This is a genomic window from Spirulina sp. LEGE 11439 (genome assembly GCF_059821285.1).
This window is the reverse complement of sequence record NZ_JCAMRX010000029.1, coordinates 1-57,671: the sequence shown is the minus strand read 5'-3', so window position 1 is coordinate 57,671 and position 57,671 is coordinate 1. Positions and strand designations below refer to the sequence as shown.

The following is a 57,671-nucleotide window of genomic DNA, read 5'->3' as shown; positions in this document are numbered from 1 at the left end:
TGCTGATTCAACTCCGTCACCCGATAGCGCAAACGGTTGTATAAGCGTTCCACCGTCGCACAATTATCCGCACCCCGTATTCGCAACGACTCCAACAGCGCATAAGTAAATGAACCCTGTGCGATCGCTTCAATCTCAAAAGATCGCTCATAAGGACTGCACGCAGAAATAGAAATCGTTCCTTGATGGTGTTCCAACCCGATCGCGCCGGATCTGTCCCCTTGGTTATTCTCATCGCGACAAGCATCGAGAAAAAGAATCACATTATCCGCACCCGATCGCCGCAACCGTTCCGCAATATACCCGATCGCGATCGCCGTTTGCGTCACCAAGCGAGGATTACCCGTACAAGGAACGAGATAATCTTGCCCATTTTTCCGCATTCCGTGACCGCTAAAAAAGAACCAAAAATTATCCCCCGGTTCTAACTGCGGATGCTCAAAAAAGTCGTGCAGAAAAGAAATTAAATTGCTGTAAGTGGGTTGCGTTTCTTGTTGTGAACCATCCGGTGCATCGATCGCAAGAGAATCATCGGCAAAATAAAACACCTCCTCAAATCCCAACTCATCCGCTAAAAAATCCCGCATCAACGCCGCATCTCGCAAAGCAAAACGCAAGGAGGGTAAGCGCTGATACTCATTAATGCCAATGATTAGAGCATGATTTGCCATTATTTAGATATCGCGCTTAAACTTTAATACAATCGCCCCTTTTCCTTCCAAACCAATCCCCGTTCCCATCAACTTTACATTCCCATCCCCGGTAATTTCTACCGACAATTCCACCTCATCCAAAATCATCCCCGTTTTCGTTTCCGCGCGATCGAACATCTCCCCCACCATCTCCACAAAATCCGACATTTTCTCCTTAACCACATCCGCACTCACTTCCACCGTTCGCGCGATCGCTCTTTGTGGTGCGTAAGGATTACCTCTACCCCCATCGACATTGCGATCGCGCGGTTCTGCGGTGACAATTAACAATTTTTTCTCTTCATTCATCACTTATCGCCTTTCAGAAATCTTGGCAAGATTAATTATAGAGGATGAAGAAAGCGATCGCCCTTCACCTCTCGACAGCAAAAAACAATTCAGGTATACTTGTTCTCATCAAGGTTGGAGAAGTCGCCATGTCTGTTGAATTGGTTCAAGAAGCAACCCATCCCGAGGTCATAGATGAGGAAATCCCTCTCCCGCCAAGCAATCTACCCCACGACGATGGAGAACCTTTGGAAAGTAACCGCCACCGCATCGCTATGAACGTCCTTATCGATTCCATTAACCAAGCATACCAAGGACGAGAGGACTATTATGCAAGCGGGAATATGTTCGTTTATTACAGTAGCGCACAAGCGAGAAACAGAGATTTTCGCGGTCCCGATGTCTTTGTGACTCTGAATGTCGATGGCACTCGAGAGCGTCGCAGTTGGATTGTTTGGGAAGAGGAAGGACGCTATCCTGATGTTATTGTGGAATTAATGTCCCCCTCCACTGCAAGCGTAGATACAGGCGTTAAAAAGCAACTTTACGAACGAACTTTCAGAACGCGAGATTACTTTGTTTACGACCCCTTCGATCGCGAATCTTTGCAAGGGTGGCATTTAGGCGCAAACTTGCAATATGAAGACCTAACACCGGGCGATCGCGGCTGGTTATGGTGCGAAAGTTTGGGACTATGGTTGGGAACTTGGGAAGGAACTCTGAAGCGAGAAACGGCGGTTTGGTTGCGAGTTTACGATCGCTCTGGTAATTTGGTTCTCTTACCCGAAGAAATCGCCGAACAAGAGCAAGAACGCGCTAATTTAGCTGAAGAGGAACGCGATCGCGAAAGAGAAGAGAAAGAACGACAACGAGAAAGAGCCGATCGCGCTGAAACTCTTGCAGAGGAGGAACGCCAGAAAAATCAAGCATTGCGCGATCGCTTACAAGAGTTAGGCATCGATCCCGATACGATTTCCTAATGGCTTGCTTTCCCACCGTTGAGAAGTTCGCCGACGATGCAGCAATAAATATACGGAAGGGACGTAATATAACGCCAGTAATGTTGCACCTCCGAGTCCCCCTGCGATCGCGATCGCCAAGGGCGGCCAAAATCCCGTTTTATCTAACAATAAAGGAACGAATCCCATAATCGTTGTGAGGGTTGTGGCGATGACGTGACGAGTAGCTTTCAGGACGACTTCTTCCGTTGCTTTCCGGTTTCCTGCTTTCGCTTGGGGATTCTCTCGCAAAGCAGCCAATACGACAATTGAGTCATTAATGGCTAAACCAACTAACCCCAAAGTGCCTAAAATTGCGGTAAAACCAAATAAGGAATCGAACAGCCAGAGGGCAAAAAAGGCTAATCCCATGGCCGCGATCGCTACCGATCCGATGACTGCGGCTAAACCAAAGGAGTTGAAGGAAAGAACGAGAGTTGCAGACATCAAAATCGCCAAAACCCCAACAGTCGATAAAAGATTGCCAACTGCCGATCCTCGGGCATCCGCTTCTCCCCCATATTCGAGACGATAACCCGGCGGTAATTCCCAACCCAATGTTTGCAGATTTCCCTCAAATTCCTTCAATACCGTATCCGGTAACGACCCTGCTTTAAGAAAGGCGCTGACCGCATTGACGCGCTGACCGTCTCGGTGGGAAATTGAGGCTAAATTTGGCACTAAATTCACATCGGCTAAAGTATCGAGAGGAATCGTCGCGCCATTGTGAGGGGATACGAGGTCTAAAGAAGCAACCCCTGACAAACTCCCTCGCGTTGCATCGGGAACTCGTACTCGAATGGGGATATCTTCCGTATCTTCGAGGATCGACCCCCCGATCGCTCCTTCCAATGCCGCATCTAATTGCGAGGCGATCGCGCTATTATCCAGTCCAGCCCGTCGCGCTTGCACTTCATCTACTGTTAAAGCTAATTTAGGTAAGGTTTCGCTGAGATCGGCGCGGGTGTGAGTGACGGCGGGGAGTTGTGCCAAATAGCCCCGCAGTTCGTTCCCCAAGGTTCGCAGGCGATCGATCTCGGAACCGTATAAGCGCAATTCGATAGGTGCGTCGAAAGGCGGTCCTTGTTCTAATTGTTTGACCAATACTTGCGCTGCGGGGAAGGCTGCATCGAGTTCTTTTTGCAGAGATTGCAGGGTTTCTTGCAGGCGATCGGCGGAATGTAACTGCACGATCGCTTGGGCATATTCCGGGGCATTTTCCCGAGAGGGAATGACGTTGTAGAAGAAAGCCGGCGCACTTTTACCTAAAAACCAATGTACCTCGCTGACATCGGGATGCTGGCGAATTAAATCCCGCGCTTTCAGGATTTGCGATCGCGTTTGGGAAAGGGCGGTTTGCGAGGGAAATTCGACCTCAATTTGAAACTGATCGCGGTTAGTGGGTGGGAAAAATTGCTGTTCTAAAGTGGCAAACTGGAGGAAACCCAAAACGGGTAAAATCAGCGCTAAACCGACCCCCAACCAAGGACGGCGAAAGAGTAGCCGCAAGGTTTGGCGATAGACTTCTGTTAAGCGAGAATTCCCGAAGCCCGATCGCAACCATTGCCAACGCAGCCATGAGATTTGCCAATAATGCAAGCGTCCCACTAACGCAACGATAACCGTTAAAGAGAGAAATAAAGAACTCAACAAGGCTAAAATCACCGTTAAGCCAATCGTGCCGATAAATTCCCCTGTGGGTCCCGGTGAAAAAGCGATCGGCATAAAGGCTAAGACGGTGGTGAGAGTGGAAGCCAAAAGCGGGACGAGTAAATGCTTGACAGTCTGACTAACGGCTTCGGGGGGCTGATATCCTGCTTTTAAACGAGTTTGCATCTCATCCACCACGACGATCGCATTATCGATGAGCAATCCCAAGGCAATAATAATCCCCGTGACCGACATTTGATGTAAAGGGATTCCCAAAACTTTCATCCAGCCAAATACCATCAAGGTTGCTAAAGGTAGCGCCGATCCGACGATTAACGCAGATTTCCAACCCAAGAGAAACAACGAAACCCCAATGACCAAACTCGAACCGAGGATTAAGTTTCCGATGACTCCATCTAGCCGTTGTTGCACATATTGACTCTGATCTAAAATAACCTGTAAGCTCAACCCGTCGCTAAGCTGACCTTGGAATTCTTCAAGAACCTTTCTGGCATCTTTTGCCCAACTATCCACCCGATAATCGGATTCTACCGTTGCAGAGATAGCGATCGCGGGATGACCGTTGACAATGGCAATATCTGAAGGCGGATCCGTTGCGCCTTTTGCGATGGTTGCAATATCTCCAAGGGTTGCCGTTTGTCCGTCCGCCCCGAGTTGGATGGGAATTCCTCTCACTCTTGCTAGAGAATCCAATTCGCTATCGACTTCAAAGAGTAATTCAGAATCTCGGCTGCGAAGTTGTCCCGAGGAAACCTTGGCATCGCTGGCTTGAATTTGTTGTGCGAGATTCCGTGTTGTGAGTCCCAAACGGGCGAGATCTACCGAGGAGATTTCGACCCGAATTTCCTCATCGGGTTCGCCAAAATCCTCAACTTTATCGGTTCCGGGTATAGTCCGAAGGCGATCGCTCAACCCTTCCCCAAGGCGGCGCAAAATGGCATAGTTGGGAGAAGTCTGCAAATCCCACGTTAACCCGACAATTAAGGCACTGGCGGACACGGTATTATCGCGATATTCTGGTTTTGTGGCAGTTGCGGGCAATTCGGGGACGACATCATCGAGACTGCTGCGAACTTTTGCCCAAACGGGATCGACATCGAGAATCGTTTCTTTGAGTTCGACGACAATACGAGAAATCCCCGTACTAGAAGTCGATCTGAGGGATTCAACTTCCTCGAGTTCGAGGAGTTCGTCTTCAATTTTCTCGGTTACGAGAGATTCTATTCGTTCCGGACTTGCCCCCGGCAAAAAAGTGATGACACTCCCGAAACGCTGGGTAATTTGCGGGTCTTCCATGCGTGGGACTGTGAAAAAAGAAGACAGTCCCCAAACAATAATTAAGGTAAGTGTGAGAATTAAAAGTTGGCGATTTCGATAGAAAAGATTAAACATAACAAGTTAAATGAGGAACGATCGGATCGCTATAGAATTACGCAAATACGTTAGGAAATAAAGGAAATGAACCACAGAGTCACAGAGAAACGCAGAGAGAGAACTAATCAGGAGATTCATTGATAATGGATAATTGCCCATTGTTTATTGCTTTCACCCATTGTCCGCTCACAATACGGTGAGTTCCGTCGAGAATGACCCGATCGCCAGTTTGCAATGTGCCTCGGACTAAGACGCGATCGCCTTCTGTCTCGATCAGTTCTACGTCTCGTCGCGCCACTTGATAGATATTCGTTTCTTCTCCGGCTTCTCCGAGAACATAAACCGCCCATAGCCCTCGTTCTCCGGGGATTAGAGCCGTTGAAGTTAATAAAAAGCCTTCTGCGGTTTGAGTTTCTCGTAAGTTTAAACGCGCTGTTTCCCCTACCCGCAACTCTGAGGCGGCTTCCAATTGCAAGATAGCGGTAACGGTGCGGCTGGTGCTGTCGAGTTCTGGTAATAGGGCGCTGACAACTCCTTGATAGGTGCGATCGCTAACTTGGATGAGTTGCTGTGTTCCCACGGTAAGGGAGTCGAGGCGATCGCTGGGAATGCCGATACGTGCCTCTAAGTTTCCCTGTTCCACGAGGGTTAACACGGGACTCCCCACACCGGCGATCGCGCCTTCATCGAGAAATCGTTGACTCACTTTCCCAGAAAAAGGGGCGCGGAGGATGCTTTTAGAGAGTTCGACATCAATGCCTCGGATGCTGGCATCGATTTGCTGAACCCGTGCAGATTGGGCGGAAACCTGCTCTGTTCTCGTTCCGGCTAAAAGTTCGTTAAGATTGCTTTGTGCTTGTTGGAGGCGATTTTGTAGGGCATTGGCGCTATATTCTTCTTGGTCGAGAGCTTCTCGCGAAATAGCTCCTTCATCAAATAAATATTGGCGGCGGGACTGTTTGCGACGGGCAAGTGCTAATTGTTGTTGGATCTCTGCAACGTTGGCACGGGCGGCGTTAATATCTTCTGGTCGCGCCCCAGCTTTAAGTTCTTGTAACTGTGCCTCGGCGGTGCCGCGTTGGGCGATCGCTTGTAATCGTTGCGCGTCCAAACTCCTGGTATCGAGGCGGGCGAGGGGTTGTCCGGTACTAACGCGATCGCCTTCATCGACGAGGACGGCGACGATGGTACCTCCGCGTTCAAATCCCAAGTCACTGCTGCGTCGTGCGACCACTTCCCCGCTATAGGTGCGTTGGGTGGTGTAGCTGCTGACGGGCTGTACAGTGAGGGTTCTTACGGGAATGCTTTGCACTTCGGGGGCGGGTGCTGGGGGAGAAACGAGGATTTGACTCCTGACGATCGCAGCGATGGGGATCGCAGCGAGGGGAAGCAACCAATACCACCGGAAAGAAGGCAATTTCTTGAGGGGCGATCGCTTTTGCGGGGGAGCGATCGGCGAGATTTTACTGGGGTTGAGGTCGCCAGTGTCAAGGGTTTCGGGGGAAATCTTGACTGCCGATTCTGCTACTTCGGACACCGTTGCTTCGGAAGTCATGGTAAAAATACCCAATTCATTGTCTACAACAATTTTTATTCAATTTGTTGTATATGTTTTTGAGTCTATACTCAATTTATTGGCTATGTCAAGGACAATTTAGGAATTGGCGATCGCGATGAAATTATGGCGGTTTTGGGGTGTGGAGGGGGCGAATTTGAGCGATCGGTTTTTTTGTGAGGCGGGAGATTCGCGATCGCTACCTAAAAATAGTACAATAAAACCTAGATTCGATTGCCAAGTGCCAATGATAGACCACGATCGCTTATTTAAGGAACTGATTTCGACATTTTTCTGGGAGTTTATCGAACTCTTTTTACCTGAAGTGTTGGAATATGTAGAACGAGATGAACCGATCTTTTTACGAGAGGAAGTTTTTACCGATGTCACCACTGGAGAAAAGAAAAAGATCGATCTTTTAGCACAAGTTCGGTTTCGCGACAGAGAAGGGTTATTTTTGATTCATGTTGAAAATCAAGCCTCAACTCAAGCAGATTTTCAACAGCGAATGTTTGCTTATTTTGCTCGACTGCACGCTAAGTATAACTTGCCAATCTATCCGATTGCTATTTTCTCATTCGATACGCCCTATCGACCCGAACCGAATTCTTACCGCGTTAGTTTTCCAGATCGCCAAATTTTGGTGTTTAATTTTGCGACGATTCAATTAAATTGCTTACATTGGCGAACTTTTCTCCGTCAACCCAACCCTGTTGCTGCTGCATTGATGTCAAAAATGCAGATTCAGCCGGAAGATCGCCCCAAAGTTAAGTTAGAATGTTTGCGGATGCTGGCAACATTACAGCTTGACCCAGCACGAACTCAACTCATTTCGGGGTTTGTGGATTCCTATTTAAAGTTAAACGACAATGAAGAACAACTTTTTCAACAAGATTTAGAAAATTTAGGTTTAATTGAGGAGGAACGAGTTATGGAAATTGTTACGAGTTGGATGGAACGAGGCATCGAACAAGGTCTCGAACAAGGTCTCGAACAAGGTCTCGAACAAGGTCTCGAACAAGGGGTTCAGCAAGAAGCTCGAAAAGTAACGTTAAGATTATTGCGGCGGCGTTTTGGGGAACTTTCTTCGGAGTTGGAAACACAAATTCAAGGTGTATCTGTGGAACAAGCTGAGAATTTGTGCGAGGCGATTTTTGATTTTCAATCGGATCGCGATTTGTTGAATTGGTTGCAAGAAAATACAACGGGACAAGGCCAAATTGAACAGAATTAAACTCAATATCGCTTACAATGATGCTGATGGAGCAAAGAGAATCAAAATGATTGAGAATCTAACCCTAAAGGATAAAATAGATCGAGATATAGCAATGCTCAATGAAGAACAACTACAGGAGGTTGTTAAGTTCATTGGTTTTCTGAAATTTAGCTCTCGGTTGAACCATCAAACAGATTTCGATTTAAAGAAGGTGGCCGATCTTTATCAAGAATTTGCAGAAGAAGATCGTAAGATGGCAGAAAAAGGAATCAATGAATATGCAGAATTATTACAATTAGAAGATCGGCAATGAGTATTAAACGCGGTGAAGTTTGGATTGCTACACTCGATCCGACTCAAGGATCGGAACAAGCTGGAGTTCGTCCGGTTATTCTTTTTCAAGAAGAAATGATTTCTCAATTTACCAGTACCATTATTGTCATTCCTTTCACAACAAATCTCAAACGTAGTTCTTTACCAAGTTGTTTATTAATCTCCAAGGATGAAGGAGGATTAAATTGAGATTCGGTTGCTTTATGTCATCAACTCCGTGTTTTAGATAAAGGTCGTTTATCTCGCAAAATTGGTGAGTTAACAGAAGAAACAATTGCTCATTTGGAAAATATTATATTATTTACATTAGGTTATAAACTTTAGGATTTATTGGGATTCTTCAATTTGCTTCTGGGTTAATGAGTTGTTGGAATCTGTCATCGTTGCGAATGCGATCGAAGTCTGTATCGGTTTTCGCCATTTCTCGGTATTTTTCGGGTTCTAATTCTAGGGCTTTCTGTAAGTTTTCGAGAGCAAGTTTGCTGTTTTCTTGTAAAGCATAAGCACAAGATTTATTGTAAAAAGCTGATGCGTAATCTGGTTTGAATTCTATCGCTTTCTCGTAAGATGCGATCGCTTCTTCAACTCTGCCTAAATTGCCCAGAGCAAACCCGCGATTATACCATGCTTGATGGTCATCTGGTTTGAATTCTATCGCTTTCTCGTAAGATGCGATCGCTTCTTCAAATCTGCCTAAATTGCCCAGAGCAACCCCGCGATTATACCATGCTTCATGCTTATCTGGTTTGAATTCTATCGCTTTCTCGTAAGATGCGATCTCTTCTTCAACTCTGCCTAAATTGCCCAGAGCAACCCCGCGATTATACCATGCTTCATGGTAATCTGGTTTGAATTCTATCGCTTTCTCGTAAGATGCGATCGCTTCTTCTACTCTGCCTAAATTGCCGAGAACAACCCCGCGATTATACCATGCTTGATGGTCATCTGGTTTGAATTCTATCGCTTTCTCGTAAGATGCGATCGCTTCTTCAAATCTGCCTAAATTGCCCAGAGCAACCCCGCGATTATACCATGCTTCATGGTAATCTGGTTTGAATTCTATCGCTTTCTCGAAAGATGCGATCGCTTCTTCAAATCTGCCTAAATTGCCCAGAGCAACCCCGCGATTATACCATGCTTCATGGTAATCTGGTTTGAATTCTATCGCTTTCTCGAAAGATGCGATCGCTTCTTCAACTCTTCCTAAATTGCCCAGAGCATTGCCGCGATTATACCATGCTTGATGGTCATCTGGTTTGAATTCTATGGCTTTCTCGTAAGATATGATCGCTTCTTTATACTGCTCTAAATAATAAAAAGAGTTGCCAATATCCCAAAGTAATAAACCACTCATAAATTCTAGATCGGCTAGACAATAGCATTTTTTAGCTTGCTCATTTGCCATTCTCAAGCAATTGAGTTTTTCCCCTTCACGACAATATTTAGATTTATAGAACAAAGCTGCATATTTTGCTAAATCAGCAAACGAGTTAAATATCTTGGTATTTTGCAAACAAATTCTTAATGACTCATCAATTTGCTCTCGAGAAAATTCACGAGACTCCAAGAACTTATAATCTATTGTATCTTTTCCTAAAATCCATCGACCCTCAATAGCGATAGGACGAATTTTAGCTAAAAAATTCCTTGTCGATTCTTTGACGCATAAACGACGCTCCGCATCAAACTCTGCTAAAATTATGGCAACAGAATTTTTTAAAATGTCATCTTGTCTGAGATAACGAGACTCAAAAAGATACGAGAAAAACTGTACCCGATCGCTATCCCGATCCGTATGCAACAGATAATAAATAAACTCTGAAATATTGCCTCGCCAAGCCGAATTTTTATACTTTTCTACCGGATGGCGATCTGAGGGAATTTCCCGATCGGCCTCTTGTTGAAAATAGTCCGCTAAACGGGAATTAATTTGCTCAAAGCGATCGCGATCTTCGAGATAAAAAGATTCTCGAAAAATATCCCGCGCCACATCATCCAAACTCCAACGACGTTGGGCATCTTTCACAAACCCTCGACTACTCAACCATTCAAACCAATTGCGCTTTTTTCCTTCCTTTGACTCCTCTTGGAACTCGGGAAACTCCTGCAAAATATAATTCAATATCGGCTTATTAAACCAACGACAACAAGCCGCCAATTGAGTCGCCAACTTTTCCCGCGTATCTAACCCTTCTAATAATAACTTTTCGATGTCGCGATCGATCGCAGAGAAATCGATCGCTTTTCCTTTGACGACACATTCTCGAATCTTATCGAGATAGTAAGGTAAACCTTTCGTGGCTTTAATAATGATTTCGACCTGAGAAGATTGAGTAATGCCAATATCTTGTAAATATGCGGTAACTTGCTCCTCATCAAAACAAACTAAAGCGCGATCGTAAACTGCATTTTTATCTTGTTGGAGTTTCCGCCACGGTTCTCGCTCCAAAAGATTGCGCCGCCCCGCAATTAAGAGTTTAATCTTAGTTTGGGTTAAATTCGTCCGCGAGAGCAAATATAATAACCAAGTATCGATTTCCGGCGGTGCTTGTTCGTAGGTATCCAAAACCAAAACAATCGGGCGTTTTCTCCTCTGTAAACCCGTTACAAATGCTTCTGTTAACTTCGGTAATGGTTTCAACATCAACTCTTGTAACTCTTGCTTCTCCTTCGTAGCGCGATGCTGTGCGAGAAAATCCTTCCAGCGATCGGCTTCACTCAGCATCATTTTCGCACCCTCGACAATGCGATCGCTATGCTTTTCCGCAACTGTCGCACCCGGTACGCCAAATAAACTCGCTACTTTTGCCCCATTTTGCAACAAACTCGTTACGAGATTGGTTTGTGCTTCCGTCACTGTCGGTTTATCGGGTAGCGGTTGCGATTCTAATTGATGAATCGTTTGGTAATAAAGTTGATAAAGCGATAAAAATGGATCTTTTTTTGAAAACAAATCTCGCCGCCAAAATTTCGGCTCTACCTGCTTGTAAAATTGATTCATCAACGAAATAGGGTCAGAAATTTCCACATTTAACCCCATCGAAATAAAATTAAATGACTCCACCGCAAAATCTGCTTGCTTCTTGCACTCTCGCACCAACCGATCCGTAAGTGTCGTCTTTCCCACTCCACCCACACCCCAAATTTGAAACAGGGTTGGACTATTTTCCGGGTCATTCAACGCCGATACAAACGCAGCTTGCAACTCCTCAGCAGACTTACGGGAAATATAAATAGACTTACCGGACATGAACGAGGTTTCCAGAAAAAATCCCCTCAATTGTAGCGTAGGGACGTTGCATGCAAAGTCCCTACAAAATTACAGGATGTTCCTGAATATAGTTTGTGGTAACTGAATTGGGTATCAGTGGCGATCGCAGAACAAAATCCCTATTCCCAACCTTTCACAGTCACTCGATAATTTCCGTCATATCACATTCCCCTTGCGATCGCACCCAAATTGTGCTGAGAATCATACCGATCGGAAGATGAACCTCACCTATTTTGCCGATCGATCTCATCAGAAATAGGGAAGCGCGATCGCCTTTTTGTTTGATAAAACTCATGGTAAGAGAGGGCTTGCGATCGCGCTATTCCATCGGAAATTACAGGATAGTGGAATTGTAGGGAACAGCATCAACACTCAATTCGCAAATCTCCCCGATCGAGGCCGAAAACCATGAATTCCCAATGGCAAACTCTCTTATTTAAAATGACCTTCTGGTTATTCCTCGAAATCTTTCTCGGTGCTTTCGGACTCGATGGGATGGCAGATTATAGCGAATACGTTTTTGATAAAAAAGCCCTTCGCCAACGTCGCGATCGCATTACTATCATTTCCGGATCTCGTTTCTAATCCTTGAATTTGTGAATAATTGCTGAGTTGAAAATCTCTACACAAACACCTTTCCCTCTCTTTCCTCTTTCTGCGATCGCATTAACGGCGATCGCTTTTTTTTTGTTTATAAAGAGCGTAAAAAGCGAATTAAAGCATCGCGATCGCGCTGACTCATGGCCTGAAATTGCTCCTTTGAACCTTCTGCTTCTCCACCATGCCAAAGAATCGCCTCTTCTAATGTCCTCGCACGACCATCGTGCAGATAACTCGAATAAGGTAGCACAGTTTGAGTCAAACCAATACCCCATAAGGATTGCGTGCGCCATTCTCGTCCCGTCGCCAAGAAATCCGGGCGATCGTCCGCCAACCCTTCTCCCATATCATGCAAAAGCAAGTCGGTATAAGAGTGAATGGTTTGATAGGCCAAAGCCTTAATTTCAGAATTCCCCGTGGAAAGGGTAGAAATGTGACAACCCGCGCAGTCTGCTTGTTGAAATAACTTCTCGCCTCGCTTAACATCCGCATCCTCCAAAAGAATACGACCGGGAACCGCTAAAGTTTGCGCGTAAAACTCCGCATCTTCAAGGGTTTTGCGATCGATGTCGGGTTCTGTGTCCGACTCGGGAAACAAAGGATTCGTGACCCCCATATCGTTCACATAAGCTGAAGCGGTTTGCTGGAGTAAGTTGGGGTTATTCGCCTTCCAACCAAAACGACCCAAAGCGATCGCGGCTTTCTCCACGTCCCAAACTTCATTAACGCGACCGGAAATTCCATCCCCATTGCGATCGTCAGGATCGGCTAAGTCGCGGATAGTTTCCTCGGGAATAGCTTCAAGTAATCCCAACCCAAAAACAGGGGGAGGAATACGCAGAGAAGTTAAGATTTCCGGAGCCAATTTCTCGCCACTGGGAAGAATAATCTCGGGATGAGGCGATCGCAAAGAGTAGGACGTACCATCTTGATATTGACCCGCTTTTTCCTCCCATGCGATCGCAACCGTTGCTTCCGGTTCGTACCCGTAAATGCCTTGGTCTTGAATTTGCGTTCCCAGCCCTTCCACGGGAGGCGCATTCCCCAAGCTGACCGAGGCTTCCGGATGATAGGCCGAGATTGTGGGTTCTTGCTCGGAAACAATCTCACTAGAACGAGTCCGACTATTGCTCACTCGCACCAATAACTGCCCTTTTTCCGGCAAACCGCGACCGTTGCGGATATGACACCCCGTACAAGAAGCATTATTAAACAAAGGACCCAAACCCGGATTAATGCGGGCGGGAGAAGTGACAAAGACCGCATCAAACGCCAAATCTCCCTCAAAATGGCGATCCTCTTCGGCTGCATTTAATCCTACTGAAGGTTGTTCGTAAGCCTTAGAGGTGCGGTTAAAAACTGTCGTTTTGCCTCCGGCTAAAGGGATTTGGGCTGAAGTGGGCGAGATAAAACTCGACAAAATCACCCCCGCTATCAAGGCGATCGCAAACAAGGAAATTAAATATCCCAGAGATTTAACCCGCGATCGCACAAATTTTTCTAACATCAATGTTCTCCTGCTCAAAACTCAAAAAATCCCTTTCCCGCCTCTACTGGAAGCGATCTGCATTGCTCATTAAAATTAGCTTTGTACGAGGGGTAAAACATTCTCTTCCATGGTGGAAAAGAGTTGTAAGATCGCTTCTTGTGCCGTTGCTAACTTCTCCAATGCGACTGTATCGGCGATTTTGGGTTCGATGGGATCGGGAATAGCGGCGACTGCGGCGATCGCTGCGTTCATTTCCTGTTGGATTTGGCGATCGAGGTTGGCATCGGCTCGAGCCACAAAATCGCTAATACTCACACCGCGCGATCGCGTATCGGGAAGTCCGCCTAAATAAGCATTGACCACACTTTGCAGGTTATTTTTGAAATCGCTGAGGGAAGAGTGACTGAAACGACTTTCCAGATCGTCGGTACTTTTGTCCGTTAAAGGAACGCCAATTTTTTCGTTGGCGACTTCATCCAAACAGCCCATCATTCCTTGCAATATCTCCTCTAAAGCAGCTTTTTTCGTGAGGTAAGCAGGATTATTGCGCTCTCCAGCCGTTATTAAAACTTCCCGATAAGGCGGGTTGCCGGCAATTCCATCAACCCAACTGGTTACAAGGTCTTGGGATGTTGCCTCAAATGCCTCGGCGAGTAATTTAAGTAACTCGAGTTTTCTGCGCGAAAAATCCGCGACTGCTTTGTCATTATTGGTTCCAAAGAGCAATAATTCGATCGTGTGAAAGCCTTTTTGGGTCGTTTGCAAATTAGCAACATATTCAGGAGTTAAGCGATCGCGGCTTTTGAGAATCGCTGTAACATCGGTTTCATTCACCGGCCAATCGTCGAGATCGCCATCGTAACCAAGAGAGGATGCGGGACCGAAGGCAAAGGCTTCACTCTGTTCCCACGGAGTCCGTGTCGCTAACCAGGCTACTCGCGCGGCTTTTAGGTTTTCTGAAGTTGGATTGGCGACAAAGCGATCGACGGATGTTTTCAGCACGGTTGCTTGCCCCAAAAGGCGATCGTAGGTGGGAACGATCGTCAAATCGACAAAATCGGTGATGACAGCTTGTTCGAGATTGTGGGCATCTGCGAGGAGAATGCGATCCCTCGGGGCGATCGTAATCGTCCTGTTGCTCTCTTGTTGAGAATTCTGAGAGTTAATTAAGGAATAGCTACCACGACTAAAACCGATCCAGAAGAGACCGCTCAGTGCGATCGCTCCCAGCAAAAAAGGCTTAATTCTGCCTAATTTTAGGCATTGTAGAAATATTTTGGTGAATAACATTATTCGTCCTTCTTGCAAATTACTTTCATTTACTGAAAAATCAGAATAGCTTATTAGGAATTCTTCCTATTAACTATTAATCTTTTTTTTAGATTCAAAAAAGTGAGAATCGATCGCGATCGCTTCTCACAAAAAATAAAGTTTAACTAAAATCTATCCCAGAAAAATTGCGATCGCAAAACCCCGACTGACAGTATATTTGCTCTAAAAACGCGATCGCATTTCTACAAAAATTAATCAGATATTAAATTCGCAATTCTTATTCTTTAACTTCATTTTCCCCCATGAAATCCCCAAGCATTCCACAAAGTTTTCCAGAGTTTTCCACAGTTTACCCAAGGTTTTCCACAAGTTAAGGAAGCAAACAACCAGTATTGCGGTAGGGTGGGGAAATTTTCTTTTTGGCTGCGAATCATGGGTTCTATACTGAGTTTATATAAAGTTAAGTAACAAAAAAAGGCTTGAAAGGCTTGATTCTTCGTAAACCTTTAGTTTTGACAAAGAAATCCGTAACATTTCTCAGCATTGACAAAAACTCCAATTACCCGCGAAATAGTAGAGAAGGGACGAACAATTGGAGAACAACCACATCGAGTTAAAGCGCACTACCTTCCATCCAATCTCAATCCATCCATCCCCGTCCAAGTATCGAGTTTTAACGTTGTAGGGAAGTCTTTTCCCTCAGCGATGTCCCCCCCACGTTATCCAGTCCAGCGAGGTTGTCATGAATAGTACCGTTAGCATTTTGGCAGAAATTCCCGAAGATCTGCACCAATCCTTAAAAACTTATTTAGATGCTCATCCCACATGGGATCAAGACCGTGTATTCGCGGCGGCTCTTTCTTCATTTTTGTTACAGAACAATAACGAGAATAAACCTTTAAGAGAGACTCAAGATTATCGTGCTTGTGCGAGAGTTTATTTAGAAACCCTTTTTCACTCTTAAAACCCAACTTTGATTGTTATTAATTTTTGGTTATGCGATCGCCCATAATTTGGGTGATTTTTTTTGCAATCTCTATATTTTTACACTTCTTAGTCTAATTTTTGAGACAAAGTTTTCCGATTGTAACAGGGTGATTCTTTCGATCGTCTACATGAGTTTATGGCAGTATAATTTAGATGAGAACTTGTTGGTTTGGGTGTGTGTCCTCAAAGAGAATTTTAGCGATCGCAAGATTCCCTAAAGTCCTTAAAGGATTTGGCTGTTCGTGAATTTTTCATCCTGTCAGGTTAATGCGTCTAGCCCTTGATTCAGTGAGGTGTTTGACAATGATTACTCTCTACAAACTGGCAATTGCAACAACCGTTACCCTTCTCGGTTTAACTGCGATCGGAACAACTTCCACCCAAGCAGCCACCATCACCTATGATTTTACCGTCGAGGTTTTGCATGGTCCGTTATCGGACAATGAGTTTGCAGGTTGGTTTAGCTTTGATAATACCAACTTCACAAAGATGGGTTCAGAGCGTTTCGATGTCCTCAACGACAATTTACAAATCGAGTTTTCTTTCTTAGGGGAAACCTTTAATCAAAATGACGAATCTGGGGAAATATTCGGTCGCACATCTCCCGTCCCCAATGTCTTTTTTCTGAATGACGAGTTGCAAGGATTATCTTATCGCGTAGACGAAGTGCGAGGGTGGAATACTACACCCATTCCCGATCCTATCCAAGACTTCACCATTTTGGACAAGGGTTTTGGTTACAGGACTATAAATGACGAGATTGTTTTAGGAGGGAAAGTAGAATACACATTGCGCGTTCCCGAACCTAGCACGATTCTTGCTTTGGGGTTCTTAGGCGCTGGATTCTTTCTGAAAAAGAGAAGGACATGAACTGATGAGCGATCGCTTGAGTTCTGCCGTTTAAGTATTTTATCCCTATCGTTTAAACAGATAGGGAATTCCTTTCAAACAAACTTTCAAACAAATCGAAATCGTAAAAATGAGTGTTTGCTCAAAGAAAGACTATTATTTTAATAATTGAGAAAAGAGTTCATCGCGAAACTTATTAATTTTGTTGAAGAGAATATTAAGCGATCGCCGGATTTCTTTCATCTCATCTCACCCTACAAAAAGAGCAGGATTTTTAAGTTTTGTAACGCGATCGCCTGAAAAAACGACTTTTTACGATCGCAGCCCCAACAGCCTCGCAAAAAACCAATTTTTCCCTACAGACAAGTCAGCAAATCGCCCTTATCATAAAAATCGAGTTCATCACCGACCAACTAACAATCAACTACTCATAACCAACCCGAAAATCATGCCAAGTTTAGAAGGTCAAGTCGCCCTCATTACGGGGTCGAGTTCCGGCATCGGTGCAGCCGTTGCTAAGTGCGTTGCGGAAGCTGGAGCAAAAGTCGTCGTTAACTACTCCCGCAGTTCCAAGGGTGCAGATGCCGTCGTCGAAGAAATTAAAGCCAAAGGTGGAGAAGCGATCGCCATCCAAGCCGATGTCAGCCAAGAAGAGCAAGTGCTGGCCATGTTCGCGAAAATGTACGAAGCCTACGGAACCATCGACATTCTCATCAACAATGCCGGCTTGCAACGGGATTTCAACCTCGTAGACATGAGCCTTGCAGATTGGAATAAAGTCATCAGCGTTAACTTAACCGGGCAATTTCTCTGTTCTCGGGAAGCCGTTAAAGAATTTCTCCGTCGCGGTATTGTTCCCGATCGCTCCATTGCTGCCGGAAAAATTATCTGCATGAGTTCCGTTCACGAGGTGATTCCTTGGGCGGGTCATTGCAACTATGCCGCTTCTAAAGGCGGTGTCAGCCTGTTAATGAAAAGCATGGCTCAAGAACTTGCACCCCAAAAAATTCGCATCAATAGCATTGCTCCCGGTGCGATTCAAACCCCCATCAACAAAGAAGCATGGGAGACCCCCGAAGCCCTCGAATCCCTCATGACCCTCATCCCCTACAAGCGCATCGGCGTTCCCGAAGATATCGGTAAAGCAGCAGTGTGGCTTGCTTCCGACGATTCCGACTACGTTCAGGGTGCGACCCTCTTCGTAGACGGCGGCATGACCCTCTACCCCGGTTTTGAATCCGGAGGCTGATTCGATTTGTAATTACCCATTACCGACCCATGAGCAATTTATTTATTCCCGTTATTTTGGGAACGGTGCGTCAAGGACGAATGAGCGAACCCGTGGCTAAATTTGTGGTAGAACGAGTTCGCCAAACCGAGGGCGTTACCACCGAACTCATCGATATTCGCGCCCTGCCCATTCCCCTCAACGATGCGGGACCCAATGCCAAAATACCGAGTTTTGCGGAAACTGCAGCCCGTGCCGATGCTTACATCCTCGTCGTTCCCGAATACAATCACGGTTATCCGGGGATGCTCAAGCACGTTCTCGACCTCAACTATAAAGAATACCTGCATAAAGCCGTTGGGGTTTGTTCGGTCTCAGCCGGTGGCTTTGGGGGCATCCGAGCAGTGGACTCCCTCCTGTCCTCCTTTAAAGCATTTGGTTTAGCCGCGACAGTTGCAGATTTTAATGTGAGCAATGTTGCCACACTTTTCGATGAATCCGGACGGATGACAGAGGAAGCAACGGCAACTTATAGCCATCGCTTCGACCGATTCCTACAGGAATTACTCTGGCTAGCGAAAACCCTTAAATACGGAAGAGAGCATTTTTCCTGAATTCTCGCTTGGGATTCTTAAATTTGTTTAACTTTTGGGAGTCCTCGATCGAGGGATTGCCATATTAGTAAAACATCTAACACAATTCACAAGAAAATTCATGAAAAAGTCAGTGAAAAAAGCATTCTTTGCTCTGCCGATCGCGGCCATTTTGGCCACCCTGCCCTTAGCTGTGAAAACTGTTTCCGAGGAAGGAAAACCCCATTGGACTTACGGTGGTGCAGGCAATCCCACTCGCTGGGGAGAACTCTCGCCAGAATACGCCACTTGCTCTCGCGGTCAAGCGCAATCTCCCATCGATCTCGTCCGTCAAGGAAACGGAACCAAAGCAAGCGCGATCGCCACTAGCTACGAATCGACCCCTCTCGCCGTGACCAACAACGGCCACGCCGTGCAAGTGAATTATATCCCGGGCAGTTATGCCACCATCGGCGGAGAACGCTATAAGTTACTGCAATTCCACTTCCATACCCCTAGCGAACATACTGTGAATGGCAAAGCCTCAGCTATGGAAATGCACCTCGTTCACCAAAACGATGCCGGAGAATTAGCTGTCATTGGGGTTCTCATCGAAGAAGGAGCAGCTAATCTCAACTTGGCTAAAGTTTGGGCAAATATTCCCACAACCCCCGGCACGAGTCCAGTAGCCGGTTCGATTAATGTCAAAGATTTGTTGCCCTCGGACACAACTTACTATCATTACATGGGATCTTTAACAACGCCTCCTTGTAGTGAAGGTGTGCACTGGAATGTGATGACCTCGCCCATTACAGCTTCAGCCGAACAGATCGCGCAATTTATGTCGATTTATCAAGTCAACGCCCGACCCGTTCAAGCCACCAATAACCGGAGTATTGACGTACTAACTCCAGCCGTTCCCGGACTGTGGTAAATCCCGGTTATTAAGCAAAAAGAGGGGTTGTCTATCCTCTTTTTATTGCAAACTTAAATGCGATTTGTTTCTATTGAAGTTAATTAAGGAGTGATGAGTTAGAAATCGGGAATCATTAGCAATTAACAACTAACAACCAATAACTAATAGTAATAACATGAACTCAGAAGAACTCCGACTTGAGGAAGATCGCACTCAAAAAGCACCGTGGAAAAAATGGGGTCCGTATCTCAGCGAAAGACAATGGGGTACGGTGCGCGAAGATTACAGCGCCACAGGGGAAGCATGGGACTATTTTACCCACGATCAAGCCCGTTCTCGCGCCTATCGTTGGGGAGAAGATGGCATCGGTGGTATTTCTGATGACAAACAGCAATTGTGTTTTGCGATCGCCTTGTGGAATGGGAACGATCCTATTCTCAAAGAACGCATTTTTGGCTTAACTGGCAGCCAAGGCAATCATGGGGAAGATGTCAAAGAATATTACTTTTATTTGGACAGTACCCCCACCCATTCCTATATGAAATTTCTCTACAAATACCCTCAAGCCGAATACCCTTACGGCTGGTTAGTCGACGAAAATAGACGACGCATGGGGGAAGACAAACGCGGAGGAATGGAATTTGAATTATTGCATACTGGCATCTTTGACGATAATCGTTATTTTGATGTTTTTGTCGAATACGTTAAAGCCGATGCCGAAGATATTCTCATCAAAATTAGCGTTAGCAATCGCGGCGATGAAGCAGCAACATTACACCTTCTTCCGACTCTTTGGTTCCGCAACACATGGGCTTGGGATCGGGAAAATATTCAGAAACCAACCTTAACGCAAAAATCGACAACATCCAATTACAGTTGCGTGGAAAGCGATCGCTCGGTTTTAGGCAAGACTTGGTTTTATTCCCAAGGAGATGTCCCACTTTTGTTTACAGAGAATGAAACCAATAACGAGCGTTTATTTAATGCGCCCAATCAAACGCCTTACGTTAAAGATGGTATTAATAATTATGTCGTCCACGGACAAAACGATGCGGTTAATCCCAATAAAACAGGAACTAAAGTTTCTCCTCACTATGTTTTAGAAGTTGGTGCAGGACAAACCAAAGTTATTAATTTACGCCTTAAGGCTAACGTGAATTCTAGCGAACCTTTTGGCAATGAATTCGAGCGCATTTTTGCGACCCGCAAGCAAGAAGCCGATACATTTTATAACGATATTGCTCCGAAAAATCTGGATAGCGATCGCTGCAATATTCAACGTCAAGCCTTTGCGGGCATGATGTGGACAAAGCAGTTTTATAACTACAATGTCCGGGACTGGTTAAATGGCGATCCCGATACTCCCAACCCTCCCGAACAACGGCAAAAAGGACGCAATAGTGCTTGGCCGCATTTGGAAAATGAAGATATTATTTCCATGCCGGATAAATGGGAATATCCGTGGTTTGCAGCATGGGATTTAGCCTTTCACTGCTTGCCCATTGCCCTCATCGATCCTGAATTTGCCAAGCACCAACTCGATATTATGACGCGGGAATGGTATATGCACCCCAATGGGCAAATTCCCGCTTATGAGTGGAATTTTGGCGATGTGAATCCCCCCGTTCACGCTTGGGCGACATGGCGGGTTTACCAAATCGAACGCAAGAAAAAAGGCAAAGGCGATCGCGTTTTTCTCGAACGGGTTTTTCAAAAGTTATTATTGAATTTTACTTGGTGGGTGAACCGCAAAGATATAGAAGACAATAATGTGTTTGAAGGTGGGTTTTTAGGATTAGATAATATTGGTGTTTTCGATCGCAGTTCTCCTTTACCCACCGGAGGCTATATCGAACAATCCGACGGCACCAGTTGGATGGCCATGTATTGTTTAAATATGCTCACCATTGCCCTCGAATTGGCCAAAGAGAATCCCGTTTATGAGGATATGTCTACGAAATTCTTCGAGCATTTTCTCTATATTGCCGATGCCATGAATCATATCGGCGACGAACGAACTCAACTTTGGGATCCTGAAGATGGTTTCTTCTATGATGTTTTGCAACTCGACCATCGGCAAGTGCGCTTAAAAGTGCGATCGATGGTGGGTTTAATTCCACTTTATGCGGTGATGACCATTGATGCCGAGACCCTTGACAAACTTCCCGGTTTTAAAGAACGGGTAGAGTGGTTTATTGCCAACCGCGAAGATCTCCGGCGCAATGTTGCCTGCATGGAAACCATCGGGACGGGGGCGCGGCGGATGTTGGCACTCACTTACGCTACCCGCGAAAACTACGTTCCCGAAGATCGCTTTCGCCGCATCGTCCAAAAACTCTTAGATGAAAGCGAATTTTTCGGCGATTACGGCATTCGCGCCCTATCTCGCTATCATGTCGATAACCCCTATAGTTTCCATGCCGACGGGCAAGAATATCAGGTGAACTACGAACCCGCAGAGTCCAGTACGGGTTTATTTGGCGGGAATTCTAATTGGCGCGGTCCCGTATGGATGCCTGTGAATTATCTGCTGATCGAATCCTTACAAAAGTTCCATCACTACCTCGGGGATGATTTTAAAGTAGAATGCCCCACGGGTTCCGGCAACTGGAAGACGCTTTGGGATGTTTCCCTCGAAATGTCTGAACGTTTAATTCGCATCTTTACCCAAAATGAATCGGGTCGCCGCCCTCTTTATGGTGCGACGGAAAAGTTCCAAAACGATCCCTACTGGAAAGATTTAATTCTCTTTAACGAATACTTTCACGGGGATAATGGGGCAGGTATCGGTGCAAATCATCAAACCGGATGGACGGGTTTAATTGCCAAGTTAATTCAACAAACCGGGGAATACGAAAATTAAACAAGAGAGGATAAAAGATGAATATTTTTTTCATTTTTTATCCCTATCTTAAGAGGAGAATTCAAGAAGCGCGATCGCAACTTAACGATTGCAAAAATCCGCAATGATTGTCAAACGATCGCACTTCCAGTAGACTCTACGATAATGTCTCACTAAAATTTTCCGATCGCATGACTACTATCGACTCTTTTGCCAAAGAACTCCAACTTCTCGATTTACAGAAATGTCATTCCGTTGGCGATATTGTGGAAGCCATGAGTCATTGCTCTTTTGGCGCAAGGATGCTGGGAGAAACTACCGCTAAAATTCACGATTGGATTGTTAGCAATGAAGTCCCTATTGCTATTTATGATGGGAACTCGGACAGTGCGATCGGAAAACTATTACAAGAGATGGTCGCCCGCAAATGGTTGACTCAAATTGTCCCACCGCGAGACTACACGCAGCCTATTTTTGGCGGAGAAAATGCGATCGCGATCGGGGTATATTCCGAAAGTGCAGCAGAGAATATTTACAACATGCCCAAAGAGGCAATTTTTATCAATCAATTTGGTCTGGTGAAACCCGGTCAAACGACAGATGGCTATTTTCCTAATGTTGTTTTTTCCGATCCCAATTTTGTTCTGCCCGTGATTTTTCAAGCCCTAGATGAATGGTTAAACGGTCAAAAAAATTCTGTTACCGATTTCATTGCCACTTTAACAAAGTATGAAGGACTGGCAGTCGAAGTGAGTTCGGGCGCTCAAACATTACTGGCGATGATCCGCGATCGCGATTGTATGGTTTTTCTCACCTTAAGCGGTGCCATGACCATTGCTAAAATGGGTTTGGTTCTTTGCGATTTAATCGATATAGAAGCCGTACAATCAGTGTGTAGCACGGGTGCTTTAATGGCTCACGGATTAGTAGAAAGTGTCGGGTTAAAACATTTTAAATACAACCCCAATGAAGATGATGAAAACTTGGCAAGTCGCAGACTCAATCGTGTCACCGATACCCTCGAACCTGAAAGTAATTTAGATGAAGTAGAAGGGATTATTAGCAAAGTTCTCGATCGTTATCCCGATGGAAAACCCATGAGTCCAACTATGTTTCATCGTGTAATTGGCGAGCATCTTGCCAAAGAATATCGCGAATTGCGAGGAATTTTAAAATCTGCTTACGAAAAACAAGTTCCCGTCTTCGTTCCCGCTTTTGTGGATTCGGAAATTTTTAATGATGTTTATATCCACAACCGCAAGCGGGAAATGCAAGGACGCACGCCAATTTCTATCAATCTAGAACTCGATACCCAATTGTTACTCGAACAAATGGGGACAGCAAAAAAACTGGGTATTTTTACAATTGGCGGAGGAGTCCCGAGAAATTTCATTCAAAATGCCGCGCCTTTACTGGAAGCAATGAACGAACGAAATGTTTCCGATTATCCTGATAAACAGATATTTTATGGCTGTCGTATTTGTCCCGATCCCATGTATTACGGCCATTTATCAGGATGCAGTTATTCTGAGGGAATGTCGTGGCGAAAAATGGATACACAAGGGCAATTTAGCGAAATTCATGCCGATGCAACTTTGATTTTACCGTTCTTGGTTAAATTTGTGATGGAGTCTCTCGCTTAAGTTTTACTCGTTGAGAGTAAAATCGAAAAATGTGTTAACAATTTAGGAGTGCGATCGTGAACAATAAATCACTGACTGCTTACGTACAAACTGAAGACAATGGTCGATCGCGATTTAAAAAATGAAATCCAGCAACATTATCGTGAAAAAATCTCAAAATTCGCTCAAACTTTTGCTTATTAAATCTTTTTCTCAATTTGATGTTTACGATATCTCCCTCAGTGCTTTTAAAAGAAATCAAAAGTTCTCTACACCTCAGTATTCCTGTGGCTATCACGCAGCTTGCAGAAGCTGCAATTAATTTTATCGATACAGTCATGGCAGGTTTATTGGGCAGTGAAGTCCTTGCTGCTGGAGGTTTGGGGGCTGTACTATTTATAACTTTCCTGCACATTGGTTTGGGATTGATAGAAGTTGCCGGAATGCTAATCGCACAAGCAGATGGAGCAAAAGATTCGACTTCTGTTTCGCACTTAACACGACAAGGGTTATGGGTTTCCTGCATTTTCTCAATCCCAGCCATGCTGTTGTTATGGTTTACTCCTCACTTGCTGCCATTTTTAGGACAAGATCCGATCGTCGTGTGTTTGGTAACAGATTATCTCCACGCGATCGTTTGGGGATTTCCTGCTGCTTTGAGTATAACCGTATTTAAAGAAGTCGGAGCCACCCTCGATCGCCCGCGTTTTATTACGCTAGTCACGGTGTTTGCAATCCCTGTTAATATTCTGGTTAACTTCGTTTTGATGTTTGGAAAATTGGGATTTCCTGCGTTAGGTCTGACGGGAATTGGTTGGGGGAGTACGGCGATTTTTTGGCTCTCCGCGATCGTTATCGTGCTTTATTTAAACTTTGATTCGACTTTTCGAGAATATCGGTTTTTTCAAGATCTCTATCATTTCGATCGCGCCATATTTTTTGAGATTATCAAGTTAGGCTGGCCATTAAGCGTACAAGTGGGAGCAGAATGGGGATTGCTTGCTTGTGCTGCGTTTTTTATGGGGACGTGGGGGATAGATTTTCTGGCCGCCCATGAAATTGCCATGACGACTGTAGATACTTGTCTGATGGTCCCTTGGGGAATTTCTGCCGCCACCGGTATTCGCATCGCTCGAGGAATAGGAGAAGGAACTCCAGACAATGCACGCAGAATTGCTACAGTGGATTTAGCATTAGGAGCAATCTTCACAAGTTTCATTGCAGTTATTTTTTGGTTTTTCCCCGAGGGAATTGCCGCACTTTATCTCAATACCAATGCGATCGAGAATATTGAAGTTCTGAAAATTGCCATTCCCTTACTAAAAATTAGTGGTATTACTTTGATTTTTTATGGACTGCAAATCATTGCGATCGGTGCTTTGCTGGGAATACCAGATACGTACTGGTCTATGATTATCAACTTCTTAACTTATTGGGGGATTGGTATTGGAGGTGGCTATATTTTTGGCTATGTTTTTGATTGGAAAGGTATTGGTTTATGGTGGGCAATCACCCTCGGTTTAGCAGTAAGTTTTCTCGCTTTAAGTTGGCGATTTAATTCGTTATTAGCTAGTTCAAAAGAGCGTCAAAATGAGCAGATCTTGCTAAATAATTTTCTCTTTTTACTCGCTCGTAAACCCAAGAGTACTGTCAAATAGAAATACCTGCTAATGCAAAAATAAAACACGATTATTCTTGATTTTAATCTGTCCAAAAAATAGAATTTTAATGTAACCAACTCATATATTAACATTATGTTGTGTATTCGTACAAAAGTTAAAGAATCGTCAATTGCTGGAGAAGGTTTATTTACTTTAGAGTTTTTGCCCAAAGGTAAAATTGTTTGCATTTTTACCTGCGAAAATCCAACAGATCGTATTATTGAGGAAAAACTGTATCTAGAAGAACATGAAAATGCCAGTATAGAATATCAACATTCATTTGTTCGGTTGATTGGCCATTATTATATTGGTGGCTACGAAGAAAAAACACCAGATGATTATATTAATCATTCTAATTTACCTAATCTTTTCTCTCATTGTGGAGTCTTATTGGCAGTACGAGATATTGAAATCGGAGAAGAATTAACTCTCGATTATCGTTATCTAATGCCTGAAAATTTTCGTGAAGCCTATGAAGTCGATAAAGAATTGATTGTAGGTATATCGGGCAAATCCGCATTATTGCGATCGGCTCAAAAACTGATTGAAATTTTAGAAGAGATTGACGATCTCTCCTAATTAATTTACACCTCTCAATCCCTTTTTTCTCATGTATATCGATCCGAATAATATTAGTGTGTTCAATGGCCATTTTTTCGGACTTTCTTCAAACTTGGAAGAAGCAAACATTATTTATTTTCCCGTTCCTTGGGATGTTACGACCTCCTATGGAGAAGGGACAGCAGAAGGACCGCAAGCCATTTTAGATGCTTCTTATCAAATCGAATGGCATGATTTTGATTTTCCCGACATTTGGCGCATCCCTCGCAGCACTATTCCTATTTCTGAGGAAATTCAGCAGAAAAATAGGGAAATGCGATCGCAAGCTAAAAAAGTGATTCAACATCTTGAAAAAGGAGGCGATCCAAATGACAATCTCATAGTACGAAAGTTACAAATTATTAATCAAGCAAGCGTTGAATTAAATGACTGGGTATACCAAAACACTAAAGCATTACTCGCAGACAATAAAGCGATCGCATTAGTCGGAGGCGATCACAGTGTGCCTTTGGGATATATGAAAGCCTTAGCAGAACAATATCCCAGTTATGGCATCCTGCAAATTGACGCTCATGCCGATCTGAGAAACGGGTATGAAGGCTTTATTTATTCTCATGCTGCAATTATGTATCATGTCTTACAAATTCCTGCAATTTCCCGCTTAGTTCAAGTGGGTATTCGCGATGTTTGTCAAGCAGAAATCGAACTCATTCAAAAGGAGAAAAGAATCGTCACTTTTGATGATTGGCAACTCAAGAACAATGCTTTTTCTGGTATTACTTGGGCAGAACAATGTCAAGAAATTGTGCGGCAACTCCCCGATCGCGTTTATATTAGTTTTGATATTGATGGTTTGAGTCCAGAATTTTGCCCGCATACAGGAACGCCAGTCCCGGGAGGATTGCAATTTAATGAAGCCATTTATTTACTGCGAGAAGTTGTCAAAGCAGGTAAAACAATTATTGGTTGCGATCTCTGCGAAGTTGCTCCCGGAAATGACCAATGGGATGGTAATGTTGGCGCGAGATTGCTGTACAAACTCTCTAATTTCATGGCTGCTTCTCAATCAGGCGAAAAAACCGATTATTAAGAGTAATTTTGCCTTGAAAATCCCGCTTTTAATGCTATAATAAGGAGGCACGATCGATGATGAAACTCGAACACTGGCAAGAATATCTCATTGAAGCGATCGCCCTGGGTTTTTTGATGGTTTGCATCGGAATTTATGCCACCATTCTCGAATCGCCTGCATCTCCCATACATGAAGCGATCGCCTCCCCTCTCTTGCGCCGAATTTGCATGGGCATTTGCATTTGTTTGACCCTCATTGGCATCATTTATTCGCCTTGGGGAAAAAAATCGGGAGCCCATACCAATCCAGCCTTTTCCCTCACTTTATTTCGCCTGCGAAAAATGACAGCAAAAGACGCGATTTTTTATGCGATCGCGCAATTTATTGGCGGAACATCAGGAGTGCTTCTTATCTCTCCAATCTTGGGAGAATTCTACACTAATCCTCCCATTCAATATACTGTTACAATTCCTAACAATTTCGGCTGGCCCCTCGCATTCATTGTAGAACTTGGCTTATCTTTTGGTTTAATAGTCATGGTTCTATTTTTGATGAATACCCCGAGATTTTACTCGCAAGTGGGGATTTTTGTCGGTATTCTCGTTGCCATTTATATTGTTGTCGCGGCTCCGATTACAGGGATGAGTATTAACCCAGCAAGAACCTTCGCTTCTGCATTTTCCGCAGGCATTTGGACGGATATTTGGGTATATTTTCTCGCCCCACCTTTAGGAATGTTGCTCGGTGCAGAACTTTACCTTTACCTCAGTTGCAGGCGCTTAAAAAACATTTGCGTCAAATATTGCAAAGAGACTCCCACGCGCTGCATTAAACCGAAACAGGAAATTGTTTGATGAACAAAGGAAGGCTTGATAGCCAATAACAAATCACCAATAACTAACAACAAAAGAGGAAAATACCATGAGCGAACGTTATGATATTATCATCATTGGTACCGGTGCAGGCGGTGGAACTCTCGCCTATAAACTAGCACCCAGTGGCAAGAAAATCCTGATTTTGGAACGCGGTCCATTTTTGCCGAGAGAAAAAGAAAATTGGGATACGAAAACGGTTTTTACTAGCGATCGCTATCACAATGCTGAAAAATGGTACACCCCTGAAGGGGAAGAACTCAACCCCGGCATGAGTTATTTTGTCGGTGGAAATACTAAAGTTTATGGTGCAGCATTATATCGCTTGCGGGAAAAAGATTTTCAAGAATATCAACACAAAGATGGGATTTCTCCAGAATGGCCGCTGAAATATAACGACTTTGAACCTTACTATACTGCAGCCGAAAAACTCTACCAAGTTCACGGACAAATGGGAATGGATCCCAATGAACCCCCTCGCAGCGCAGAATTTCCTTTTCCAGCCGTTAGTCACGAACCGCGAATGCAGGAAGTTCACGAGGCTTTAAAAGAGCAAGGATTGAATCCTTATTATACGCCAGTTGGGATTAAATTAAACGAAGCGCAACGCTATTTGAGCGAGTGTATTCGGTGCGAAACTTGCGACGGTTATCCTTGTTTGGTACAAGCAAAAGCTGACTCGGAAATGGACGGCATTCGTCCGGCAATGCAACATAATAATGTCACCCTGATTACTGAAGCAAAAGTTGTTAAACTTCATACCAATAATTCAGGGCGAGAAATTACGGGAGTTGAAGCCATTATTGATGGAATATCGCAAACTTTTGTCGGCGATATTGTTGCCGTAGCTTGCGGTGCGGTGAACTCCTCTGTTTTATTGCTAAAATCTGCCAATGAGAAGCATCCTACCGGCTTAGCAAATAGTTCCGATCTCGTGGGACGAAATTTAATGAAACACGTCTTAGGATCGATTATTGGTGTCACTGATAAGCCGAATCCTACGGCATTTCAAAAAACTCTGGCTATCAATGATTTTTACTGGGGAGAAGACGGTTACGATTACCCGCTCGGACAAATTCAAACTCTCGGAAAAGTTAATAAAGAAATGCTCATGGGTGCAGAAGATCTGTTTGCACCCCTCGACATTGAATATGTTGCCACGCATTCCGTCGATTGGTGGTTGACAACGGAAGATTTAGCCGATCCAAATAATCGCGTTTTAGTCGATGGAGAAAAGATTTTAATTCAATACGAAGAGAACAATAGCGAATGCTACGATCGCCTCGAACAACGTTGGACAGAAATCCTCAAATCGATTGATTGTGGTTTGCATATTATGCCCCACTGTCCTTATTCTACTCCCGATCCTAATTATTTTAACTCTAAACTTCCCAAAGAAGGGTTGTGCCATCAAGTAGGAACAATGCGCTTTGGTGAAGACCCGACAACATCAGTTTTGAATTTGAATTGTCAAACCCACGACATCGATAATTTATATGTTGTGGATGGTAGCTTCTTCCTTTCTAGCGGTGCAGTCAATCCAACTTTAACGATTGTTGCCAATGCGCTGCGAGTCGGCGACCATTTGTTAGAAAGAATGAAGTAAGTTTTTGCGATCGGGTGAATTGTTCTTACTCGATCGCAGATTAAATAATTCCCACGAATATTCCTCTTATCGTAACTCTGCATTTGCGACGCAAAGACTCAATTCAAGAAAATTATCCGATATTATGGAGCAATGATGTCCTCTCTCATCAAGACAGTTAGTTCTGTCGGAATAACAGTTAGCGATCTCGATCGCACCCTAGAATTCTATCAAACCGTGTTAGGTTTTCAGAAAATTTCAGAAGTTGAAGTTTGGGGAACAGAATACGAACAGTTGCAAGGATTATTTGGCTTGCGAATGCGAGTTGCTCAACTCAAATTAGGGAATGAAATTCTCGAACTCACAGAATATTTAACCCCCCGAGGCAGACCTATTCCCGTCGAGGCCAAAAGCAACGATCGCATTTTTCAACATATTGCCATTGTCGTCAGCGATATGAAAAAAGCTTACGATCGTTTGCGAAGTCATAAAATTCGGCACGTTTCTACCGCACCGCAACGCTTGCCAGATTGGAATAAAAATGCGGCTGGGATCGAAGCCTTTTATTTTCAAGATCCTGACGGACACAATTTAGAAATTATTTATTTTCCCTCCAGTAAAGGCGATCCCAAATGGCAGGAAAATAAACAAGACTTATTTCTAGGCATCGATCATACTGCGATCGCCGTTGCCGATAGCAATCAAAGTTTTGCGTTTTATCGCGATATTTTAGGTTTAAACATAGTCGGAGAAAGCGAAAACTATGGGATAGAACAAGAGCATCTCAATCAAGTTTTTGGGGCAAGATTGCGAATTAGCAGCCTCAAAGCAAGAGAAGGTATTGGCATTGAATTTCTCGAATATTTAACCCCGAGAACGGGTTTGCCGATGCCGATAGATTCGCGATCGAACGATCTTTGGTATTGGCAAACGACTCTAGTCACCGATCGGATAGAAACTGCATTACAACAATTGCAAAAGAATCATTCCGATCTGATATCTCCCGGTATTGTCCAACTTCCAAATAATACGTTGGGATTTAACAAAGGATTCATCATTCGCGATTCGGACGGTCATGCCTTGCGTTTAATTGAATTATAATCTAGTTTAGGAGTAACTCAAACAATGTTCCCACTCTATTTATTAGTTGAATCCCACGATGCTCATGGAGGTATGATGCACTCATCCAATCCAATTTTACCAATACTTGCTGTTGTTTTTCCCATTGTTCTCGCTCTGATTAATATTTATGTGGGTAAAATGGAATGGTTAAATAAAGTTATTCCGGAATTTCGTTGGATCTCATTGGGGGCTGGTGTTTCGATCTCCTATGTTTTTCTGGATATTTTACCCGAATTAAGTATCGCCCAAGAAGAAATTGAAGAATCTGGCTTAATGTGGCTTGGCTTTTTGGAAAACCATGCTTATCTTTTAGCCTTAGTTGGCTTGGGGATCTTTTACGGATTAGAATTATTGGCCAATCAATCGCGAAAATCGAATCTCGAAGTATCGGGAGAAGATTGCACCAGCCAAGGTATTTTTTGGGTACATATCGGTGCATTTTCTATCTATAATGCTCTCATTGGCGAGCTTTTTAGCAATACCGAAGAAAAAGGATTAATCCCTGCCAGTTTACTCTTTGTTGCATTGGCTTTACACTTTTTGATCAACGATCGCAGTTTGCGAGAACATCACAAAAAGCCTTACGATCGCCTTGGTCGCTGGATATTAGCGGGTGCTTTAATTGCAGGTTGGACGATCGGAATTTCCTTTCATTTACCCGAAGCATTTCTTGCCGTCCTCTGGGGATTATTGGCTGGAGGATTAATCTTAAATGTTTTGAAAGAAGAACTTCCAGATACAAAAGAGAGTTGTTTTCCTTCTTTTACAATGGGGGCGGGAATCTATGCAATTTTACTTCTATCAATTCGCGTCCATTAGCAGTAAATTTTTAGTTTTGTCTTTTGTTGAATACATTTTGCTCTAATACCGAGGTATTGTTTGTAGAGCAAATGAATTATTTATTGTTCTCCCAGAATTCTCCCAATTATCTTTTTATTGGGGGAATATTTTTTACTTGATTAGCTGAAAGCCCTCGACAATGCTAGATTTGGATCGGTGTCCCTTACACTCGTAATGGAAGGTCGCCGGTTCAAATCCAGTCGAAGGCTTTTTCAATTAACAATTTCAATGAACATTTCGACTCCGCTCAATGCCAGAAATTACTAATAATTCCAATCAATTATGACAGCTGTTAATCCAAGTTCGGCAACCAATCCTAGAACAATTGAACTCGCTCCCAGCTATACTTTACCGTTGTTGATTCTCATTTGGTCGCCTCCTTTGATTTTATTATTGCCTTGGGTGGGAGGAGCGATCGCTCTTTTTGGTTTATTTCTGCTCTTCCAAGCGGCAACCCTGCGCTTGCGCTTTACCGAAACTGCCCTAGATGTCTATCGAGGGGAAAAGATACTGCGTCATTTTCCCTACCAAGATTGGCAAAATTGGCGAGTCTATTGGCAGCCGATTCCCATTTTGTTTTATTTTAAAGAAGTGAAAAGCATTCATTTTCTACCCGTTCTATTCGATCCTCAAGCTCTGAAAACCTGCTTAGACCCGTTACCTCGCATTAATTGATGAACTCAGACGAAAATTCTATTCCAGAAGAATCTAGCAACTGGCCGGCTGAAAATCCCTCCGAGGAAGAGAAACGACAACCCCTCCCCGAATTAAAAACTTTGGGGGCTTCTTCTGAAAGTTCACCGCCCTCGTCGCAGGCTGTTAATTTGGATTCCTCCGAGTCAGAAATTTCCGAACCGGAATCCCCTTCAGAAGAATCTTTACCCGATCTTGCCTCTTCCTCCTCAAAAACCCAGTCAGAAGGATTAGCGAGTATTGAGGGAGTCGAGTCTCCGGAAGAATTAGCTTCTCTGGAGAGTATCCCAGAAGAATTAACTCCGCCTAATGTAGAAAATGAGGAGAACGTCCGAGAAAAAGAGACACTGCAAACCAGTATTGCCGAACTCGAACGGCGTAAGGCAGAATTAGAAGCCGAAGTGAGCGCCCTAGAAACTCAGCGAGAACATTTAATTGCTTCAGAAACGATCGCCGTGCAAGAGGCGATCGCTCGCATGATTCTTAGTGGAACACAAGAACTAGAGGGACGGCGCGATATCCTGCAAAAGGAGCTGGCAAAACTAGAAAAACGGCGCGATCGCGTGCGAGAAGAACTGAGCCAAAGTTTTTCGGGAGTCTCCCAAGATATTGCCATTCGCGTTCAGAGTTTCAAAAATTATCTCGTGGGGAGCCTCCAAGAGCTTGCCACAACTGCCGAACAATTGGACTTGCCAGAATCTCGCCCGCCCCGAGAATCAGGACGACGAGAAGGGCGATCGTCACGAGGAGAGCGATCGGCATCCGAAGAAGCCCTCAGTCCTAAATTTGCCAAACAAGGCTTTAAAGAACAGCAAAAACAGGTAAGCAGCATCCTCGATCGCTATCGCACTCGCCCGGATTATTACGGGCCGCCGTGGCAGCTGCGACGAACATTTGAACCCATTCACGCCGAACGAGTACAGCAGTGGTTTTTCAAACAGGGAGGACGGGGAACCGTGCGATCGATGGGTAGTCGCTTGCAAAATATCCTCATTGCCTCCGCCGCAATTTCCGTCCTGCGAAACCTCTATGACGATCGCTTGCGAGTTCTAGTTTTAGCCAATACTCCCGAACGCTTGGGAGAATGGCGCAGGGGCTTACAAGACTGTCTGGGTATCTCTCGCGGCGATTTCGGACCGAAACGAGGGATTAGTTTATTTGAGTCCCCCGAAGCTCTCGTGCAGAAGGCCGATCGCTTTGTTGAGGAAAAGCAACTCCCCATCATTATCATGGATGAAACAGAAGATCTAGTAAATTTGTCCCTGTTGCAATTCCCTCTCTGGTTGGCATTTGCCCCCGATCCCACGCAAATTTCTAGCTATGTGTATTAATGTTAAATTCAGTGATACGATAGCAATCGATCGCGCATAGAATTAAATTAAATTCGCAATTCCTCATCACACTTCACCTCAAACTTGGAGAAGAAAGATCGCTACCTCGGTCTTGTCGTGTTGCCTTGTGAATGACTGGTTTTCTGTGCTTTCTCTCGATTCTCTCCCGATCCTCTCAATTCATCTTCAAGAGGCAAAGTTGAAGATTTCGAGCTTTTAATAAACCTCAAAATATTAATTCCGATGTTGTTGGCCGGTTTGCTAACTCAAAACTGTGCTAACTCAAAACCGTCGGATAAAACTGAATTAACACCATTTTTTGTGAATTGGGGAGTTTTTTAATGTCTTGGACGATATGCGGATTTTTTGTATTGGTCGCTTATTTGTTGGGATCGCTACCGACAGGATATTTAGTGGCGAAATCTCTCAAAGGGTTTGATATTCGGCAATACGGTTCTGGCTCTACAGGGGCAACAAATGTATTGCGAACTGTGGGGAAAGAAGCCGCGATCGCAGTACTGGCGATCGATATTCTCAAGGGCGCGATCGCCTTGCTTTTAGTCCGTGGGTTTTATGGGATAACCGGTAGCGAGATTCTCCCTTTCAGTTGGCAACCTTGGCTGATAACTTTAGCAGGAATTTTAGCGATTCTCGGCCATAGTAAATCGGTTTGGTTGCAATTTAAAGGCGGTAAGTCCGTAGCCACCAGTTTAGGGGTTTTATTCGTGATGAATCCTTGGATTGCCTTGGGAACTTTAGCCGTTTTTGGCTTGGTTTTAGCCGTCCGACAGATTGTTTCTTTGGGTTCGATTTCCGGGGCAATTGCCGTTAATCTTTTGATGGTTTTATTGCATCAACCCTTGCCTTATTGTCTGTTTGCTGCCCTAGCAGGATTTTACGTGGTTTTACGTCATCGCAGCAATATCGAACGCTTGCTGGCTGGCAGAGAACCCGCGATCGGCAGACAACTTTAAACAACTTAAAATTTCTCATTAGAAATTATCACAGAGTTAAGGCGATCTTTTGCGATCGCCTTTATTATTATTCTTGAATATTTAAATTCCAATCATAATCGAGATAGCGAAGTTCGTATCCTCCCGCTTCTAAGTATTCGCGATCTTCCTCACTAACATATTGGCTGATAAAATTTAAAGTCGCGCGTTGTTTGGCATTCCCCGCAAATTGACCTTCTTCAATCGCATAATCTTTTTCCCAATCACTGCCAAACCAATCAAAAATAGCAGAAAGAGAAACTTTATTATTCTTGCGATCGATTTGGAGACCGTGGGGACTGGAAATCCAGTTTTTTGTTTTTGCTTCTAACTGTTCTTCTAAATTTTCTCCTGTATAGGGTTCATTGCCAAGAATAGGGCAACTAATTGAAGCACAATTAATAATCGCATGAACTCGGGGTTCGTTATAATTAGGACGTAAAGTTTTATGTTCGATATTATCTAGAGTTTTGGAATCTTCGATAATTTTAAAACGGCGAACTTTCCAAACACCCAAAATATCTTTAATACTTCCTTTTAAGGGATCTTGATCGATAATTGATTGTAAGGTAAAAGAATTATAAGCATTAACCCAAAAGGCAATCTGTTCTTTTTCGTTCCAAGACGCAAAAGTTTCTTGGGAAACTAATGCGAAAGATTGATTAAAGCGATCTAATTTTTGACGATTGAGTTGTAATTCTTGATAATCGACAAAGCCATTTTCATCAACATAGGTTTTAAGAACGTCGGCGTATTCGTCGTAGGTAAAATTAAAGGTTTGCGATCGCGTTTCTTCCGTCGCGTTATTGGGGGTTGCAGTTTGCAGGAAAGGTAGTGCACTACATCCGGCCAGAATAGGAAAGACAAAGCCAAGTATAATAAAATGTTTAGTTGCGTTCATCGCGTCAAGAAAAGATTTTGTAACTTACATGACATTTATCTCATGCCGATCTGAGAAAATCCTGAAAATATATTAAGCAATCGATAATAGGAGTGGTTTGTTATTTAATCGACTATTGAATGAACGCTAACTTCAGAATCAATAACCAAATTAATGTTTAAATCGCAAAATCTCAATCCTTATCCTTTATCTGAAAGAGGAATTTATCCCTGTCCCATATGTCGCTGCGGCCAACTGACAACGATGACTTTAATGGAGGCCATGAACTGCGATACTTGTTCTCATATTTTTGCACCGGACTGGGAACAACAACAACTCAAATTAGCCGATAGCGAGATAGCTTTAACGTGGTTTTGGACAGGAAAGCGATGGAAAGATTCTTATCGTGCTGGATTTGAACCCCATTGGGGATATTGGTGGGGAAGTCTATTTTTTGTGAGTTTGCCGACAGGTTTAGTAGGATTGTCTGCTTATCTTTTTCCCCCTTTACCGGGAAGTCGCGGGTCATGGTTTCCTTGGGTTTGGATGGGGATTGTTTTTGTCAGTCATTTAATTTGTTTATTGTGGTTGGCGATCGAGTATTATCAGTTTCCTTTTTTCTTGTATTTGAGAACTCGGAGAGGACGTTGAATAGCAATAGACTTTACCTCCGATCCAATGATAGATGCGAACATCTCAATTATTGCAGCAAACCTGTGTCTTCTTAAATTGCGATCGCTCGCATTCCATACGTGTTGTGAAGATAAGTCTCAAATCGCGATCGCCGCTTTTTCTGCTTTCAATTCATCTAACTTTTGCCAAATATTTTGTAAGAGATTATCGAGTCCCGATCGCGTAACCGCAGAGATCGCAAAAATCGGCGATTGGGTCATACTGGCAAGTTCTGCTTGCAAAAATTCTTGTAACTCTTCATCAATCGCATCTAACTTATTAAAAGCGAGAATTTGCGGGCGATCGCTTAACCCTTTCCCATAAGCCGTTAATTCTGCTTGAATAATACGATAATCTTCAAGGGGATTATCTGCTGTTGCGTCAATTAAATGCACCAATAAACGAGTGCGTTCGATATGGCGTAAAAACTCGTGTCCCAAGCCAATTCCCGCGTGGGCACCGGCAATCAAACCCGGTATATCGGCAAACACCGTACCATCTCCTGTCGGTTTGCGAACTACCCCTAAATTGGGAACGAGAGTCGTAAAAGGATAATCGGCAATTTTGGGACGGGCAGAACAAAGAGCGGCAATTAAAGTTGATTTTCCAGCATTGGGTAAGCCGATAATCCCCACTTCTGCCAGCAATTTTAATTCTAAACGCAAGCGGAATTGCTCTCCATCTAAACCCGGTAAAGCGTACTCGGGGGCGCGATTTTGATTGCTCAGAAAATGTTTATTTCCCAAACCGCCTTTTCCGCCTTTGGCCACACAAACGGTTTGAGAAGGAGTCACGAGATCTGCGATCGTTTCTTCGCGATCTAGATCGTAAATAATCGTTCCGCAAGGCACCTCGATTTCTAAATCCTTTCCCGATGCTCCAGTACAATTATTGGGACCCCCGCGCTTACCATTTTGAGCCTTGAAATAGCGAGCATATTTAAAATCTAAGAGGGTTTGCAGGCGTTCTGAAGCCTTAATAACCACCGATCCGCCCCAGCCGCCATTTCCTCCTGCCGGCCCTCCCGCAGGGACGTATTTTTCCCGTCTAAAGGCAACAATTCCATCACCTCCATTGCCGGCTTGAACTTCAATTTCTGCTTGGTCGATAAACTGCATTTTAATAATCGGTAATGAGAAATGGGTAATGGGTAATTGGCAATCGGGAAAAAGGTTATGAATGCGATCGCTGTTTTTTCTGCGATTTTTTTATCCAATGTATCCATTACCTCTTATCCATTACCTCCTAACAATATTTAGAAACATCTTCTTGACAATCATCAGCCAGATAAGAGAGGGCGCGGAAGCGCAACCCTACCAGTTGATCGTACAAGGGATTAATCTTGCACATGGGGGGAATATGGACAATTTTGCGGCCGAAAAGTTTGACATCTCGTTCAAACGGACATTGCGGGGGAACCATTTTGCAAACAAAACGGGCAACGCGAGGATCGTCCATATCCATTTTATCCAACCACTCTCTCACCGGTCCGAGAACATCCACAGAGGATTCTTCCTGTGAAGGAGGAGGGAGTGCATTCGTTTCAAGTTTGTGTTGTTCGGGATCGTAGAGAGTCTGTTCTAAGGATTTTAAGGCTTCAACCTCCAACCCTAAAGCAGCGAGAAATTCATTAATGACCTTGGCTTCTTCAATGGAGTAAACCCCGTTTGCCAATGCCATCATGACTGCCGTTCTGATAAAATTCTCGGCAGTATTGCGATCGTCGCCCAGAATATCGGCCAAATCTTGCGGAGAAATGGGTTCTAATGAACCAAGATCCGTTGCTGGGGCGAGTTCGTCTTGGGTGAGTTGGGCGATCAATTCTTGTTCTTCGGGATCGAAGTGACCATCAGCCCAAGCAATGGTCAGCAAGCCCCGCAGCCATGCGGAAATTTGTTGGTCGGTGTAAGGGGAATTAGCCACAGTGGTCATGGGAAATCACCAAATCGCTGAAGATTATCTTTATCAATTGTAATCGCTCGATCGCGCCGTCTGGGAAAATCCGAGTTCCTAATTTTGCCTCGTTGTCTCGAGGAATTATTGGACATAATGCCAGAAGAATTGAGAGAATGAGGCGATCGCGTTGAATCGATCGAGAGCATTTCTCAATGGCTTGATTATTTTTTGTTAGTATTTTCTTATTCTTGCACCGATCGACGCCATGTTTGCCCTTAGCGGTTATCAGATTCTCTCTCCAATCTGCGAAACCAATCATTCCGAAATTTATCGGGGCATTCGCGACGTAGATAATCGACCGATTATTTTAAAGAAACTCAAGTCCGATTATCCTACTTCTCTTGCGATCGCTCGCTTTCAACAAGAGTACGATATTCTCAAAACCTTTGATAATGCAGGCATTATTAAAGTATATGAATTAGAAAATTATCGCGGTACTTTAGTTCTGATTTTAGATGATTTTGGTGGGCGATCGCTCAAAGAATTGATTAATCAAAATAATCTTTGGCAAAATAATTTAGAACGTTTTCTCAAACTGACGATCCAAATTGCAGAAATTTTAAGACGAGTTCACACTGCAAAAATTATTCATCGGGATATTAATCCAGCTAATCTTCTGTTTAATGTAGAAACTGAAGAGGTGAAACTCATTGATTTTGGGATTTCAACTCGTTTAGATCGAACCCAAGTATCCCCCGATACTGTCAAAACCCTTCAAGGGACGTTAGCTTATATTTCTCCCGAACAAACCGGACGCATGAATCGAATTTTAGATTATCGTACCGATTTTTATTCTCTGGGAATTACCTTATACGAAGTTCTAACCGGACAATTGCCTTTTTATAGCGATGATACTTTAGAGATAATCCATTATCATCTCGCCAAATCTCCACCTAATCTTCAATTTTCATACCCAGAAGTGATTGCTCGGATTATTATGAAGTTGATGGCAAAAAATGCGGAAGATCGCTATCAAAGTGCTTATGGATTAAAACTGGATTTAGAGCGATGCTTGCAAGAATGGCAGCGATCGCAAACGATTACTCCTTTTACTCTGGGAACGCGAGATATTAACGAAGAATTAATTATTCCTCAGAAATTATACGGAAGAGAACGAGAATTAGAATTTTTACTTGCTGCTTTTAATGATGTTGTTGAAGGGGGAATATCTTGTCAATTAATGTTTGTTTGTGGTGATTCTGGGATCGGAAAATCAGCCTTGGTGAGAGAACTTTATAAACCGATTACCAAGCGTCGTGGATACTTTATCGCAGGAAAATTTGACCAGCTTCAACGCAATATTCCTTATTTTGCGATCGCCAATGCCTTTCGTAATTTAATGCGCCAAATTTTAGCAGAAGATGACAATATTTTGTATCAATGGCGCGAACGATTGCAAGCAGCTTTAGGGCAGAATGGAAGCGTCATTATTGAGTTAATCCCTGAATTAGAGTCAATTGTAGGAGAGCAACCGGAAATTCCGAAATTAGATGCGATCGCATCGCAAAATCGCTTTAATCTCGTCTTTGGTAATTTCATTCGTGTTTTAGCATCTTCAGAGCGTCCTCTCGTTCTTTTCTTAGACGATCTACAATGGGTGGATTCTGCAAGTTTAACTTTAATTAAAATCATTCTCACTGAAATATCAATTACAGGTTTACTGCTCATTGGAGCTTATCGCAATAATGAAGTGAATGCGCTTCATCCTTTACAACTTGCTTTAGAAGAACTCAAAAATCATGATATTGCGATCGAGCAAATTATTTTATCCTCTTTGAAATTAGATACAATCATTTCTTTGTTGAGCGATACTTTAAGAAAAAAACATGAATCTGTTAAAACTTTAGCTGAACTGATCTTGCATAAAACCAACGGAAATCCTTTCTTTATCAACACATTTCTCAAAACTTTAGAACAAGAAAATTTACTAAAATTGCAAGTCAACTCATCTAATATTCAACCTCAATGGAGTTGGAATATCAAAACAATAGAAGCAACTGAGATAACGAATAATGTTGTCGATCTAATGATAAAAAAGATTTTCAAGTTACCTCAAACTACGCGCAAGCTATTACAATTTTCTGCCTGTATTGGGAATAATTTTAATTTGTCAATTTTGAGAGAAGTTTGTCAAGAATCTTCTCTCGATATTTGTTCTGCTTTGATTTCAGCCTTGCAAAAAGGATTTATTTTTTCTTTAGATCGAGATATCGATCTATTAACCAACGATCGCAGCCATCTAGATCGATTGGAAAATATTAATTTTAAATTTGTCCACGATCGCATTCAACAAGCAGCCTATACTTCAATTGCAGAAAATGAGAAAAAGATGATTCATTTGCAAATCGGCCGCTTTTTGCAAAAATCCAGAAAAGATCGAGACGAATATCTGTTTGATATTGTCAATCAACTAAATATGAGTATTTCTTTAATTGACAACGAACTCGAAAAAATAGAACTTGCTCAATTGAATATAAAAGCAGGAAAAAAAGCACTTAAATCAACGGCTTATGGAGTAGCTAAGGAGTATTTAGATGCAGGGAGATCGCTTCTTCCTGAAAATGCTTGGATAACCTATTACTCTTTAACTTTATCTCTCTATGAATTGTCAGCAGAAGTTGCTTATTTACAAGGTGATTTTGAGAAACAGCACAGTTTTACAGAACCAGTTATCCAAAATGCACGAAAAGTCTTAGATACAGTTAAAGTTTACGAACTGAGAACTCAATCACTCAACGCTCAAAACCGTCTTTTAGAAGCAATTGATAATGCGATCGAGATCATTCAAAAGCTAGGTATAAAATTAGCGAAAAATCCTAAAAAAATTGATATTTTATTCGGATTCATTAAAACCAAACTTATATTACTAAAGATTCAAGATTTTGAGAGATTTCCTATTGTTAAAGATCCATTTATTTTAGCTCAAATGCGAGTTTTATTAAGTCCAGGCTCTGCTGCTTATGTAGCTCTTCCCGATCTCGTTCCTTTATTGATTTTTAATTTACTAAAATTATCTATAAAATATGGTAATTCGCCACAATCAGTTTATGGGTATTCTGCTTATGGATTTATTTTATGTGGTGGGTTAGGAGATATTGAATCAGGTTATAAATTTGGCAAACTTGCTTGTCAATTATTAGATTCTTTAGGGTTTTCAGAATTGAAAGTAGGAACGAATTTTATTTTTTATTGTTTTGTTCAACATTGGAAAGAACATCTCAATCAAACCTTACAGCCTTTATTAAAATGCTATCAAGATGGATTAGAAACAGGAGATTTAGAATTTGCCGCTTGGTCGCTACAAACTCATGCTTATTATGGGTATTTTGTTGGGAAACGATTAACAGAAGTCCAAGAAAATATGGCAACTGGAATGGAAGAAATATTCCATCTTAAACAAGAACCTATTTTACAAATTCATCAAATTTATTATCAGAGTATTCTGAATTTACGAGATCGCCAAAGCAAAAATATCAACGAAATATTTTTTCAAGGTCTCTGTAGTTTGCAAGGAAAAATATATAATGAACAAGAAATGATTGCAGTCCATAAAAGATCAAATCAAAAAAGTCAGTTTTTTCACTTATATTTTAATAAAATTATTTTATGCTACTTATTTGGTGAATACGATCGCGCTATTGAGAATTCCGATCTTGCCAAAGAATATTTAGATAGCGTTATTGGTTTATTTGTGACTCCTCTTTTTCATTTTTATGATTCTCTTTCTCGACTGAGTAAAATTTTACAATATAAAAAGGCAGATCGAAATGGGCGCGAGCAGCATCGATATACGAATAAAATTAAACATAATCTCAATAAACTTAAGAAATGGTCGCATCATGCACCGCAAAATCATTTACATAAATTTTATTTAGTCCAAGCAGAGTATTTTCAACTGCGAGGAAGAACAGAAAAAGCAATGAATTTGTACGAACAAGCAATCCAAGGTGCTAAAGAGAATGGATATCTACAAGAAGAAGCCTTATGCTATGAACTAGCAGCCAAATTTTATCGCATCAGAGGCATGGAAACAATCGCTAAAACTTATATAAGAGAAGCTCGCGATCGCTATTTAGATTGGGGCGCGATCGCTAAAGTCAGTCATATAGAACAATCTTACTCTCAATATTTTACTCAACCCAATCCCGGAATCTTAGTAACGAATACTTCAACCTCCAGCGATCTCGATCTACTGAGTATTTTGAGAGCATCGCAGATGCTATCGAGTGAAATTGTTTTAGAAACATTACTGACTAAATTAATGCGTTTAACCATTGAAAATGCTGGAGCAGAACAAGGATCTCTGATTTTATCATCGACCTCAGAAGGCGATCTCAAAAAATGGAAAATTGTAGCATCAGGAAAGATGAATACGGACGAGTTTAAGGTGTTACCTTCAATTCCCTTAGAAACGGCAGATCTACCGCAAACTCTGATTACCTATGTTATTCGCAGTCAAGAAAATCTGGTATTACAAGACGCAACTCTCGAACAACAGTTTAAGCACGATCCTTATATTATTCAAAATCAACCCAAATCAGTTCTTTGTGTGCCTTTATTAAGCCGTGGAAAAATCATTGGAGTTCTTTATCTAGAAAATAATTTAGCGCCCGGAATCTTTACAGCAGAGCATGTAGAATTGTTGAAACTCCTTTCTTTACAAGCAGCAATTGCCCTAGAAAATGCTCAACTTTATACAGAAGTTAAAGACCGAGAGAACCAGTTAACTCAATTTTTAGATGCAATGCCCGTTGGGGTTGCTATTTTAGATTCTTTGGGGCATCCTTATTATGGCAATTCGCGTGCTATTGAATTACTCGGTCGCGGCGTTAGTCCGGAAATCGATCGGGAAGAAATTCCAGAATTTTATCGATGCTATTTAGCAGGAAGCGATCGTCTTTATCCTCTAGAAAAAATGCCAATTGTACGAGCATTAAAAGGGGAAAAAATAACCATTGATAATATGGAAATTCATCATTCCGATCGCACGATTCCTATTGAAGCATGGGGCGCACCAATTTACGATAAAAATGGTCAAATTATTTATGCGCTTGTCGTTTTTCAAGATATTACTCAACGCAAACAAGTTGAGAAAATTCTCGCCGATTATAATCAAACTTTAGAAAATCAAATCGCTAAACAAACGGAAAGTTTACGACAAAGTAAAGAGGCTGCAGAAACTGCAAATCGTGCTAAAAGTGCTTTTTTGGCAACAATGAGCCATGAATTAAGAACCCCTCTCAATGCAATTCTGGGTTTTAGCGAAATTCTCAGTGACGCAGAGAATTTACCTAATCGACAAAAAGAATATTTAACAATTATTAATCGCAGTGGTAATCATTTATTGACTTTGATTAATGATATTTTATCAATGTCTAAAATTGAAGCTGGACAAATAACGCTTAACCAGAAAGACATAGATATCTATGCTTTATTAGATTCAATTTTAGAAATGTTCTCTTTGAAAGCTGCAAACAAAGGAATAGAATTAAAATGCGACCGCGACAAAAATATTCCTCAATTTATTGTAACAGATGAGAGTAAACTACGTCAAATTTTAGTCAATTTATTGGGCAATGCAATTAAATTTACCGAACGTGGCAGCATAGTTTTAAGAATTAGTCACCAGTCAATCAGTAGCCATCAACAATCAACAACAACAAACAAAGTTCATTTTGAAATTGAAGATACTGGAGCAGGAATTGCTCGGGAAGAATGCGATCGCTTATTTGAGCCTTTCGTACAGACGCGCACGGGTCATTCTTCTTCAGAAGGAACGGGGTTAGGATTGCCCATCAGTCGTAAATTTGTTCGCTTAATGGGCGGTGATATCACTGTAAAAAGCGAGATCGATAAAGGATCTATTTTTACATTTGATATTTGTGTTGGTATTAGCGATAGAAATACCTCTTTAACAAAAGACAAAAGAACAATTAAAGGTTTAGCGATCAAGGACATTTCTTATCGTATCCTGATTGTTGAAGATGTTGCTGTGAATCGTAAATTACTGCGGAAAATTTTGCATTCAAAAGGATTTGAAGTTCAAGAAGCTAACAATGGCCAAGAAGCAATTACATTATGGCAATCGTGGCAACCTCATCTTATTTTTATGGATATTCAGATGCCGGAGATGGATGGTTATGAAGCAACTCGATTAATTCGAGAAAAAGAAAAGAAAAGAAAAGAAATAATTCCTCTTCTTCATCAAACTGCAAATTCTATTCCTATTATTGCACTGACTGCTCGTGCTTTTACAGAAGATCGAGAAGCCATTTTAGCTGCAGGATGTGACGATTTTATGAGCAAACCTTTTCGCCAAGAGAAATTATTTGAAATTCTTGGTAAGCATCTTGATATTCCTTATATTTATGACGAAAGATTTACCTCGCTTGAGCTTCCAGAACAAGACTTACCTAAAAATAATGAACTTAATGCAGAAAATTTAGAGATCCTCTCTAAAACATGGCGCGATCGCCTTCATAAGGCTAGCCTTCAATGCAGCGATTTTTTGGTCAATGAATTGATCGAACAAATTCCCTTAGAGCATTCTGCTATAAAAATAGCATTGCAAGATTTAGCAGAGAATTTTCGCTTTGATACAATAGCAGAATTGGCTCGAGAGAGTTTAGAAAAGCTATAAATTCAATATCTTTCCCTAGGGAGTCCAACTTTTATGCTAATTTTTATTCAGAATAGACTATGAATTTACAAAATCGATTGTTTAAATACTATAATCAAATGCTTTTGTTAGCGATCGCATTTCTAGTTCTGACAGCTTGCAGTCCTTCTAATTCCATCGAAAGCGATCGCAGCAAAACTGATGCTACTCTCGATCGAGAAATAGTGTCGCGATCGCCAGAAACTCTAATTCCGACCGTAATATTAATCCCTAAACCCATTCGCATTACTCTCGATCGTCTTCCTCATCCTTTTGCCACTCGCAGTGTTGCCAAATCTCCTCAAATCGTTCCTATTCCCGATAACCCCACTCTTAAAGTTCCTCAAGGATTTCAAGTTAATATTTTTTCCGATAATTTAGATCGGCCTCGATGGTTAACGTTAACTCCAGCAGGAGATATTTTAGTAACTGAAACCCGCAAAAATCGCATTCGTTTATTACAAGATAAAAATGGAGATGGAGTTGCAGAAAATCGAGAAATTTTTGCCAGTGCTGAAAATGCCTTAAATATCCCTTTTGGCATGGCATTTTCCAACAATTCTTTTTTCTTGGGGAATACCAATTCAGTTCGTAAATATCCTTATCGTATCGGACAAGAAAAACTCGAAGGACGAGGAGAAAAGATCGCTGATTTACCGGGAGGTGGATACAATCAACATTGGACTCGAAATATTATTATTTCTCCCGACCAAAACAAACTTTATGTCTCAATTGGTTCTCGTTCTAATATTAATAGTGAACCTTTACCTCGTGCTTCTGTTCAAGTCATGAATTTAGATGGATCGCAACAAAAAACTTTTGCCTTTGGATTGAGAAATCCCGTTGGCTTAGATTTTCATCCTATAACAAATGAGCTTTATACAACTGTAAATGAACGAGATGGAATGGGAAACAATCTCGTCCCAGACTATTTTACTCGCATTCGAGAAGGCGAGTTTTACGGCTGGCCTTATACTTATTTAAGCCCGACTTTACTCGATCCACGTCAGATGCAAAATAATCGCAGTAAAAATCCTGAATTAGCAGCAAAAACACTGACTCCAGATGTTTTATTTCGCTCTCATTCTGCGGCTTTAGGATTACAATTTTATGAGGGCGAAACATTTCCTAAAAAATATAAAAATGGTGCGTTTATTGCCTTTCGCGGCTCATGGAATCGCGATCGCGGAACGGGATATAAATTAGTTTTTGTTCCGTTTGACGAGACAGGACGACCAATTGGAGAATATGAAAATTTTCTAACGGGTTTTCTTCTCAATGCCGCTATTCCTTCTACTTGGGGAAGACCTGTAGGACTATTAGCATTACCTGATGGTAGTTTATTATTTACTGAAGAAGCAAACGGTAGAATCTATCGAATTCAATATTCTGGAAATTAACAAAAGAGGAAAAAAATTTAGAGCTTTTGCTTTCAAAGCCAAACATCATTTGAGGCTGTAAACTCCCGATCGCGAACTTTTTCAGTAATGATAATCATTCATTTGAGCAATGATTTTAGGCGACCAGCGATCGCTAAATTGAGAAAATTTATCGGAAAAATTAATTGGCTCGTATTTCATTGCAAAACTCCTGTTATGGGGAAATAGTTTAAAAATGGCTTTAGAGGCTTGGAAAACTTCCGAATTTGTTGTTTACTGGGAAGATGGCGGCTAATATACCAGATATCTTTACTCTTCGAGCTTGATAATTGGGCTTTATACAAAAAGCTGAAGGTTCTCATCGTAGAGTTTTCTGACTACACTATATACTGAAAAAAGCACTTTTTTTAAATCCATGCAAAAAACTTGGAAGAATCTGAAAACTTATCTTTTAGTAACACCACAAACTTTGGTTTTTTTTCTTTTTCTTATTTTCCCGATTCTGACTATCTTTGTGGTGAGTTTTTGGGAATTTAATAGCTATTCCATGACCCCTGCTTTTAAATTAGATAATTACTTGAATATTTTTACCTCTAAAGTTTATCTCGATACTTATTTAAATACTTTCAAGTTTGTCGCGATCGCTTGGTTCTTTTCTTTACTGATCGCCTATCCCGTTGCTTATTTTCTTGCTTTTCATATTAAAAGCCTACGCTTGCAAGTTATTCTCTTTGTTATTTGTACGATTCCTTTCTTTACTTCTAATATTATTCGCATGATTTCATGGATTCCTTTTTTAGGACGTGAAGGATTGCTCAATCAATTATTGTTAAATCTGGATTTGATTCAAGAGCCTATTGAAATATTCTTGTTTTCTGATTTTGCTGTAATTTTAGCTTTATTGCATCTCTATACACTTTTTATGATTGTGCCAATTTTCAATAGTTTAATTCGTATCGATCGCAATTTAATTACTGCTGCTGTCGATACAGGAGCTTCTAGCTTTCAAGTATTTAAAGAAGTTATTTTACCTCTCTCTGCTCCGGGGATTGCGATCGGTTCAATCTTTATTGTAACGTTAGTCATGGGAGAATTTACAACTGTTCGCTTAATGAGTGGCGGTCAATCTTCTTCAATTGGATATGCCATTCGCAATCAAATTGGCAGCTTGCAATATCCTTTTGCTGCAGCCAATGCTGTAATTTTATTAATTGTTACACTAACCCTAGTATTTGCAATTATGCGAACAGTGAATATTCGCAAAGAACTATAGTTCCTTTAATTAGAAAAATTTGGAGTTATTGATATGAAAAAATATCCTTTATCGTTTTATCTATTGGGTGGATTTTTTGCCCTATTTGTTCTCTTTCTCTACGGTCCCATGTTGGCAATTTTTCTCTTATCGCTGCAAGGAGAAGAAGGATCGTTAACGTTTCCCATGAAAGGATTTAGTTTTTACTGGATCGGTGCAGTATTTGGCGAACAGCGTATCGGCGAATTTATCACTCCTTTTTTACGCTCTTTTGTTTTAGGCTTAATTGTTATGATGCTATCTGTTGTATTTAGCGTTATGGCAGGTTTAGCATTTCGTCGTAAATTTCATGGATCGCGTTTTATTTTTTATTTAACAGTCACTAGCTTAATCGTTCCGAGTATTTTGATTTCTCTGGGGATTGGGATTGTTTTCAATCTTTTAGGCTTAGAGGTAGAATGGTACAGTTCTGCTCTAGGAGGACATTTGACTTGGACGCTACCTTTTGCCTTCCTCATTGTTGTTGGAATTTTTAATCGTTTTAATCCCGCTTATGAGGAAGCATCTCGAGATTTAGGCTCTAATGATTGGCAAACATTTTGGCAGATTATTTTGCCTTTAATTGCTCCGAGTTTGATAGGGGTAGCAATGATTAGTTTTACCCTCTCTTATGATGAATTTACGCGAACTTCTTTGATTTCAGGACAGAATAATACTCTCCCTTTAGAAATCTTTGGTATGACCACTAATGTAACATCTCCTGCTCTTTATGCTTTGGGAACAATTACAACAGTATTCTCATTATTCGCGATCGGCATTGCGATCGCTACTTTTAGCTTCTTTTCTCGCCAACAACAGGAATAATCAATATGAATTTACTCCAAACTATAGAAACTTGGAAAGATACTCTCAATGTTAGAGAACTCGATCTGATTCACGAATTGACACCAGAACAAGAAGCAAAAATCGCTTTATATCAAGAGAAATGGCGCAAAGTTTCTCTATCTGTAATCCCTTGCGATCGCGTCCAAATCAAAAGTACAATTCAAGCCACCTGCGATGCGTTAAAAAAACCTTTTCCCAATTTAATTTTTTGTGATAGTCCTGCCAGTCTTTCCTATTATTTACGACCCAAACAAAGAACGTGGAAATTTCGCTTATATATGTTGTGGGATCGACTGGAAAGACAATTACAGCGTCAAATTGCACAACATCTTTGGTTAAAGCTTTCTTTACATTATTTTAAAGAAACGGCTCGCTTTTGGGAATTAGTCACAACTGAACAAAAGATATTGCAAAAAACACCCAAACTCAGATTTATTAATTTGGGGAGTACCTTCGCCCGTGCCAGCTTATATGATTACTGTATTTCTGTCTTAAATTGCCGTCACAATTCAGAAACATGGATATTATTTCAATCCTTAGTTCAATCTTGTAGTTGGTTTGGAGGATATGAAAATACATTCTTAATTATCGATCGCCCACAACTTCTCTCTGTTGATGAAGAATATCGCTTACATGGAGAAGGAAAGCCCGCTGTTCAATTTAGTGATGGTCTAGCAATATATGCTTATCATGGTGTAAAATTACCCGAACGATATGGAAAACTTTTTCCTTCTCAATGGCAATCTCAATGGTTATTATCAGAGGACAATGTAGAACTCAGGCGAGTTTTATTACAAGGAATTGGTTATTCGAGGTTGTGTGTTGAATTGCAAGCAGAACAATTGGATGAGTGGCAGGAATATAGTTTATTAAGAATTCATTCAGCTATTGACATCGAACCTATTTATTTACTAAAAATGATTTGTCCGAGTACGGGTTATTGTCATTCGTTACGCGTTCCTCCTCAAATAAACTCTGCGAGAGCAGCGATCGCTTGGGTTAATTGGGATATCGATCCCGAAGAATTTTTTATACAAAGTTAAATTATTTTCACTCCTGCAAAATTTCTGGTTTCAATGACACGATCTCGACCTTGCGAAAACCTCGCGATCGCATTCTCTGCATTGCGATAAAATAAGGAAAATATTAAAATCGACAAAATCATGGAATTGTTCGATCGCTTCCTGCGCGTTGTGCGGTCAAATATAAATAGCTGGGTAAGTGCTACAGAAGATCCCGTTCTAATTTTAGAGAGGACGGTGGATGCGATGCAGCAAGAATTAGTCAAAATGCGCCAAGCTGTTGCTCTCGCGATCGCCACTCAGAAGCGCATGGAACGCAAAGTTGCACAAAATCGAGTTTCCGCCGAAGATTGGTATCGTCGCGCCCATATTGCCCTCATAAAAGGTGAAGAAGCGATCGCTCGAGAAGCTCTCAACCGTCGCAAAACTTATCAAGATAACGCTACTCTCCTTCATCGTCAAATCGAACAGCAAAACGAAATTACGATTAAACTCAAACAAGATTTGCGCCTGCTTGAAGACAAACTCGCTCGCGTTAAGGTACAAAAAGATATGTATCTCGCTCGAGCCACTTCAGCAGAAGCAACCCGTCGCCTACACGAACTCCTAGAAAAAGGAGTTGGAAAAAGTACCCTCAATCTTCTCGATCGTGTTGAAGAAAGAGTTCAAGATTTAGAAGCACGGGCAGAATTAGCGTCTCAACTGAATAATAATGCCCTTGAAGGACAATTCAAAAACTTAGAAACGTCTGAAGTTATAGAAGCTGAATTAACTCAACTCCGCCAGCAAATAACTAATAACCCATAACCCATAACAAAATAGTGACTTTAATTTATCAATATCCTCCTCTTAAATCTGGCATTCTCCTCAAGCGTTATAAACGGTTTTTAGCCGATATCGAACTCGAGTCTGGAGAGATTATTACCGCCCATTGTGCCAATACCGGTCCCATGATCGGACTCCATGCTCCCGGTAGCTCAGTCCAAGTTTCTCGCAGCAATAATCCTAAACGAAAATTGGCTTATACTTGGGAAATGATTTGTGTAAATTGCGAAACTCAACCCACTTGGGTAGGTGTCAATACAGCAATGCCCAATCGTATTATTAAACTCGCTTTAACACAAAAATTATTGCCAGAACTTGCAGATTATTACGATACAATTCGCTCGGAAGTTCCTTGCGGAATTGAAAAAAAGAGCCGCATTGATTTTCTCCTCAGCGATGGCAATACCGCTACCTATCTTGAAGTCAAAAGCGCAACATGGGAAGAAGGAAACATCGCTCTATTTCCCGATACTGTTACCACCAGAGGACAAAAACATCTGCGAGAATTAATGGGAGTGTTAGGGACAACAAAAGCAGGAATTTTATATTTTATTAACCGAGGAGACTGCGATCGCTTTGCTCCTGGGGATTATCGGGATCCAGTTTATGGAGAGTTGTTGCGAGAAGCGATCGCGAAAGGTGTAGAAGTATTTCCCTACCGCTTTGAAATTACCCCTCAAGGGATTTATTTTCGGGGTTTGGCAGAATTTTTGAGCCATCAACCTGCTAATGATGGCGAAACGGTGTAATATAAACCAAGGCAAAAGATGAATTTTTTCAGAATATCTTAAGGAAAGTTCTACATGATCCGAAAACTGAAAGGATTAGCGATCGTTCTGCTGCTAATATTTCCTGTAATCGGCTGCAATCGTCCGAGTTCCGAAGCAACAGAAACAAAAGTTAAAGCAAGTTCTCATCAAGCTAGTGCCAAATTAGTTGAGAATATTCTCACGAATCCTAATTTTCAAAAGCTACAAGGAAATGGAGTCTCTCTGTATTTGCCTCCCGGATACGAAGGAGGAGATCCGCAAAAAGATATTGAGGAAATAGCAGTTAATCTAGAGGAGGCAGGTTCGGAATATCAAAATCTGAGTAATGCACTCAGAGAAACAAAAGATTTAGTAACTTTAGTTGCTTTCGATACTCAAAATTCTCAGGATGGATTTGTCACCAATGTTAATGTAACTTCGCAAAACATGCCTCAAGGGACAAGTTTGGAGGAGTTTCAGCAAGCGATCGCTAACGATTTGATGGGAGTGGGTTATCAAATTCTAGAACAAGAAATTCACACACTACAAGAATGGCAAGCAGGGCGTATTATCGTAGAAATTGAAACAGTCAATACTCAAATTAAGCAATTAGTTTATACCATTGCCGATCGCAATATTTTTTGGATTATCACCTATTCTACACCAACAGCAGAATTTACCGATCGCCTTCAGGATTTTGAAGATAGTATTATTACTTTCAAAGTGACAAATAGAGATGAGTAGATTGATTGAAAATATAATGCGATCGCAATATTAGAAGATCAAAAATGGAAGATTTTCAAATTGAGAAACTATTAGCGATCGCAGTCAAACTTCCGGGCTATCAAAAGCGATTTCGAGAGGCAGGACTCTGCGATCGCAATCATAATATTATACCGGATTGGCGAGCAGCTTTTCAACAATTGCGCCCTTTAGAGAAGGAAGAAGTACGTCAAAATCCCAGTTTGTTTCTGGCAAATGCCTCGGATGTTGTTTATCGAGGAATAACAGGAGGAACTCGTGGGCAAAGTTTGGTTTATTTTGCTGGAGAAGCGTGGAATTCTGCCAGAATTGCCGCTAGACAAAAAACACTTTCTTGGTGGGGAATTGATGAAACTATTCCTATTCTTAATGTTGCGAGTCGTCTATTTCCAGTGCGATGGATGGATGGATCGTTAATTGGAAAAATCGACCGAGAATTTATCGAGTTATTCTTAAATCTACTAAAAGATCGATTTAGCGTCATTCGCGGATATCCAAGTCAACTCTGTGAAATTGCGGCTTATTTATCTCATCATAAGGTTCCGCAAGTTAAAGCAGTGATTTGCACGGGAGAATGTTTGTTTGAGTATCAAATTGCTTTATTAAAGTTGGTTTTTAATGCACCGATCATTAATGAGTATGGCTGCCAAGAAACAGGGATATCAGGGCTAATTTGTCCAGAACAAAGGATTTTGCATTTAGATGAAGAACGTTGTTTTTATGAAGTTATTGAGGGAGAGTTAGTTGCAACAGATCTATTTAACTTTACGATGCCTTTGATTCGCTACAAATGTGGCGATATATTAGAATTAAATCATGCAGATTGTTCCTGCGATCGCATAGGTTTAACGGCTAAAATCAAAGGGAGAGTTGAAGATAAAGTACAAACTTTAACAGGAAATCAATATACTGGAGAAATTGAATTACCGACCTTAAATAGGATTTTAAACTATCAAGTTCGACGAAGAAATAAGAAGCGAATTGAATTTTTGTTACAACCCATTCAACGCGATCGCTTTTCTCTCGACGATTTAAAAGATTGGACAGATCGTACCTTTGGAGACATTGAAGCACAAGTTTATATTCGATCGCGAGATATTATTGAAACAAAGTATAAATTTTGTAGCGATCGCGAATGGATTGCAATAATCCGCGATCGTCCTTGGGATGAATGGCTTAATTTTCCTCAATTTCCAATTGGAGAAGCCAAGAAAATCGCCAATTTACTTTATGAATTAATTAATCCTCGCCTCATTCTTTATTCAGGAATTGCACCATCAACTCAAGAATTAATCAATGATATCTTGAATTCGCCTCCCTGTCAAGATATAGAAGTTGAAAAAATAACCGCACGAATATTGTTATTTTCTTGTTCTTTCCTAGCAAAAGATTCTCAAGTTTTTTTAATTTATCAACATGCGAAAAAACGTTTACGAATAGCTCTTAATCGAGAAAAGAATTTAGATGATTCCTTCCTCCTCGATCTGCTAATTCCTAGCTTGTATCTAGAGGAAGATTTTGCGCGATCGCTATGGGATAATTTCCCCTTTGAGTTGAAATACAATCGTATAATTCTCGATCGCTTCAGCAGCCAAAACCTGCTCTATAGTTTTGAACCTGCATGGCATTTAGCAAATCAAAATCAGAGTAAAATCTCCCAATCTCTGAAACCACTTTTATCTATCTTGATGGGAGATTTAGAGTTTTTCAGTTTTCGTTTTGATCTGAGTTTAATTGCTTATTGGATTAATTTAGTGCAAGGGACAGAAATTATTGATTTTGAAGACAAGCCAGTTAGCGATCGCTTTTTCACAGCGTGGTTGAAATGGCGCAAAGCAATGTTAGAAGATCGAGAAGAAATTGAACAATATTTTCATAACTTGCAATCTGTTGCTGAAACAAAAGCAGAAAAAGCGAGAATTTTCTTAGAACAAGGCTATTCTACTCTATTTCTCAAGCAAAAATTTAATGTGCGAGAATGGTTGCCAATCTTAAAAAAATATGCAGGATTGAAACATAGTAATCCCTCGGATTCTGCAATTGATTCAGCACCTTGGATTCCCATCTTGCGATCGCTTGCACAACCATTACTTGATGCAGGACAATCAGATTTAGCTTATCAATGTTTGCTCTTATCTGCACTTCCTTCTTCTCGTCAATCCGTCTTCGATCGCAGAACCCAAGAAGTTAATGAGAAACAGTCAATTATATGCGATCTAATGAATAGTTAAGATCGATCGGTTCTCAAAATGAAATGCGTTCACTTCACTGAAATCTCAAAACAAATAGCAATATTATCACCTCAGACAATTACTTATTGTCCGAGAAATAGTTTTATCGATCGCAATATTATTATCTCTAAATCTTCCTTTATTGCACCATTAATTCCTCAGTTTAAATTCCCATTAGAAACTGCAAAGGAGGAATGGTTAGAGAATATTGCTTGGATAGGGTCAAAAAATGCGATCGCACCCATTCTCTCTCAGTTGAAAACTCACAAATCTTGGCATTTTTTAAATGCGATCGCACTTCTAGAACAAAATAAGATTAAATTTTCTTGGGGTGCAATAACGCCTAAAATTGAACCGCAAATTAATAGCTCTCGATCTGCCTCTAAAATAACCAAAAACTCTACAGTTTTAGCTCTAATTCCTCATTATAATTGTCATCCTTGGTTGCATCGTTGTATTCAATCATTAGTCGATCAAACTCGACCTCCCGATCGTATTCTCGTCCTTGATGATTGTTCTCTCGATCCACCTCTAAAAATAACCGCGCAATTTCCGCAAGTGACCTTATTAAAATCTTCTGAAAATGTCGGTCCTTATCGTTTGATTCAACAAGCGATCGCAGATACAAATTATGACGCTTATTTATTCCAAGATGCTGATGACTGGTCTGCCAATATTCGCTTAGAAAGACTTTTGGTCGTTGCGGAAAAGACAGGTGCAGAATTAGTAGGAACGCAAGAATGGCGCGTTTATGAAGTAGAATCTAAAATAACTCCTGTTTGCTATCCTTTAGATGTTAACTTGGCTTTAAAGGAAAAACTCGGTCATCCTTTGATTCATCCCAGTAGTTTAGTTGCGCGAGATTTAGTCATGCGCGTGGGAGGATTTGCAACAGGATTAAGATTTGGAGGAGATACAGAATTTTTACTGCGATCGGTCTTTGCTGCAAAAATTGTGAATATTCCTGAATTTTGTTACTTTCGCAGAAAACGCCCTAATTCTCTTACGACCGCATTGAAAACAGGTTTGGAATCTCCTCAAAGAAAAGCACTTTTAAGGTCTTTAAAAGCGCGTGCAAGGGAAAATCTGGAGAAATTTCGAGTGGGAATGCAACCGGATCTAACTCCTTTAGCGATCGCCAAACCGATTAAATTACATTATATTGCAGGCGATCGCAACTGGACAACACCAGAATAATACTTATAATGAGAATAAAGATAATTTTGTCTACAATTTATATTTTCAAAAGATGACTTTTATTGATTCTCACTTTTGGCATGCTTGGGTCGATCGCTTCTGTACGGTTTTATTTATACTAACAGTTCTCTGGGCATTTTGGTTTGCTGCTAAAATGGATTAAAAAGATGCGAGATCGCATTCAATTCAACAAAAACAAAGCTCATGTTTGAGGTAATTATTCCAGTAAAAAATCGGAGCGAGATCGAACAATGTATTAACTCATTAGTTCCCCTAGAAAACCCTCAGCAAAATCAGATCGAACGAGTTATTATTTGTGATGGTGGCTCGAGCGATCGCGATTGTATTGACCTTTTACAAAAGTTGGAGAAATGGGAAAAAGTGGAAATTTTATCCTACCCTCTTCCTCAGTTTAATAAATCCTGTTTAATCAACCAAGGAATCTTACATTCCCATGCTGAATATTTACTGATCTCGGATGCAGATATTATTTGGAATGCCGCAACACTCAAGAATTTGCTGAATTGTGTTAAGTTACAAGAGAATGCGATCGCTTGCGTGCAAAATGTGGAAGAATCTCATCCCGATGCTGAGGTTTTAAGGCGCGATCGTTATACCTATGAAATTCAAGTTCAAAATAAGATTGCGTCTGTTAAAATTGTTCGCGAAAAAGCAAAAGATATTAAAAATCGTCCTGGTTGTGGTCTAATCTGTACGAGAAAAAGTATCTTAACTGCATTGGGAGGATATAAGGAAATCTTTCAAGGTTGGGGATGGGAAGATCGAGATTTATTGATGCGTGCGGAACTTTTAGGATTTGAGATTTGCTGGACGGGTCAAGTGACTCATCTCTCGCATTCGGATGATTTGCGCGATCGAGGCAAACGAGGTTCTATTATTAAAGCACGAAATTGTAATATTATGACCTCAATTCGCTCTTTAGGAAAAAGTTTGTCTGGGAATTTAGAAAGAGATGTAGGAAAAGACAGTCCCTATCAAAAAATTAAAACTGTACAGATTCCCCAACATTTGCTAAAAAATCATTTATCGTGATGTCAAAACAAATCTTTCTTAATGCTCTAATTTTAGCAGGCGGAAAAAGCTCGAGAATGGGACAAGATAAAGCTTTCCTGTTATTCGATAATATCCCCTTGCTTCAGAAAATCGATCGCATTGCCAAACAATGCTGCAATACAGTTTATATTCTCACGCCTTGGCCAGAAAGATATCGCGATCTCATACCCAGTGAGAGTCATTTTCTCTTAGAATCCCCTCATGGAGAAGGCTCTCTTTTTGCTTTTTGTCAAGGATTGCAACAAATTGAAACAACTCTTGATTGGCTTTTACTGTTAGCTTGCGATCTGCCTTTATTAGAAACTGAAATACTGTTAAATTGGTGTGAAAACTTACAGCAGATTTCATCGGAGATTTTAGCTTGCGTGCCGAAAAATAGCGATCGTTGGGAACCCCTATGTGGTTTTTATCGCCCTAAAATTTTACCCCACTTGGAAGATTTTATCGATCGCGGCGATCGTTCCTTTCAAAAGTTTCTCGGAACTGTTGCAGTCAAAGAGATAGTTTTAAGCGATCGCGAGAAAAAAATGCTCTGGAATTGCAATACTCCAAATGACTTCAAACAAATCAATAGCAAGCACTTCAATGCTTCTTGATAAAACTTAGGAGAATTGGCAAAAAAGTATAGTACATTAAAAACTATAGACCTATGATTAATATTTGGGAATGCCAAAATCTTTGATTTTCAACTCGATCGCGAAGATTATCAAACATTAGAAGCGATTTTTGACCGATCGCAAGACCTATTGCAAGCGATCTGCGATTGTGGGGACGAATACCGACGGTAGAGAGAAACAGCGATCGCAATATAACCCCGTTGTCAATGGCAGTAAAGATTGAGTAAATCGAGTTTAATCTATAATTAAGTTAATTTGTAAAATGAACTCGCAATCTCTGATTTTCTCAAGAAGCAATTTTCCCGCGATCGCTTCTAAAACTACAATAAAAAAGTAAATGCCATGAGGGTACTTAAAAGATGTCCGATTCAGATCAACCTAAATCTCCCAATAGAGATAGATTTCTTTTTCCCAGAGCCTCTTACCACGGTGACTTTACACCTCAAAATCTTGTTTTCAATGCCAATTTACAAGAGTTTGCCCAACGCGTTAACTATTTGTGCAATTTAGAAACCGCAGGGAAACTCTCCTCAGAAGAAGCCTATCAACAGATTAAAGGCTTGTGGAAAGACCTGAAAACTAGCCGCAAATCCTTGAAAATTAACGAACAACCCCCGCACCCAGAACCATAACTGCGATCGCGAACCCTCCCAACCTCAAAAAGTAATAAAACGCAAAAAAAGTAAAGAAATTGATATCTTCTTGAATTTGTGAACTCTTGAATATTGAAATTTCCACATTACCAACTGGATATCGCGCGATCGCAGGAAGCGAAGGCGATCGCACTTCTTTGCTCCAGTTTATGACATTAACCTATCGAGAACTGTTTCCCGAACAAGAGAGCTTTAGCCACCTGTCCCCAACCATCGATCGTTATTTTTCCCCGGAAACGCTCCTCTATTGGGTAATACCAGTCACCAGTCACCAGTCACCAGTCACCAGTCACCAGTCACCAGTCACCAGTCACCAGTCACCAGTCACCAGTCACCAGTCACCAGTCACCAGTCA

50 protein-coding genes and 2 pseudogenes (1 of these 52 running past the window's edge) are annotated in these 57,671 nt (G+C 41.7%); 39 read left to right on the top strand and 13 right to left on the bottom strand.

The window, feature by feature from the left end; all coding sequences use genetic code 11:
* Positions 1–671: the 5' end (the start) of an SUMF1/EgtB/PvdO family nonheme iron enzyme gene (locus AC6RV6_RS18490; RefSeq protein ID WP_500242351.1), read on the bottom strand. 1,198 nt of this gene lie to the left of the window's left edge; 671 of the gene's 1,869 nt are visible here — the first part of the coding sequence; its start codon is at positions 669–671; its stop codon lies off the left edge, out of view.
* 3 nt (positions 672–674) lie between these two features.
* Entirely contained in the window at positions 675–1,001 is a 327-nt protein-coding gene (locus AC6RV6_RS18485) for a Pepco domain-containing protein (RefSeq protein WP_500242350.1), read from the bottom strand.
* A gap of 128 nt (positions 1,002–1,129) precedes the next feature.
* On the opposite strand from AC6RV6_RS18485, the gene AC6RV6_RS18480 reads away from it, so the two are divergent.
* Complete coding sequence (locus tag AC6RV6_RS18480) at positions 1,130–1,960, top strand: Uma2 family endonuclease (protein WP_500242349.1); 831 nt, start codon at positions 1,130–1,132, stop codon at positions 1,958–1,960.
* Here AC6RV6_RS18480 and AC6RV6_RS18475 read toward each other — a convergent pair.
* Together AC6RV6_RS18475 and AC6RV6_RS18470 are read right to left on the bottom strand one after the other, a co-directional pair.
* A complete protein-coding gene (locus tag AC6RV6_RS18475) occupies positions 1,931–5,041 on the bottom strand; it encodes an efflux RND transporter permease subunit (protein ID WP_500242348.1) in 3,111 nt (1,036 codons plus the stop codon). The two genes, AC6RV6_RS18480 and AC6RV6_RS18475, sit on opposite strands and share 30 nt — an antisense overlap.
* A gap of 103 nt (positions 5,042–5,144) precedes the next feature.
* Entirely contained in the window at positions 5,145–6,578 is a 1,434-nt protein-coding gene (locus AC6RV6_RS18470) for an efflux RND transporter periplasmic adaptor subunit (RefSeq protein ID WP_500242347.1), read from the bottom strand.
* A 247-nt stretch (positions 6,579–6,825) separates the two neighbouring features.
* Between AC6RV6_RS18470 and AC6RV6_RS18465 the strand changes: the two genes are divergently transcribed.
* The 3 genes and pseudogenes from AC6RV6_RS18465 (at position 6,826) to AC6RV6_RS18455 (ending at position 8,451) form a co-directional block, all read left to right on the top strand.
* Positions 6,826–7,812 (top strand): Rpn family recombination-promoting nuclease/putative transposase, encoded by a 987-nt coding sequence (locus tag AC6RV6_RS18465; protein ID WP_500242374.1) that lies wholly within the window; start codon positions 6,826–6,828, stop codon positions 7,810–7,812.
* 46 nt (positions 7,813–7,858) lie between these two features.
* Positions 7,859–8,107 (top strand): hypothetical protein, encoded by a 249-nt coding sequence (locus tag AC6RV6_RS18460; RefSeq protein WP_500242346.1) that lies wholly within the window; start codon positions 7,859–7,861, stop codon positions 8,105–8,107.
* Positions 8,104–8,451, top strand: a pseudogene (locus AC6RV6_RS18455) (type II toxin-antitoxin system PemK/MazF family toxin). Before AC6RV6_RS18460 ends, AC6RV6_RS18455 begins: the two are co-directional and overlap by 4 nt.
* A gap of 16 nt (positions 8,452–8,467) precedes the next feature.
* Here the strand turns inward: AC6RV6_RS18455 and AC6RV6_RS18450 are convergent.
* Entirely contained in the window at positions 8,468–11,377 is a 2,910-nt protein-coding gene (locus AC6RV6_RS18450; protein ID WP_500242345.1) for a tetratricopeptide repeat protein, read from the bottom strand.
* Positions 11,378–11,537: 160 nt separating this feature from the next.
* Complete coding sequence (locus AC6RV6_RS18445) at positions 11,538–11,693, bottom strand: hypothetical protein (RefSeq protein WP_500242344.1); 156 nt, start codon at positions 11,691–11,693, stop codon at positions 11,538–11,540.
* A gap of 113 nt (positions 11,694–11,806) precedes the next feature.
* On the opposite strand from AC6RV6_RS18445, the gene AC6RV6_RS18440 reads away from it, so the two are divergent.
* Positions 11,807–11,983, top strand: a complete 177-nt coding sequence (locus AC6RV6_RS18440; protein WP_500242343.1) for a hypothetical protein — start codon at positions 11,807–11,809, stop codon at positions 11,981–11,983.
* 106 nt (positions 11,984–12,089) lie between these two features.
* Here AC6RV6_RS18440 and AC6RV6_RS18435 read toward each other — a convergent pair whose 3' ends face one another.
* From AC6RV6_RS18435 to AC6RV6_RS18425, 3 genes are all read right to left on the bottom strand, one after another.
* The gene (locus AC6RV6_RS18435; RefSeq protein ID WP_500242342.1) at positions 12,090–13,505 is read right to left on the bottom strand and encodes a di-heme oxidoreductase family protein; all 1,416 of its coding nucleotides are present in this window, start codon (positions 13,503–13,505) and stop codon (positions 12,090–12,092) included.
* Between the two features lie 75 nt (positions 13,506–13,580).
* A complete protein-coding gene (locus tag AC6RV6_RS18430) occupies positions 13,581–14,777 on the bottom strand; it encodes an imelysin family protein (protein WP_500242341.1) in 1,197 nt (398 codons plus the stop codon).
* A gap of 272 nt (positions 14,778–15,049) precedes the next feature.
* Positions 15,050–15,193, bottom strand: a complete 144-nt coding sequence (locus AC6RV6_RS18425) for a hypothetical protein (protein WP_500242340.1) — start codon at positions 15,191–15,193, stop codon at positions 15,050–15,052.
* A 308-nt stretch (positions 15,194–15,501) separates the two neighbouring features.
* Between AC6RV6_RS18425 and AC6RV6_RS18420 the strand changes: the two genes are divergently transcribed.
* The 18 genes from AC6RV6_RS18420 (at position 15,502) to plsY (ending at position 34,486) form a co-directional block, all read left to right on the top strand.
* Positions 15,502–15,723 carry a DUF2811 domain-containing protein gene (locus AC6RV6_RS18420; protein WP_500242339.1) on the top strand — a complete coding sequence of 74 codons (222 nt, stop codon included), beginning with the start codon at positions 15,502–15,504 and terminating at the stop codon, positions 15,721–15,723.
* Between the two features lie 13 nt (positions 15,724–15,736).
* Positions 15,737–15,964, top strand: coding sequence for a hypothetical protein (locus AC6RV6_RS18415; protein ID WP_500242338.1), 228 nt, complete (start codon positions 15,737–15,739; stop codon positions 15,962–15,964).
* 85 nt (positions 15,965–16,049) lie between these two features.
* Positions 16,050–16,616, top strand: a complete 567-nt coding sequence (locus AC6RV6_RS18410) for a PEP-CTERM sorting domain-containing protein (protein WP_500242337.1) — start codon at positions 16,050–16,052, stop codon at positions 16,614–16,616.
* A 427-nt stretch (positions 16,617–17,043) separates the two neighbouring features.
* Positions 17,044–17,844: an SDR family oxidoreductase gene (locus tag AC6RV6_RS18405; RefSeq protein WP_500242373.1), complete on the top strand. Its 801-nt coding sequence runs from the start codon at positions 17,044–17,046 to the stop codon at positions 17,842–17,844.
* Positions 17,845–17,873: 29 nt separating this feature from the next.
* Positions 17,874–18,437 carry an NADPH-dependent FMN reductase gene (locus AC6RV6_RS18400; protein WP_500242336.1) on the top strand — a complete coding sequence of 188 codons (564 nt, stop codon included), beginning with the start codon at positions 17,874–17,876 and terminating at the stop codon, positions 18,435–18,437.
* A gap of 100 nt (positions 18,438–18,537) precedes the next feature.
* Complete coding sequence (locus AC6RV6_RS18395) at positions 18,538–19,329, top strand: carbonic anhydrase (RefSeq protein WP_500242335.1); 792 nt, start codon at positions 18,538–18,540, stop codon at positions 19,327–19,329.
* 157 nt (positions 19,330–19,486) lie between these two features.
* Positions 19,487–22,174: an MGH1-like glycoside hydrolase domain-containing protein gene (locus AC6RV6_RS18390; protein ID WP_500242334.1), complete on the top strand. Its 2,688-nt coding sequence runs from the start codon at positions 19,487–19,489 to the stop codon at positions 22,172–22,174.
* Positions 22,175–22,344: 170 nt separating this feature from the next.
* Positions 22,345–23,796: a deoxyhypusine synthase family protein gene (locus AC6RV6_RS18385; protein WP_500242333.1), complete on the top strand. Its 1,452-nt coding sequence runs from the start codon at positions 22,345–22,347 to the stop codon at positions 23,794–23,796.
* Between the two features lie 200 nt (positions 23,797–23,996).
* Positions 23,997–25,433 carry an MATE family efflux transporter gene (locus tag AC6RV6_RS18380; RefSeq protein WP_500242332.1) on the top strand — a complete coding sequence of 479 codons (1,437 nt, stop codon included), beginning with the start codon at positions 23,997–23,999 and terminating at the stop codon, positions 25,431–25,433.
* Between the two features lie 96 nt (positions 25,434–25,529).
* Complete coding sequence (locus AC6RV6_RS18375) at positions 25,530–26,015, top strand: SET domain-containing protein-lysine N-methyltransferase (RefSeq protein WP_500242331.1); 486 nt, start codon at positions 25,530–25,532, stop codon at positions 26,013–26,015.
* A 31-nt stretch (positions 26,016–26,046) separates the two neighbouring features.
* Complete coding sequence (locus tag AC6RV6_RS18370) at positions 26,047–27,087, top strand: agmatinase family protein (RefSeq protein WP_500242330.1); 1,041 nt, start codon at positions 26,047–26,049, stop codon at positions 27,085–27,087.
* 56 nt (positions 27,088–27,143) lie between these two features.
* Complete coding sequence (locus AC6RV6_RS18365; RefSeq protein ID WP_500242329.1) at positions 27,144–27,923, top strand: MIP/aquaporin family protein; 780 nt, start codon at positions 27,144–27,146, stop codon at positions 27,921–27,923.
* Positions 27,924–27,990: 67 nt separating this feature from the next.
* Entirely contained in the window at positions 27,991–29,547 is a 1,557-nt protein-coding gene (locus AC6RV6_RS18360) for a GMC oxidoreductase (protein WP_500242328.1), read from the top strand.
* Positions 29,548–29,679: 132 nt separating this feature from the next.
* Positions 29,680–30,627, top strand: a complete 948-nt coding sequence (locus AC6RV6_RS18355) for a VOC family protein (protein WP_500242327.1) — start codon at positions 29,680–29,682, stop codon at positions 30,625–30,627.
* Between the two features lie 24 nt (positions 30,628–30,651).
* On the top strand, positions 30,652–31,467 hold the full coding sequence (locus tag AC6RV6_RS18350; RefSeq protein WP_500242326.1) for a hypothetical protein: 816 nt from the start codon (positions 30,652–30,654) through the stop codon (positions 31,465–31,467).
* A gap of 303 nt (positions 31,468–31,770) precedes the next feature.
* Positions 31,771–32,163: a DUF3119 family protein gene (locus AC6RV6_RS18345; protein ID WP_500242325.1), complete on the top strand. Its 393-nt coding sequence runs from the start codon at positions 31,771–31,773 to the stop codon at positions 32,161–32,163.
* The gene (locus AC6RV6_RS18340) at positions 32,163–33,512 is read left to right on the top strand and encodes a DUF3086 domain-containing protein (RefSeq protein WP_500242324.1); all 1,350 of its coding nucleotides are present in this window, start codon (positions 32,163–32,165) and stop codon (positions 33,510–33,512) included. Before AC6RV6_RS18345 ends, AC6RV6_RS18340 begins: the two co-directional genes overlap by 1 nt.
* A 341-nt stretch (positions 33,513–33,853) precedes the next feature.
* Complete coding sequence (gene plsY / locus AC6RV6_RS18335) at positions 33,854–34,486, top strand: glycerol-3-phosphate 1-O-acyltransferase PlsY (RefSeq protein WP_500242323.1); 633 nt, start codon at positions 33,854–33,856, stop codon at positions 34,484–34,486.
* A 67-nt stretch (positions 34,487–34,553) separates the two neighbouring features.
* Here plsY and AC6RV6_RS18330 read toward each other — a convergent pair whose 3' ends face one another.
* Positions 34,554–35,405 (bottom strand): DUF547 domain-containing protein, encoded by an 852-nt coding sequence (locus tag AC6RV6_RS18330; protein WP_500242322.1) that lies wholly within the window; start codon positions 35,403–35,405, stop codon positions 34,554–34,556.
* 153 nt (positions 35,406–35,558) lie between these two features.
* Here AC6RV6_RS18330 and AC6RV6_RS18325 point away from each other — a divergent pair, with 153 nt between their 5' ends.
* The gene (locus AC6RV6_RS18325; protein ID WP_500242321.1) at positions 35,559–36,035 is read left to right on the top strand and encodes a hypothetical protein; all 477 of its coding nucleotides are present in this window, start codon (positions 35,559–35,561) and stop codon (positions 36,033–36,035) included.
* Between the two features lie 119 nt (positions 36,036–36,154).
* On the opposite strand, the gene obgE is transcribed toward AC6RV6_RS18325, so the two are convergent.
* The 3 genes from obgE to AC6RV6_RS18310 all read right to left on the bottom strand — a co-directional run bounded on the left by obgE (position 36,155) and on the right by AC6RV6_RS18310 (position 38,158).
* A complete protein-coding gene (gene obgE / locus AC6RV6_RS18320) occupies positions 36,155–37,174 on the bottom strand; it encodes a GTPase ObgE (RefSeq protein WP_500242320.1) in 1,020 nt (339 codons plus the stop codon).
* Positions 37,175–37,301: 127 nt separating this feature from the next.
* Positions 37,302–37,988 carry a Mo-dependent nitrogenase C-terminal domain-containing protein gene (locus AC6RV6_RS18315; RefSeq protein WP_500242319.1) on the bottom strand — a complete coding sequence of 229 codons (687 nt, stop codon included), beginning with the start codon at positions 37,986–37,988 and terminating at the stop codon, positions 37,302–37,304.
* Positions 37,985–38,158, bottom strand: a complete 174-nt coding sequence (locus tag AC6RV6_RS18310; protein WP_500242318.1) for a hypothetical protein — start codon at positions 38,156–38,158, stop codon at positions 37,985–37,987. Before AC6RV6_RS18310 ends, AC6RV6_RS18315 begins: the two co-directional genes overlap by 4 nt.
* A gap of 59 nt (positions 38,159–38,217) precedes the next feature.
* On the opposite strand from AC6RV6_RS18310, the gene AC6RV6_RS18305 reads away from it, so the two are divergent.
* The 15 genes and pseudogenes from AC6RV6_RS18305 to AC6RV6_RS18235 form a co-directional block, all read left to right on the top strand.
* Positions 38,218–44,652, top strand: coding sequence for an AAA family ATPase (locus AC6RV6_RS18305; RefSeq protein WP_500242317.1), 6,435 nt, complete (start codon positions 38,218–38,220; stop codon positions 44,650–44,652).
* Positions 44,653–44,711: 59 nt separating this feature from the next.
* On the top strand, positions 44,712–46,070 hold the full coding sequence (locus tag AC6RV6_RS18300; protein WP_500242316.1) for a PQQ-dependent sugar dehydrogenase: 1,359 nt from the start codon (positions 44,712–44,714) through the stop codon (positions 46,068–46,070).
* Between the two features lie 394 nt (positions 46,071–46,464).
* On the top strand, positions 46,465–47,322 hold the full coding sequence (locus AC6RV6_RS18295; protein WP_500242315.1) for an ABC transporter permease: 858 nt from the start codon (positions 46,465–46,467) through the stop codon (positions 47,320–47,322).
* Between the two features lie 33 nt (positions 47,323–47,355).
* Positions 47,356–48,165 carry an ABC transporter permease gene (locus tag AC6RV6_RS18290; RefSeq protein ID WP_500242314.1) on the top strand — a complete coding sequence of 270 codons (810 nt, stop codon included), beginning with the start codon at positions 47,356–47,358 and terminating at the stop codon, positions 48,163–48,165.
* Positions 48,166–48,170: 5 nt separating this feature from the next.
* Entirely contained in the window at positions 48,171–49,229 is a 1,059-nt protein-coding gene (locus AC6RV6_RS18285) for a DUF6745 domain-containing protein (protein ID WP_500242313.1), read from the top strand.
* Between the two features lie 120 nt (positions 49,230–49,349).
* Positions 49,350–50,015 (top strand): PspA/IM30 family protein, encoded by a 666-nt coding sequence (locus AC6RV6_RS18280; protein ID WP_500242312.1) that lies wholly within the window; start codon positions 49,350–49,352, stop codon positions 50,013–50,015.
* A gap of 14 nt (positions 50,016–50,029) precedes the next feature.
* On the top strand, positions 50,030–50,782 hold the full coding sequence (gene sfsA, locus AC6RV6_RS18275; protein WP_500242311.1) for a DNA/RNA nuclease SfsA: 753 nt from the start codon (positions 50,030–50,032) through the stop codon (positions 50,780–50,782).
* Positions 50,783–50,836: 54 nt separating this feature from the next.
* Entirely contained in the window at positions 50,837–51,526 is a 690-nt protein-coding gene (locus tag AC6RV6_RS18270) for a hypothetical protein (protein WP_500242310.1), read from the top strand.
* Positions 51,527–51,570: 44 nt separating this feature from the next.
* Positions 51,571–53,775 carry a phenylacetate--CoA ligase family protein gene (locus tag AC6RV6_RS18265; RefSeq protein WP_500242309.1) on the top strand — a complete coding sequence of 735 codons (2,205 nt, stop codon included), beginning with the start codon at positions 51,571–51,573 and terminating at the stop codon, positions 53,773–53,775.
* A gap of 18 nt (positions 53,776–53,793) precedes the next feature.
* The gene (locus tag AC6RV6_RS18260; RefSeq protein WP_500242308.1) at positions 53,794–54,972 is read left to right on the top strand and encodes a glycosyltransferase family 2 protein; all 1,179 of its coding nucleotides are present in this window, start codon (positions 53,794–53,796) and stop codon (positions 54,970–54,972) included.
* 52 nt (positions 54,973–55,024) lie between these two features.
* Positions 55,025–55,135 (top strand): delta-aminolevulinic acid dehydratase, encoded by a 111-nt coding sequence (locus AC6RV6_RS18255; RefSeq protein WP_500242307.1) that lies wholly within the window; start codon positions 55,025–55,027, stop codon positions 55,133–55,135.
* A gap of 41 nt (positions 55,136–55,176) precedes the next feature.
* Entirely contained in the window at positions 55,177–56,025 is an 849-nt protein-coding gene (locus AC6RV6_RS18250; protein ID WP_500242306.1) for a glycosyltransferase family 2 protein, read from the top strand.
* Positions 56,025–56,642: a molybdenum cofactor guanylyltransferase gene (locus tag AC6RV6_RS18245; protein ID WP_500242305.1), complete on the top strand. Its 618-nt coding sequence runs from the start codon at positions 56,025–56,027 to the stop codon at positions 56,640–56,642. The genes AC6RV6_RS18250 and AC6RV6_RS18245 overlap by 1 nt, the downstream gene beginning before the upstream one ends.
* Positions 56,643–57,022: 380 nt before the next feature.
* Entirely contained in the window at positions 57,023–57,295 is a 273-nt protein-coding gene (locus AC6RV6_RS18240; RefSeq protein WP_500242304.1) for a DUF7219 family protein, read from the top strand.
* 86 nt (positions 57,296–57,381) lie between these two features.
* Positions 57,382–57,671 (top strand): annotated as a pseudogene (locus tag AC6RV6_RS18235) (hypothetical protein); the annotation flags it as partial.

Coding starts and splice junctions, on each gene's coding strand:
- AC6RV6_RS18485 (WP_500242350.1), bottom strand. CDS start 1,001: ATGAATGAAGAGAAAAAATTGTTAATTGTCACCGCAGAACCGCGCGAT.
- AC6RV6_RS18480 (WP_500242349.1), top strand. CDS start 1,130: ATGTCTGTTGAATTGGTTCAAGAAGCAACCCATCCCGAGGTCATAGAT.
- AC6RV6_RS18475 (WP_500242348.1), bottom strand. CDS start 5,041: ATGTTTAATCTTTTCTATCGAAATCGCCAACTTTTAATTCTCACACTT.
- AC6RV6_RS18470 (WP_500242347.1), bottom strand. CDS start 6,578: ATGACTTCCGAAGCAACGGTGTCCGAAGTAGCAGAATCGGCAGTCAAG.
- AC6RV6_RS18465 (WP_500242374.1), top strand. CDS start 6,826: ATGATAGACCACGATCGCTTATTTAAGGAACTGATTTCGACATTTTTC.
- AC6RV6_RS18460 (WP_500242346.1), top strand. CDS start 7,859: ATGATTGAGAATCTAACCCTAAAGGATAAAATAGATCGAGATATAGCA.
- AC6RV6_RS18450 (WP_500242345.1), bottom strand. CDS start 11,377: ATGTCCGGTAAGTCTATTTATATTTCCCGTAAGTCTGCTGAGGAGTTG.
- AC6RV6_RS18445 (WP_500242344.1), bottom strand. CDS start 11,693: ATGAGTTTTATCAAACAAAAAGGCGATCGCGCTTCCCTATTTCTGATG.
- AC6RV6_RS18440 (WP_500242343.1), top strand. CDS start 11,807: ATGAATTCCCAATGGCAAACTCTCTTATTTAAAATGACCTTCTGGTTA.
- AC6RV6_RS18435 (WP_500242342.1), bottom strand. CDS start 13,505: ATGTTAGAAAAATTTGTGCGATCGCGGGTTAAATCTCTGGGATATTTA.
- AC6RV6_RS18430 (WP_500242341.1), bottom strand. CDS start 14,777: ATGTTATTCACCAAAATATTTCTACAATGCCTAAAATTAGGCAGAATT.
- AC6RV6_RS18425 (WP_500242340.1), bottom strand. CDS start 15,193: ATGATTCGCAGCCAAAAAGAAAATTTCCCCACCCTACCGCAATACTGG.
- AC6RV6_RS18420 (WP_500242339.1), top strand. CDS start 15,502: ATGAATAGTACCGTTAGCATTTTGGCAGAAATTCCCGAAGATCTGCAC.
- AC6RV6_RS18410 (WP_500242337.1), top strand. CDS start 16,050: ATGATTACTCTCTACAAACTGGCAATTGCAACAACCGTTACCCTTCTC.
- AC6RV6_RS18405 (WP_500242373.1), top strand. CDS start 17,044: ATGCCAAGTTTAGAAGGTCAAGTCGCCCTCATTACGGGGTCGAGTTCC.
- AC6RV6_RS18400 (WP_500242336.1), top strand. CDS start 17,874: ATGAGCAATTTATTTATTCCCGTTATTTTGGGAACGGTGCGTCAAGGA.
- AC6RV6_RS18395 (WP_500242335.1), top strand. CDS start 18,538: ATGAAAAAGTCAGTGAAAAAAGCATTCTTTGCTCTGCCGATCGCGGCC.
- AC6RV6_RS18390 (WP_500242334.1), top strand. CDS start 19,487: ATGAACTCAGAAGAACTCCGACTTGAGGAAGATCGCACTCAAAAAGCA.
- AC6RV6_RS18385 (WP_500242333.1), top strand. CDS start 22,345: ATGACTACTATCGACTCTTTTGCCAAAGAACTCCAACTTCTCGATTTA.
- AC6RV6_RS18380 (WP_500242332.1), top strand. CDS start 23,997: ATGTTTACGATATCTCCCTCAGTGCTTTTAAAAGAAATCAAAAGTTCT.
- AC6RV6_RS18375 (WP_500242331.1), top strand. CDS start 25,530: ATGTTGTGTATTCGTACAAAAGTTAAAGAATCGTCAATTGCTGGAGAA.
- AC6RV6_RS18370 (WP_500242330.1), top strand. CDS start 26,047: ATGTATATCGATCCGAATAATATTAGTGTGTTCAATGGCCATTTTTTC.
- AC6RV6_RS18365 (WP_500242329.1), top strand. CDS start 27,144: ATGATGAAACTCGAACACTGGCAAGAATATCTCATTGAAGCGATCGCC.
- AC6RV6_RS18360 (WP_500242328.1), top strand. CDS start 27,991: ATGAGCGAACGTTATGATATTATCATCATTGGTACCGGTGCAGGCGGT.
- AC6RV6_RS18355 (WP_500242327.1), top strand. CDS start 29,680: ATGATGTCCTCTCTCATCAAGACAGTTAGTTCTGTCGGAATAACAGTT.
- AC6RV6_RS18350 (WP_500242326.1), top strand. CDS start 30,652: ATGTTCCCACTCTATTTATTAGTTGAATCCCACGATGCTCATGGAGGT.
- AC6RV6_RS18345 (WP_500242325.1), top strand. CDS start 31,771: ATGACAGCTGTTAATCCAAGTTCGGCAACCAATCCTAGAACAATTGAA.
- AC6RV6_RS18340 (WP_500242324.1), top strand. CDS start 32,163: ATGAACTCAGACGAAAATTCTATTCCAGAAGAATCTAGCAACTGGCCG.
- plsY (WP_500242323.1), top strand. CDS start 33,854: ATGTCTTGGACGATATGCGGATTTTTTGTATTGGTCGCTTATTTGTTG.
- AC6RV6_RS18330 (WP_500242322.1), bottom strand. CDS start 35,405: ATGAACGCAACTAAACATTTTATTATACTTGGCTTTGTCTTTCCTATT.
- AC6RV6_RS18325 (WP_500242321.1), top strand. CDS start 35,559: ATGTTTAAATCGCAAAATCTCAATCCTTATCCTTTATCTGAAAGAGGA.
- obgE (WP_500242320.1), bottom strand. CDS start 37,174: ATGCAGTTTATCGACCAAGCAGAAATTGAAGTTCAAGCCGGCAATGGA.
- AC6RV6_RS18315 (WP_500242319.1), bottom strand. CDS start 37,988: ATGACCACTGTGGCTAATTCCCCTTACACCGACCAACAAATTTCCGCA.
- AC6RV6_RS18310 (WP_500242318.1), bottom strand. CDS start 38,158: ATGCTCTCGATCGATTCAACGCGATCGCCTCATTCTCTCAATTCTTCT.
- AC6RV6_RS18305 (WP_500242317.1), top strand. CDS start 38,218: ATGTTTGCCCTTAGCGGTTATCAGATTCTCTCTCCAATCTGCGAAACC.
- AC6RV6_RS18300 (WP_500242316.1), top strand. CDS start 44,712: ATGAATTTACAAAATCGATTGTTTAAATACTATAATCAAATGCTTTTG.
- AC6RV6_RS18295 (WP_500242315.1), top strand. CDS start 46,465: ATGCAAAAAACTTGGAAGAATCTGAAAACTTATCTTTTAGTAACACCA.
- AC6RV6_RS18290 (WP_500242314.1), top strand. CDS start 47,356: ATGAAAAAATATCCTTTATCGTTTTATCTATTGGGTGGATTTTTTGCC.
- AC6RV6_RS18285 (WP_500242313.1), top strand. CDS start 48,171: ATGAATTTACTCCAAACTATAGAAACTTGGAAAGATACTCTCAATGTT.
- AC6RV6_RS18280 (WP_500242312.1), top strand. CDS start 49,350: ATGGAATTGTTCGATCGCTTCCTGCGCGTTGTGCGGTCAAATATAAAT.
- AC6RV6_RS18270 (WP_500242310.1), top strand. CDS start 50,837: ATGATCCGAAAACTGAAAGGATTAGCGATCGTTCTGCTGCTAATATTT.
- AC6RV6_RS18265 (WP_500242309.1), top strand. CDS start 51,571: ATGGAAGATTTTCAAATTGAGAAACTATTAGCGATCGCAGTCAAACTT.
- AC6RV6_RS18260 (WP_500242308.1), top strand. CDS start 53,794: ATGAAATGCGTTCACTTCACTGAAATCTCAAAACAAATAGCAATATTA.
- AC6RV6_RS18255 (WP_500242307.1), top strand. CDS start 55,025: ATGACTTTTATTGATTCTCACTTTTGGCATGCTTGGGTCGATCGCTTC.
- AC6RV6_RS18250 (WP_500242306.1), top strand. CDS start 55,177: ATGTTTGAGGTAATTATTCCAGTAAAAAATCGGAGCGAGATCGAACAA.
- AC6RV6_RS18245 (WP_500242305.1), top strand. CDS start 56,025: ATGTCAAAACAAATCTTTCTTAATGCTCTAATTTTAGCAGGCGGAAAA.
- AC6RV6_RS18240 (WP_500242304.1), top strand. CDS start 57,023: ATGTCCGATTCAGATCAACCTAAATCTCCCAATAGAGATAGATTTCTT.